The organism is Flavobacterium sp. ASW18X (assembly GCF_005144745.1).
Classification (GTDB): Bacteria; Bacteroidota; Bacteroidia; order Flavobacteriales; family Flavobacteriaceae; genus Croceivirga.
In genome coordinates, this window is record NZ_SWKK01000003.1 from 346,029 (window position 1) to 388,023 (window position 41,995).

Sequence of the window (41,995 nt, forward strand, 5' to 3'; positions counted from 1 at the left end):
CATTAACCGAGTACATTAATAACTTGGAATCCTTTAAAAAAATGATGGAGGATGATGATTTTGATGGACTTTATAAAGAAATGAACAATACCAATAGAATAAAACAAATATTAAACGGAATACCACTTACTAAAAAATAGAGATTAGGATTATGGAAAATTCAAAAGAGATGAGGAAATGGTTGGATGATATGGCGTTGCCACATCCCTTAGTAGTTGCAGGACCATGTAGCGCAGAAACCGAAGAGCAGGTGCTTAAAATTGCACACCAGCTTAAAGATACGGATGTAAATTATTACCGTGCCGGTATATGGAAACCAAGAACAAGACCAGGAAATTTTGAAGGAGTAGGCGCTATTGGACTAAAGTGGTTGCAAAAAGTAAAAGAAGAGACAGGTTTAAAAACCGCTACGGAGGTTGCCAATAAAGCACACGTAGATTTGGCTTTGGAGCATGATGTAGATATGCTGTGGATTGGTGCACGTTCTACGGTGAGTCCTTTTATAATGCAAGAGTTGGCAGATGCCTTAAAAGGAACAGATAAAATAGTCTTGGTAAAGAATCCTGTGAACCCAGATTTAGCCTTGTGGTTAGGTGGTATAGAGCGTTTGCATACGGCAGGGATTAAAAAATTAGGAGCCATCCATAGAGGGTTCTCTACCTATGAGAAGACCAAGTATAGAAATATACCAGAATGGCAAATGGCTATTGAATTCCAGAATAGATTTCCAGATTTACCTTTAATCAATGATCCATCGCATATTACAGGTAAGAGAGATATGATTTTTGATGTTTCTCAGACGGCTTTAGATTTAAATTTTGATGGTTTGATGATTGAAACACACCATGATCCAGATAATGCATGGAGTGATGCCGCTCAACAAGTTACTCCAGAAAAATTGGTTCAAATTATGAGGGATTTAAAGATCAGAAAAGAGAGTGATTCAGAGGCGGAATATAATGCGCAATTGAGTAACCTTAGAGCACAGATTGATGTGATAGACAACCAGTTGATTGAGACTTTAGGTAAAAGAATGAAGGTTTCTGATAGTATCGGTGAGCTTAAAAAACAGAAGAATGTTGCTGTTCTTCAATCGAACAGATGGAATCAAATTTTAGGTGCAATGATTTTAGAAGGGGAAAGCAAAGGCTTAAGTGAAGAGTTTGTGCTTCGTATGTTCAAAGCTATCCACCAAGAATCTATCAATCACCAAGAAAAGATAGTAAACGGTTAAGAGTAACATAACTTTATAAATACAAAACATCCGTAATATGCGGATGTTTTTTTATGTTTGACCTTTAAAAATGTAAGAAAAAAGTTACATTCCTATAAAATTCTAAATAATAGCCAGTTAGAGGTATAATCAACCATTTTAATCTATCAAAAATATGAAGAAACTAGTATCGCTTACCTTCTTGTTAATAGTATCAATTGCCATGAGGGCTCAGTCTTATATTGGCTATTTAACAGACAATTACAGTGGGGTAAACAGTGTAATTTCTAACCCTGCAAACATAGCAGATTCACGATTTAAAACAGATATCAATTTAATAGGCGCTAGCGGTTTTTTGGCTAATGATTATGTGGGAGTAGGGTTTTCAGATTTGGTTTCCAGCGATTTTGATTATGATACAGATGCGTTATTGACGCTTTCTGATAACAATAACTTTTCTGGTAATGCAGATGTATTAGGTCCGTCATTTATGTTCAATGTTGGTAAAAAATCTTCTATCGCCATATTTACCAGAGCAAGAAGTTTTGTGACGGGTAATGAATTTAATGGGGAAAGTATTGACGACTTGGATGATAGTATTGATGAAAGTCAAGATTTTTTGGTAAACGAAGGTGATTTTTTTGCCGCTGGTCATGGTTGGGCAGAAGTTGGCATTACATATGCCCAAGAGTTGATGAATAAAGAAGAACATTTTTTAAAAGGTGGTCTATCAATAAAATATTTAAAAGGATTTGGAAACGCATATGTAACTGGTAGAAATGTTACCATTGATTATGATGCGGATGGCGCTACATTACCAGATAATTCTACTATCGGAACTTTAGAATCTACAGGAGATTTGATTTATGGGCGTGCTGACCAGTACGATGTTGAAGATTACGATTATGAGGTGCCAGATGCCAATGGATTAGGGTTTGACCTTGGTTTTGTTTATGAGTGGAGACCAGATTATCAAGATTACGTGGTGACAGATGCTGACGGAGAAAAAACCGTCATGAAAGATAAAAATAAGTACAAACTAAAATTTGGTTTGTCACTTACAGATGTTGGTGCTGTAAACTATAAGGGTAGCTTGGTAGATTCTTACAATATAAATAATACCATTACCCAAGATGATTATGATAATATTGAGGATTCTGATGATTTACAAAACTTATACACGTTTACACAAACTACAGAAGATTTAAAAGCAGGTTTGCCAACAGCCTTACATTTTAATGCAGATTGGAATATTAAAAATCATTTTTATCTAAACTTCAATACTGATATTTCCATGCGTTCTGCAGGGGAAAATAATTTGCGAACTGCAAACGTATTTTCATTGACTCCACGTTTTGAGAGCAAGTGGTTTAGTTTTTATTTGCCAGTAAGCAATTATCAATACAGTGGTTTACAGGTTGGTGCAGGCTTGCGTGCCGGTCCCCTTTATCTTGGGTCGGGTTCTTTGATTTCTACCTTTACAAAGAATGAAATACAAGGAGCAGATGTGTATGCTGGATTAAAAATTCCAGTGTATTATGGTCAACCCAAAGATTCAGATGGTGATGGTATTCCAAATAAAGAAGATGGTTGTCCAAAAAAGGCAGGTCCAGTAGAAAATAACGGTTGTCCATGGGGAGATACCGATGGTGATTCTGTTTTAGATAATGAGGATCAATGCCCTGAGCAGGCAGGTCCTGTAGAAAATAAGGGCTGTCCTTGGGTAGATACCGATGGTGATACGTTGTTAGATAATGAAGATCAATGTATAGATATAGCCGGACCGGTAGAGAATAATGGTTGTCCTTGGCCAGATAGTGACGGAGATTCAGTTTTTGATAAAGACGATAAATGTCTTGATGAAATGGGTACGGTAGCCAATAACGGTTGTCCAGAACCGGTGGTTACGGCTGAGGTTCAAAAGTCTTTGAACGAGTATGCAAAAACTATCTTGTTTAATACAGGTAAATCAACATTAAAAGATGAGTCAACACCTTTATTGGTAGATATCATAGGTATTTTAAATGAATACCCTAATGCAAATTTCACCATTGAGGGGCACACGGATAGCATAGGTTCAGAGGCTACCAATCAAAAATTATCTGAGAAGAGAGCGCAAGCTGTGTTACAATTTTTAATAGATGGTGGTATTTCTCCAGCAAGGTTAACTGCTATTGGCTATGGGGAGAGTAAGCCAATTGCCACCAATATGTATAAGGATGGTAGAAAGAAAAATAGACGTGTGGAGATTAACTTGGCCCAATAGTCAAAGTATTTAAAATAAAAAGCCCGGTAAATCCCGGGCTTTTTTTATATACAACTGTAACAATGACAAAAGTTTAGCATCTTTAAGGATAAATAGGGAAAAAATCCAATCAATCATGAGAAAAATAATTACACTAGTTTGCATTGCGCTAAGTTTTACAGGTCTTGCCCAACGTATGATAGAAAGTGAGGTGGGGGAGTTTGACGAAATCAAAGTATTTGATTTGATAGAAGTAAACTTGATACAATCTGATGAGGATAAGATTATTATTAAAGGTAAAAACGTAGAAGATATTACCTGGACCAATAGAAATGGAGTGCTAAAGCTTCGCATGCAATTGGACAAAAAGTTTAGGGGAGAAGACACTTTTATAGAGGTGTACTACAAAGATATAGATGTTATAGATGGTAATGAAGGTGCTAGAATAGTTTGTAATGAACTGGTGAGTCAAAACAAATTAGAGGTGCGTGTGCAAGAAGGCGCTAAAATTACCATTGGTATGGAAGTCAATTATGTAGAAATGCGCGCGGTTACTGGCGGTATTATTGAGGCCTCTGGCTTAGCAGAAAGTCAGTCCATTGTCCTAAATACAGGTGGTATTTTTGAAGGGAGAGAGCTGCGCACAGCAGATACAGACATAAAAATTTCTGCAGGTGGAGAAGCAGAGTTGTTTGCATCAGAAAGTGTTGCTATAAATGTGCGTGCTGGCGGGGATGTAGATGTGTACGGTAATCCTAAAAAAGTTAATAAAAAAACACTTGTAGGTGGTAGAATCCGTTTTGTGGACTAACACAAATAGGTACGAATAAAAAAGACTCCCCAAGGTTGCCTTGGGGAGTCTTTTTCAATATCAGGTTTTAGGATTAACCTTTTTTAAAGATGTAACGGGTAATAAAAATACCTTGACCATCACCTTTACCACCTTCACTTTCAACGGCACTTATCACATGTTCTAAGGTCCATCCTTCCGCAATCATATCATTAATCATAGAAGTGATTAGAGCATCGTTCGCTGCAATGTTTTGAAAACGAATACCACCAATATTATAGAAGTTTAATAGCTTGGTTTCTGCAAAATTCTTAACACGAATTTCATCTCTTTTAGATTTGTTCCTGGTATTGTCCTCTTCTGTTTGTATAGAAGTAAATTCTTTGTAATCCTTGTCTTCTAGGGCGTTAATTATTCTGGATCTACCCAAACCGTTGGGTACAATAGATTCTACACTGGTAACTACTTTGTACTGTTGTGCAAAAGCGCTTAATGTGCTTACTAATGCAAATGCGATAAAAAATACTAGTTTTTTCATGTTGATATGTTTTGATGATTAATATTGATGCTTATTGCAACGGGTAATCCTCAATAAAATTGTTTCTTTGTTCTTTAATAAAAAGTTACGATTACAATTGTATGGAGGGCATCGTTTATAAATCTACCGGAAGTTGGTATACCGTAAAAACCGCAGAGGGTATTTTTTATGAATGTAGGATTAAGGGTAAGTTTCGTATCAAAGGGATTAAAAGTACCAATCCTATTGCCGTTGGGGACCGCGTCCATTTCAAACTAGAAAATAAGGGGGACGAAACCGTTGGGGTAATTCATAAAATTGAAGAGCGTCAGAATTATATCATTAGAAAATCTGTAAATCTATCTAAACAAGTACACATTATTGCGGCCAATTTAGATCAGGTTTTTTTAATGGTGACTTTGAATAATCCTACTACGTTCTCTAGTTTTATAGACCGATTTTTAGTGACCGCTGAGGCATATGATATTCCAGCAGTGTTGCTCTTTAATAAAGCAGATACCTACGCTATAGAAGAGCGGGCAGAGATAGCATACCTAATGGAACTATACAAAAACATAGGTTACAAGGTTTTAGAAATTTCTGCTAAGGAAGGCAAGAATGTAGATTTGGTAAAAGCTATGATGGTAGATAAAGTAAGCATGTTCTCTGGGCATTCTGGAGTTGGTAAATCTACACTAGTAAATGCCTTAGAACCAGGTATGCAATTAAAAACAGCAGAAATATCTGAACAGCATTTACAAGGCCAACACACCACCACTTTTGCAGAGATGTACGACTTATCTTTTGGGGCAAGCATTATAGATACGCCAGGAATAAGAGGGTTTGGTATTGTAGAAATGGAAAAGGATGAAATAGGAGACTATTTTCCCGAATTTTTTGCTTTAAAATCCGAATGTAAGTTTAATAATTGTTTGCACTTAGATGAGCCTAAATGTGCCGTGAAAGAAGCTTTGGATAAGGATGAAGTTTCTTGGAGCAGGTATCGTAGTTATGTACAAATGCTTACTGAAGATTTAGACGAAAACTATCGGGTAGATATTTATAAAGATAAATAATGAAAACTGTTGTACAGCGTGTTTCTAAAGCTTCAGTAACAGTAGAAGAACAAGTTATTTCTAAAATTGGGCATGGGGTGCTGGTTTTGGTGGGTATTACGGAAGATGATACCCAAGAAGATATAGCCTGGCTATGCAGAAAAATAGTAAATCTTCGCATTTTTAATGACGCTGACGGTGTCATGAATGTGTCTTTGAAGGATAGCAAAGGGGATGCCATTGTAGTTAGTCAGTTTACCTTGCAAGCCAGTACTAAAAAAGGAAATAGGCCCACTTATATAAAAGCTGCAAAGCCAGATATTGCGGTTCCTTTGTACGAGGCTTTTGTACACCAATTTGAGCAAGAATTAGAAAAAAAAGTAGGTACAGGTATCTTTGGTGCAGATATGAAAGTGGAATTGCTTAATGACGGGCCCGTAACTATAATTATTGATTCTAAAAATAGGGAGTAAGTAAACTTAGACAAACTATGAACATACAAGACGCACAACAAGCCGTAGACGAGTGGATAAAAAACCATGGAGTCCGTTATTTTAATGAACTAACCAACATGGCGCAACTTACAGAAGAAGTTGGAGAGGTAGCTCGTATTATTGCGCGCAGGTATGGAGAACAGAGCGAAAAAGAATCGGACAAAAACAAAGATTTAGGAGAAGAGCTTGCAGATGTAGTCTTTGTAGTTTTGTGTTTGGCGAACCAAACAGGAGTGAATTTACAACAAGCTTTTGAAAAAAAGTTGGATTTGAAAACCCAGCGGGATCATGACCGCCATCACAACAATGAAAAGCTTAAATAAGACTATCTTTGTTTCTTAGCTCTTGTGAATAAAAATCAATAAGATTGAAACTACATTTAACTGCTCCAGAGAATAAACTGCTGGATAAAGAAATACAGATTACAGGTTCTAAAAGTGAGACTAACAGGTTGTTACTTTTACAGGCCTTGTTTCCTAATCTAAAAATAGAAAACATCTCCAATTCAGATGATGCTCAAGTAATGCAAAAAGGCTTGGAAAAGCACTCTGGGGTGGTAGATATTCATCATGCAGGAACCGCAATGCGTTTCCTTACCTCTTATTTTGCTACGCAAGAGGGGAAAGGAGTTACCTTAACAGGCTCAAAGCGTATGCAAGAACGCCCTATTAAAATTTTAGTAGATGCACTTAAAAGTTTGGGTGCAGATATTACTTACGTGGCTAATGAGGGTTATCCGCCATTAAAAATAAAAGGGAAAAGGATAGCTAAGAACAGGGTAAGTTTGCCAGCTAATATTAGTAGTCAATATATTTCGTCTTTAATTCTGGTAGCGCCAAGTTTGCCAGACGGATTAGAAATTGAATTGGTAGGTAAAATTACTTCCGTGCCTTACATTAAAATGACTTTGGGCTTGTTAGATGAAATTGGTATTGTATCTACATTTAAAGATAATGTCATAGAGGTGATGCCAAAGGAAGAAGTTACGGGTAAAACCTTAACTGTGGAGTCTGACTGGAGCGCGGCTAGTTATTTTTACAGTATTGTGGCCTTATCACCAATCAATAGTCAAATTCAACTCAGTGCTTATAAAGAACACTCCCTGCAAGGAGATAGTGTTTTAGCTAGTATCTATAAAGAATTTGGTGTAGAAACTACTTATGGTGAGCATACTATCAACCTAAAAAAAATAACAGAAGAACTGCCTGCAAAAATAGATTTAGATTTAGCGAACGCGCCAGATATAGCACAGACCATCGCCGTAACCTGCTATGGACTCGGAATGGAATGTTACTTAACCGGTCTGCATACATTACCCATCAAAGAAACGGATCGTTTAGCTGCAATGAAGACCGAGCTAGAAAAATTTGGAGCTCAAGTAAGCATAACCGATGCTAGTTTAACATTAGAGGCAACCACAACCATGAAATCAGATGTTGCTATAGATACCTACAATGATCATAGAATGGCGATGGCCTTTGCTCCGTTGGCATTAAAAACGTCATTTTTTGTGAACGATGCAGGGGTAGTTTCCAAATCGTACCCCGATTTTTGGCAAGATATGGAGCGTGTAGGCTTTAAAGTATCAGAAGTTTAAGGATTTAAATTGCTATTTACTTGACAACCCCTAGCTGCAGATTGTATATTTGCCATCCTTAAAAAAAATCTTAAGACCCAGATGAAATTATCTAACTTCAATTTTGATCTTCCAAAAGAGTTACTAGCAGAGTACCCTGCAGAGAACAGAGATGAGTCCAAATTAATGGTCATCCACAGGGAAACCGGTAAAATTGAACATCGCATGTTCAAGGATATGATAGACTATTTTGATGAAGGAGATGTTATGGTATTGAACAATACCAAGGTATTCCCTGCAAGACTTTTTGGTAACAAAGAAAAAACAGGAGCTAGAATTGAAGTTTTCTTATTGAGAGAATTGAATGAAGAGCAACGTCTTTGGGATGTGTTGGTAGACCCTGCACGTAAAATTCGTATTGGTAATAAATTATACTTTGGTGATGACGAAAGTTTGGTGGCCGAGGTTATAGATAACACTACATCAAGGGGTAGAACCTTACGTTTCTTGTATGATGGTTCTTATACCGATTTTAGAAGAAAACTTAGAGAACTAGGAGAAACTCCGTTACCTAAGTATATCAAAAGAGAGGTTACTCCAGAAGACGAAGACCGTTACCAAACCATTTATGCCAAGCACGAAGGTGCAGTAGCTGCGCCAACAGCTGGTTTGCACTTTAGCAAACACTTATTAAAGCGTTTAGAAATTAAAGGGGTAGATTTTGCAGAGGTAACCTTACACGTTGGTTTGGGTACCTTTAACCCCGTAGAGGTAGAAGACCTATCTAAGCACAAAATGGATAGCGAAGAATTGGTGATAGATGAAAGAGCTACAGAAATCGTAAATAATGCTAAAGCCAATAAAAAACGTGTTTGTGCAGTAGGGACTACGGTAATGAGAGGTTTAGAAAGTGCAGTTTCTTCAGAAAGAACATTAAATACGTTTGAAGGTTGGACCAATAAATTCATCTTTCCTCCTTATGATTTTAGCATTGCAGATTGCATGATAACTAATTTCCATTTGCCAAAATCTACTTTATTAATGATGATTTCTGCTTTTATGGGGCACGATTTAATGAAGAAATCATACAAGCAAGCTATATTAGAGAGCTATCGCTTTTACTCTTATGGTGATGCTATGTTGATTATCTAAGTTTAAAACATACTTATTATAATAAATAATTCCTGTCTGGATGCATGTCTGGGCAGGAATTTTACTTTCTTACCTTTGCACGGATGGCAGATAAAAAGGACATAAGGGCATTAACAAAAGAGCAATTGCGTAATTTTTTTGTAGCTCAAGGGGATAAAGCTTTTAGAGGTAACCAGGTATATGAGTGGCTTTGGAAAAAATCTGCACATTCTTTTGAAGGTATGACCAATATCTCTAAAGAAACTAGAGATATGCTGGAAGCCAATTTTACCATCAACAACATCCGTGTAGACCAAATGCAAAGGAGTACGGATGGTACCATTAAAAATGCAGTAAAGTTGCATGACGATTTGGTGGTGGAGTCCGTTTTAATCCCTACAGAAACCAGAACTACAGCTTGTGTTTCTAGTCAGGTTGGGTGCAGTTTAGACTGTCGGTTTTGTGCCACGGCACGGCTTAAACGTATGCGCAACTTAAATCCAGATGAGATTTATGATCAAGTAGTGGCTATAGATAATCAAAGTAGATTGTACCATGATAGGCCTTTGAGTAATATTGTTTTTATGGGGATGGGAGAACCCTTAATGAACTATAATAATGTGCTTAAGGCTATTGATATGATTACCTCAGAGGAAGGTTTGGGTATGTCTCCAAAGCGTATTACCGTTTCAACCTCCGGAGTGCCCAAGATGATTAAAAAAATGGCAGATGAAGAAGTGCGTTTTAAACTTGCGGTTTCCCTGCACTCTGCAATAGATGAGGTTAGAACCGCTATTATGCCATTTAACAGTACCTTTCCACTAAAAGATTTACGAGAAGCGTTGGAGTATTGGTATGCCAAAACCAAGAATAGAATAACCTATGAGTACGTGGTGTGGCGGGGCATTAACGACACGCAGAAAGACGTAGACGCCTTAGTTAAGTTCTGCAAATTTGCACCTTCCAAAGTAAATTTAATAGAATATAACCCCATAGATGATGGTGAATTTCAACAAGCTTCTGATGATGCTTTAAATAGATATATTACCACTTTAGAGAAAAACGGCATCACGGTTACGGTTAGGCGTTCTCGCGGAAAAGATATTGATGCGGCATGTGGGCAGTTGGCAAATAAAAGTTAATTCTTAACGTTCATCTAAAGAAATGCAACAGCGGTCTTAATTCTGGCAAATGAGTGTGTCTGCTTTAGCCATTTTCCCTACATTTGACACCCAGAATCAAACATACAATTTTTTTAAATTCATTGAAGGTAGCAGCGCAAATACGTGAACCCATAGAACAAGAAATGGTACTTTTTGAAAAAAAGTTCCATGAATCCATGTCTTCTAAAGTAGCGCTACTCAACAGAATAACCTACTACATTGTAAATAGAAAAGGTAAGCAAATGCGACCTATGTTCGTGTTTTTAACCGCAAAGATGCTAAACAAAGGCGAGGTGGTAGAACGCACCTATACAGGCGCCTCCATCATTGAACTTATCCACACGGCCAGTTTGGTACATGACGATGTGGTGGACGATAGCAACAAACGCCGTGGCTTCTTTTCTATAAACGCCTTATGGAAAAATAAGATTGCTGTTTTAGTGGGCGATTATCTATTTTCTAAAGGGTTATTGGTTTCTTTGGAACGTGGCGATTATGATTTACTTCAGATAATTTCAGAATCTGTACGTTCTATGAGTGAGGGTGAGTTGTTACAGATAGAAAAGGCCCGTAAACTGGATATTACCGAGGAAGTTTATTACGAGATTATTCGTCAAAAAACGGCAACATTAATTGCTGCCTGTTGTAGTATGGGTGCGGCTTCGGTAAGGCCAGAATCTAAAGAGGTTGCTATATTTAAACGGTTTGGTGAGTTGTGCGGAATGGCGTTTCAAATTAAAGACGATTTGTTTGATTACGGTGAGGAACGCATCGGTAAACCAACAGGTATCGATATAAAAGAGCAAAAAATGACCTTGCCTTTGATTTATGCACTCAACCAAAGTTCAAAAGAAAAAAAGCGCTGGTTAATCAATTCCATCAAAAATCATAATAAAAACAAGAAGCGCGTAAAAGAAGTCATTGCCTACGTAAAAGAGGCCGGCGGTCTGGAATATGCTATTGTCAAGATGATGGAATTTAAAGATGAAGCGCTTGGCCTACTAAAAGACTACCCGGATTCTCCCTATAAAGATGCACTAACTCTAATGGTTAATTACGTAGTGGAGCGAAAAAAATAACTGCTTACCACTTTCTTTTTCAGATAGTTGCTAAAAATAGTTTTCTAAAATATAATTTTAGGCAACCCTTTTAAATGTTTCTACGTCTATAGTTATAGAAGACAATCTAAACACATTGAAGATTATACCTTTTTATACTAACGAAAAGTTGCTCATAAAAAAGGCACAAAAAGGAAATAGAGATGCCCAGCAGGCCATTTATGACCAATTTGCGCCTAAAATGTTGAGTGTGTGTAGACAATACATTAAAGATGCGCATTTTGCAGAAGATGTTATGGTAACTGCGTTTGTAAAGGTTTTTAAAGGTTTGCAATCTTTTGAGTTTAAAGGAAGTTTTGAGGGTTGGGTTCGTAGAATTATGGTTAGGGAGAGCATTACCTATTTACGCAAAAAACAATTTGTAGTGTATGACGATGAGGTTTTTGAACAACAACGACCTTCTTACTATTCCAACACGGAACTAGATGTGGAATATGTACAACAACTGATTGATGCTTTGCCAGAGGGGTACAAGATGGTTTTTGTTTTGTATGCGGTAGAGGGGTACAAACATCAGGAGATTGCAGAATTACTAGATATTACCGTTGGTACTTCTAAATCGCAATTATCTAAAGCTCGTAAAAAATTACAAGAAAATCTTAAGCTGCAAAAAGAATTTGATAACAGAACCATGCAGCAGTAAAAGAATTAGAAATGAATAAGTTAGAAAAACATATTAAAAATACCTTGGAGCAACGAAAGCTGCAGCCCGCAGCTAACAGTTGGGATAAAATCGCATCACAATTAGATGCTCCTGCAAATAATAAACCATTGGCTATTAGGTGGGCTGTAGCAGCAACTGTTATGGTGGCGTTGGGCCTCTTTACGTATTTTAAGGTATCAAATGTGGAATTTGATAGTCCTACCCAACTTGTGGAAGTGGAGAAAAATTCCAACACGAATCAAAAAGGAGAGAAACAAGTTAAAATTTCAACTACTAAAACCGTTGGAGAGAGTACTGTTGTTGCGCAAGAAACTAAAATACAAGTCAAGGGAGAAAAAGAAATAGTGATAAAGAAACAACAGTCTAATGTTGAACAAGTTATGCCGCCTAAAAAAGAAGAGTTGGCACAAGCAATACCGGTAAAAGACCAGCAGCTAGATAGTTTGGTTAACGGTAAGTTGGCACAAGTATTGGCAAAGGTAACGGCTTTGGAAGCATCTCAGAACGCTAGTTTATTGGATTCTGAAATAGACTCATTACTGTTAAATGCCCAAAAAGAAATCTTACAAGAAAAAATACTGCGTCCAAATGGTAAGGTAGATGCCGTTGCTTTGTTGGCAGAAGTAGAAACGGAGCTGGACCAAAGCTTTAGGGATAAAGTTTTTGATAAATTAAAAGACGGCTTTTTTAAGGTACGTACGGCCGTTGCAGAACGCAATCAGTAATTATTCATCAATCAATCATTGGTATTAGCTGCCCTCTTTAATTCAGAGGGTGGCCAAATACTGGTCTAAATCAACAAAAAATCATGAAAAACAAAGTTGTTATTAGCATGTTTTTAGTTCTACTAGGAACATTGTTCATCCATGCGCAAGAGGAACAAATACAAAAGGAAATTGAAAAATTAAAAACCTTAAAGACAGAAATAACTCAACAAGAAAAGCAGGCACTAAAGGAAGAGGTAGAAGCTATAAATGCTAAACTGGAAGCGAAGCTTATTACCAAAAAAGAAGCAGACGAGCTTAAAGGGGAAGCAGCTAAAAAAAGAGCGCTGAATATTGAAAATAGGATTGCAATTATAGAAAATAAAATAGCGCTAATTGAGCGTAATAAGGGTAATGTTTTAGAAGTAGATAGCCTTAACTATAAAACTCAAGTGCAAATAGGTTTTGGTAATGAAGATGGGGATAATGGTAATTTATTTGGCATAAGAATTAATAATAATCCTCGCAGGTCAAAAATAAAATATGACCGCCGTACCTATTCAGATTTTGTGATGGCTATTGGATTTAATAATGCCATCATAGAAGGAGAGTCTTTTGCAGATACGCCTTATAAGATTGCGGGAAGTCGATTTTTTGAAATGGGTTGGCAATGGCGAACCAGGGTGTTTAAAAATAGTAATTGGTTGCGTTTTAATTACGGATTCTCTTTTCAGTTTAACGGCTTAAAACCAGAAAACAATCAATATTTTGTAATGAACGGGAACCAGACCGAGTTACAAGAATTTGATGTTGAGCTAGATAAATCAAAATTAAGAATGGATAATTTGGTTTTTCCAATCCATTTTGAGGTTGGGCCTTCTAAAACCTATAAAACTGAGGAAAAAATTAGATACAGCCTACAAGATCAATTTAGGTTAGGATTTGGTGGCTACGGAGGTTTTAATATTGGTACGCGCCAAAAGTTAAAATATCAAATGGATGGGGATAAAATAAAGGATAAGCTAAAGCGAGATTACAATACAAGCAATCTAATATATGGTTTAAGTGCTTATGCGGGCGTAGATGGTATGTTGTTGTATGTTAAGTACGATTTAAACCCAATTTTTAAAGATGCCGCTGTGGAGCAGAGAAATATATCCGTTGGCCTTCGGTTCGATTTGTAGTGCTATTTCTTATTTATGGCTTTAAGCATATCCGCTGAAAAGTCGTTCTTATAGTACACACGTTTACAATGGGAACATTCCGCATAGTGGTTTGTTCCTATTTTTGTTATGGGCAACCAAAATACATGTGCTAAGGTTTCTTGAGAATAAAGCGTTACCGTACCTTTTTGCCCACAATGCCCGCAAACCACGCTGGGCATTTTGTTGCTATTTTCTTTTCCTTTTTTGGTGCCGAAGAATAGAATCATTGACGATTAATTATCTTTGAATACTGCTACAAAGGTAGCAATCTAACACGCTAAATTTTTTCCTTTTAAATGATATCAAAATCTACCATAGACCAAGTATATGAAACCGCAAGGGTAGAAGAGGTAATAGGCGATTTTGTTCAGCTTAAAAAATCAGGCACAAACTTTAAAGGTCTTAGTCCTTTTTCTGACGAGCGGACCCCGAGTTTTATGGTAAGCCCTGTCAAACAAATATGGAAGGACTTTAGTAGTGGTAAAGGTGGTAATGTAGTGGCTTTTTTAATGGAGCACGAACATTTTAGTTATCCAGAAGCAATAAGGTACTTAGCAAAAAAGTACAATATAGAAATAGAAGAAACAGAGCAGACCGATGCGCAAAAGCAGCAAGCCAATGAAAAGGAAAGCATGTATTTGGTCTCTGAGTATGCACAAAAATATTTTGAGAAAACGTTATGGCATTCAGAGCCAGGAAAAGCTATTGGGTTAAGCTATTTTAAGGAGCGTGGTTTTACAGATAACACCATTAAAAAATTTGGTTTGGGTTATAATCCAGACCAGTGGGAAGCTTTTACCAAAGAAGCCTTAGGAGAAGGGTACAAGCTAGACTATTTAGAGAAAACCGGATTAACCATAGTTAAAGAGCAACAAGGTCAAGAACGCAAAACCTTTGATCGTTTTAAGGGTAGGGTAATGTTTCCAATTCATTCTATGAGTGGTAGGGTTTTGGGTTTTGGAGGTCGAATTTTAACCAATGACAAAAAGGCGGCCAAATACCTAAATTCTCCAGAAAGTGATATTTACCACAAAAGCAAAGTTTTGTATGGGATTTATTTTGCCAAACAAGCGATTGCCAAGGAAGACAATTGTTTTTTGGTAGAAGGCTACACGGATGTAATACAGATGAACCAGGCAGGGATAGAAAATGTGGTAGCCTCTAGCGGTACTGCCCTTACCCCCGAACAAATACGTTTGATTAATAGGCTTACCAATAACATTACCGTGTTGTTTGATGGAGACGCTGCCGGTTTACGCGCATCCTTGCGTGGGGTAGATTTAATTTTGGAGCAGGGTATGAATGTTAAGGTTTGTACTTTTCCAGAAGGGGAAGATCCAGATAGTTTTGCTAAAAACAATGCTTATGATGACCTAGTTACTTATCTTAAGGATAATGCTAAGGATTTTATACAGTTTAAAACATCAATATTAACTAAGGAGGCAGCTAACGACCCTATAAAGAAAGCAGATACCGTACGGGATATAGTTAATAGTATAGCCAAAATACCGGATCAGATAAAGCGAGAAATTTACATTCAGGAATGTGCAAAAATGATGGCCATTTCAGAATCGGTGCTTTATAACACCTTAGCGCAAATCTCTAAGAAAGAACAAAAAGAGGCGAGTAAAAGACAAATACCTCAAGAACAAAAAGCGTTTGAAGTTGTTAAAAACGATACACAAGCAGAAAAGGTAGATGTTCAATTTATATTAGAGAAAAAGATTATTGAAATTTTATTAGTATATGGCGATAAGGTAGAGGAGTTCGAAGATTTGGTGCTTAAAGAAAATGAAAAAGGAAATTTAGAACTAAAACCAGAGCAGTACGAAGCAAAAGTATATGAAAAGATATTTTTGGACCTACAGGAAGACGAAGTAGAAATGACTAACGACTCCTTCAAAACTATTTATAACAAACTGATAGGTTTTTTGAATGAAACTGAAGGATTTAATTTGAATGGTTTTATGGCACTTTTGGAGCAAGATGCCATACAGGAGGTTTCTTCTATCCTAATGGACGAAGAAAAATATGTTCTGCACAACTGGGAGCGTAAAGATATATACCCTAAAAATAAAGATGTAGGCGTTGCCCAATTGGTAAGTGAAACAATTCTTTCTTTACGATGTAATCTTATACGGAACAGAATTACCCATTTACAGCAAACCACAGAAAACGCTGTGGAAACCCATGCAGAAGTCTTAGAAGAAATTATCAACTATATTCAGTTGAATAAACTTCTTAGCTCAAAACTAAACAGAGTTTTATCTTAAAAAATAAAAACCCCAGTTTAACTGGGGTTTTAAATATGATGCCTAAATCTTAAAATATTTAGTATAATTCTAATGCTTTGGCCTGTTGTAATAAATCTACCAAATTATCCACATTTAACTTTCGCATTAAACGAGCTTTGTATGTACTTACTGTTTTTTCATTTAAGTTCAAGCCTTCGGCAACCTCTTTATTACGTTTGCCACTAGCTAACAATTTAAGTACTTCTATCTCTCTGGTAGAAAGTTTTCTAAAGAATCTCCTTGGTTTTTGTGTACCCTCATCAAAAGCGAGTCTTTGTGCTAGCTCATTGGTGATGAACATGTTGCCCTCGGCTACTTTTTTAACCGCAGACCTTATATATTCTACATCAGCAGTCTTAGAAAGATAACCAAAAGCACCAGCTCTTATAGTACTCAAAGCGTAAACATCCTCTGACTGTCCGCTGTACATTAAAACTTTTGTATTGGGGAAATCTTGCTTTAATTTTCTCAAAGTTGCAATGCCATTAATTTCTGGAATATCCATCTCTAGCATAACAACGTCTGGGGAAACCTTGCCAAGAGTTTCAAACAACTCCGTTGTGGAAGATACATCGGCAATTACTTCAAAACCAGATGCATGGTCTAAAACTTGTCTAATTCCCAAACGAACAATTGGGTGACTGTCCGCGATAAGAACATTAATCATTGTGGTAGTATTTCTATTATGTTAGGCCTAAAATTGTATTTAATAAATAAATGCTTACAAATACTGAAGGCAATTTAACCAATATGGGCGACAAATTTTAATTTTTTTCAGAAAAAACATAGTATTCCTAAGGTTTTTTTCGTCTTAAATGGCTTTTTAAAGGTTAATCTGCATTTTTTAACACTGCAGGAATTTCACAAACAGGGATGGGAATCATCTTATGTTTGTTTGCGGTATTAAATCTTTTATAGATAGTAAACACCTCTTTTTGTCTTCCTGTAAAGTCATCTGCTGTTTTGCCTTCATCATCCATTTGCATAGCCCATTCTAATTCTGGATAACTTGCGCCAATCTGGTCTTCATCTGTTCTGTCATCGCCCCATAGGCCGTCTGTTGGTGCTGCTTCTATAATATCTTGGTTTACGCCTAAAAATTTGCCAATCTCGTATACCTCAGTCTTGACTAAATCTGCAATGGGGCTCAAATCCACGCCACCATCCCCATACTTTGTATAGAAACCAACGCCAAAATCTTCTACTTTATTGCCTGTGCCTGCTACTAAATAGCCTTTTAATGCTGCAAAGTAATACAAGGTGGTCATTCGTAATCTTGCTCTAGTATTCGCTAAAGACATAAAACGTTCTTCTTCATTCTCTACAGCTGGTAGGGCAGCGACTAGGCTGTCAAATACAGGGGTTAAATTTACAGGTTGTCTATTAACGTTGCTGTAGTTTTTCATTAGCCAAGCTATATGGCGGTCTGCACGGGTAACTTGACTTTCCGCTTGGTGAATTGGCATCTCTATGCATAAAAGGTCTAAACCGGTCCTAGCACAAAGGGTAGAAGTCACCGCAGAATCAATTCCGCCAGAAATACCTATTACAAATCCTTTAATGTTTGCCTTAGTGGCATAATCTTTTAACCACCCTACAATATGGTCTACTACCTTTTCTGTTTGCATAATCTTTTTATTTACGGTCAATAATTTACCTTTGCACCTTGTAAATTTAAACGCTGTAGCTTTAAAAATGAAGAGGTATCTGCAATTCTTTGTAATTCTAGGAATTTTTATAGTTTTCTCCTGCCAAGAAAAAGATAAGACTGAGGTTGCTATAAATGCTATACCAGTTAATTTGGAAGTAGTGCGATTTGATGATGAATTTGCGAATGCCAAGCCCGAAGCTATACCAATCTTAAAAAATAGTTTTCCTTATTTATTTCCAGAACAGGTGCCAGACAGTGTTTGGATCATGAAACTTACAGATACGCTGCAATTGGAGTTGAAAGCAGAAATTGATAAGGCATTTCCAAATTTTAAAACACAGGAGAAAGAGTTAATCACCCTTTTTAAGCATATTAAGTATTATGTTCCTAATTATGAGGTGCCAAAAGTGGTAACCTTAGTTTCTGAAGTTCAGTACGATGCTAGGGTGGTTTTAACGGATAGTTTGTTACTTATAGGTCTTGATAACTATTTAGGTCCAGAACATAAGTTTTATGCGGGTATGTCTAATTACATAGCAAAGGCTTTAAATAAAGATTATATGATGGCAGATGTGGCTGGGGCATTTGCTAAAACCATCAATAAGTTTCCTAGAAACAGAACATTTTTGTCTAGAATGGTCTACTATGGCAAAGAATTGTGGATTAAAGATAAATTGCTGCCAAAAGCAACTGATGCAGAAAAGATAGGTTTTACTCCAGAAGAAATGGCTTGGGCAAAAGCCAATGAAGAGCAAATGTGGCGGTACTTTATAGAACAAGAATTGCTATACAGTACGGCATCAGAATTAGATAGGCGATTTTTAGACCCAGCTCCTTTTTCTAAATTTAGATTAGAGTTAGATAACGAAACGCCTGGCAGGTTAGGTAGGTATATGGGGTGGCAAATTGTAAGAGCATATGCTAAGAACAATCCAGAAGTTAGTTTAATGGAATTGTTAGATATGCCATCGGATGAATTATTTAAAAAATCAAATTATAAACCAAAGAAATAATGGCGGTAGTACATACTTCTGAGATTAAGTTGAAAGTAGGATTAGATGAGAACAGGGTTCCAGAAGAATTAAGTTGGTCTGCTCAAGATGGCGGCATTGATAATGAAGAAGCCAAAGCTATGATGTTATCCGTTTGGGATAGTAAAAGCCAAGAATCTCTTAAAATAGATTTATGGACTAAGGATATGCCCGTAGATGAAATGAAAGTGTTCTTTCATCAGACTTTGGTGACTATGAGTGATACGTTTATGAGGGCAACCCAAGACGAAAAGATGACCGCAACCATGAAAGATTTTTGCGACTATTTTGCGGAAAAATTGGAGCTAAAAAAATAGCCCTTAAATAACGGGCAATTGTAATTTAAACGTTAAGCTGTTTTTAGCAACAGGTTCTATTATAGAAATAGAACCGTTCATGCGTTCTGCTAAACACTTGGCTGTAGCCAAACCAAAAGCACGTTGATTACAGGTTTCATTTTTCCTTGTATAGAACATTTGAAAGATTTGGTCAGGATAATGTTCCTTAATATTTGGTCCACAATCACTATAAAATATCTGGTGATGTGTCTCTGTTTTTTGGTAACTTATTTTACAATATCTACCGTTTCTGGTATCTAAAACGCTGTTGCTGAATAGATTGGTAAACAAAAACTCTAGCCCTTTTTCAAACAGATATACTTCTTCCTCGGTCTCTTCAGACACTAAAGTCAAGTTGTTGTTTGGGTCTACTTTGCTTTTTGTTTTGGCAATTAAGTCTTTAAGGTTAAAATTGCGATAATCTATAGGTGTGGTGTTGTATAAGATATGGTCTAACATGCCACCTAAAGTATGGTTTAATGTGTTGGCATTCTTAGTTATGTCACGTACCCATGTATCTAAATAGGGGTCTAGATGGCCATTTTCTTTGCTGAAGGTGTCTATTGCTGTTTTTAAACGTAAGGTAGGTGCAATCAACTCTTGGGTAAAAGAATGTAGCTCTTGATGTAATCCTTTTAGTTTGGCTTCTTTCTTTTCGCAAATAGCAATGACGCTTTTTTTAGCTTTTTTAAGGGCAACCGCTTGCCAAATCTGGTCAACTAGTGCCTCGAAGCCCTCTTTTTGATTGGTAGTAAGGGTTAACGGTTTATCATGGTAAACACATAGAACACCTAAATAATGCCCTACTTCAGATTTTAATGCAGTTCCAAAGTAGTACCTAAGATTGTCCTTAGCCACAAAATGCTTTTCAAAAACAAAATCTGGATGCGTATGTAAGTCTTCTACCTCTAGCTGTATTTTTCTTTTAGCTAGCAAATGTTTAGAGAGGGACAGCGCACCGTGATTGGCTTTTTGATTATATGGCGTTTTCGCCGTATACCAATCAAACTCCTCATCAAAAAGTTGAAATTCCACTTTATCCACACCACTGATTGCACTAGCCAATTTATAAATGCGCTGTAATTCATCTTGCTTCATAGAGTTCAGTATAAATAACTCTTGAAGTCGTTCCTTTTGTTCAGCTTTGAAAATGATGCTTGTTTGCTGTTTCATCCCCTCTAATCTTTTGCTTCCGTTTTACAATTAATGGTTAGTGCTAATAAAACGTTAAAACAAATAAACGAGAGAAACTACTTACAATTTATACAAAAAGCTTTTCGATTTTATGCAAACGATTGCAGAAAAGGTTTTCGTTAATGGTGTAAGTGGTAACATTGAACAAAAGAATAGTTTAGAGGCCTTTTTTGTTCCTTTAACTAAGGATTCTTTAACATTAAATCTTTGCTTACTTTTTCTCTGGTTGGGCGTAGCCATAGCATGTAAAGAATTAAGGTGCCTGTTATTGTAATATAGATTGGGTAGCCTTCTAAGGTATATCCGGCAATATTAAGTAAAGCGGCACCTTCTAACAATGCATATCTAATAATACTTGCCGGCAAGTAGGCGCTGCATTTTTTTTGTATGCTGGGAAGGTTTCTTGCTTTTTCTACCTTTTGCCTAAAAATGAAGTTGCCTAGGAAAATAGCAATAGCGGCAAGCGTAGGCAACACGTAAAGTAAGATGCTCTCTTGTTGTGGTACGGTTACTCCTTGGTTTTTAGAGGAAAGGTATAAAAATGTAGAAAATGCCAGGGTACCACCAATTAGGGCAATATGAATAATGGTTAAGGTCTGAACAAAATTTTTGAGCGTGGGAGTGTTGTTAGATGCTGTCATTAAGTTGGTATAAAATAGTACTTAGATGCGTGGCAATTTCATGGGGACTTCCATGACTAGAATTCTACTGTTAGGGCTAGCGGTTATTGTTATTTCTGTCGTATCCCATATGCCTAAGCCATCTCTTTTTTCTAGTTTTATCTGGTTTGTAGTGGCTTCGCCTTCCAATATAAATACGTAGATACCATTACCTTCTTTGTGGGTTTTGTATGTGGTAGTGGTTTCTTGTTTAAAATCGCCTAAAGAAAACCAAGCGTCTTGATGTATCCATACACCTTGATCCTCTGAATTGGGTGAAAGGATTTGATAAAAATTGTTTATTGTGGCTATTTCTTTTAATGAAATTTGATCATATCTAGGGGTTACTTGTCTTTCTTTTGGGAAAATCCATATTTGTAAAAATTGTACCTCCTTGTCATTATTTTTGTTGTACTCGCTATGAGATATGCCCGTCCCAGCACTCATTACTTGTATATCTCCTTCTCTAATAGTGGTGACGTTGCTCATGGAGTCCTTGTGCTCTAAATCTCCAGAAAGTGGTATGGAGATGATTTCCATATTATCATGCGGATGTGTACCAAAACCCATGCCAGCAGCTACGCAATCATCATTTAATACGCGTAAAACTCCAAAATGATTGCGTTCTGGATTTCTATAGGCGGCAAAGCTAAAAGTATGATAGCTTTTTAGCCAACCATGATTGGCAAAACCTCTAGTTTCTGCTTTATGTAGTACTGTTTTCATTGCAATTTAATCGAGCTTAAAGTTACAAAGAAACGATTGCAACAGAAAACAAGAATTATTCTGTTTATGCCATTGCTTCTGGCGAGAAATTAGCATTTATTTCATCTATAAATGCGAGTAATTCTTCCTTGCCTGTGTAATTACTAGAAGAGGTTACAAAATGTGGCGGCGCTTCTTCCCAAGCTTGCTCTAAAAGGGAGTTTAAATAACGGGTAACATGGCTGTTAATAGCACCAGGTTTTAGCTTATCTGATTTAGTGAAGATGATTGCAAATGGAATGCCATTAATACCTAGCCATTCCATAAATTCTAAATCTATGGTTTGTGGGTCATGCCTAATATCAACTAGAACAAAAGCGCAAACCAACTGCTTTCGTTTTAAAAAATATTCAGTAATGTATTTCTGAAAAGTTTTCTTTTCTTTTTTAGAAACACGGGCATAACCATACCCAGGTAAATCAACTAAAAACCAGTTTTTATTAATCTTAAAGTGATTAATTAATTGGGTTTTTCCTGGCCTGCCAGATGTTTTTGCTAGACTCTTACGTTCTACCAGCATATTTATTAAAGAAGATTTGCCAACGTTAGACCTACCAATAAAAGCGTATTCTGGGATAGGCTCTTTAGGGCATTTGGCAACGTCAGAATTACTCATGACAAATTCAGCTGAAGTAATTTTCATCTTTACTGTTTTTAAAAGGTACACAAAGATAACCAAGTTGTTTAGGCTAGTAGACGAAGCTGTGCTATAACCCTTTTTGTGTTAACCAAGCGTCTAGTAGTTGATTAAATTTCTCTGGATGTTCCATCATGGGTGCATGCCCGCATTTATCTATCCAAAATAAATCAGAATTTGGTAAAAGCTGGTGAAATTCTGTGGCTACTTCTGGTGGTGTAACGTTGTCTTGTTTACCCCAAATAATACAGGTGGGTGTTTCCATTTTTGGTAAATCTTTCGCCATATTGTGTCTAATGGCACTTTTGGCAATAGCGAGCGTTTTTACCAATTTCATACGGTCGTTAACGGTAGCAAAAACTTCGTCAACAATTTCTTTGGTGGCCACCTCGGGATCATAAAAAACGTCTTGGGCTTTTTTCTTAATGAATTCGTAATCCCCTCTTTTAGGGTATTCATTGCCCATAGCGTTTTCGTAAAGGCCAGAACTTCCTGTAATTACTAGTGCTTTTACTTTTTCTGGAAACATTTTGGTGTGTAACAAACCAATATGTCCGCCAAGGGAGTTCCCTAACAGGATTACATCATCCAAACCTTTGTGTTCTATAAAGCCTTCTAAAAATTTAGCAAAGTTCTTAACCGTAGTCTTAATAACTGGCATGTCATAAATAGGGAGCTCTGGAACTAAAACTTTGTAGCCTTTGGGTGGAAAGTATTCGGTAACCCCATGGAAGTTACTCAAACCGCCCATAAGTCCGTGTAAAATAATAATCGGTGTTCCTTCACCTAGCTCCAAATAACGGTACTTACCGTCCTGTACAATTGTCTCCTCCATTTAAGTTGGTTCCGATGGAGCGCAAATATAGGCAATTCAATATTATGTATGCATAATTGATTTTCGGCTAAAATTTTGGTAGGAGCACTTTTTGTAAAACGCTATAATCTCCTGCGGTGGTAAAATGAATCCAATTTTTGTCTTTAAGTGGCAAATTGTGGATAATTAGATTCGCATTTTATTAACAATGTGGGGTTTTGTGGTAAAATGTGGTAATAAATTTTATATTTTTGAGTTGTATTACGTAAACAAGCCGATTTTGGATATTTTTTTCTTTGGGGTTTTTAACTGTAAGGCCGATGCTAAGGGTAGGGTTATGCTGCCTGTAGCGTTGCGCAACCAGATGGCTCCTGTTCTAAAAGATGGCTTCTTTATTAAAAAGGCGTATTACAGCGAGTGTTTGGAGTTGTATCCTGCATATGAGTGGAATAGAGTAATGGGAGAGTTGAACCAAAAAAGTAGGTTCGATGAGGAGAATATAGACTTTATAAGAATGTATACCGCGGGGTTAAGGCAGATAGAGGTAGATGCAACAGGGAGGTTATTGATTCCTAAAGATGTGATTAGTATGGTGGGGATAACTAAAGAAGTGGTTATTGCTCCCATTGGTAAGCACTTAGAGATTTGGGATAAGGATGCGTATGAAAATGTAATTCAGGCTTCCAAGGAAGAGAAAAAGGCGTTGGCTAAGCGAGTAATGAATTCTGATAAAGCTACAGACAATGTATCATGATCCAGTTTTGCTTGCGCCAACGGTAGATGGTCTTGCAATTAAAGAAGATGGGGTTTATGTGGATGTCACTTTTGGTGGTGGCGGTCATAGCAGGGAAATCTTAAAAAGATTGGGTCCAGAAGGTAAATTGTTCGCTTTTGATCAAGATGAAGATGCGCTGCAAAATACCATAGACGACTCAAGGTTTACCTTAATTAATGAAAATTTTAGGTTCTTAAAACAGTACTTGAAATTTTATGGGGTAAGTAAAGTAGACGGAATTCTAGCTGATTTTGGTGTCTCTTCTCATCAGTTTGATGAAGCGGATAGAGGGTTTTCTATTCGTTTTGATGGGGATTTAGATATGCGTATGGATCAGCGTAAAACGGCTTCTGCATACGATGTGGTTAATCATTACGAAGTTAAAGACCTAGCGCAAGTGCTTAAAGAGTATGGTGAGTTGCGCAATGCGATGGCTATTGCCAGGGCAATAGAAGGTGCTAGGCTAGAGCAGCCTATAAAAACTACCGAGCAGCTAAAACAGGTTCTGAACAAGTTTTTGCCAAGGAATAAGGAGCATAAAATTCTTGCTCAAATTTATCAGGCAATTCGTATTGAAGTGAATGAAGAAATACAAGTGTTGAAGGATTTTCTAGAACAAGTGCCAGAGTTGCTGGTAAAAGGGGGTAGGCTAAGTCTTATTAGTTACCATTCTTTAGAGGATCGTCTGGTTAAGCGCTTTATTCGTGATGGTAAATTTCAAGGAGAAGCAGAGAAAGATTTTTATGGCAATATTAATGTGCCATTAAAAAAGGTGGGGGGATTAATTGTTCCCAATGCTGCAGAGATAGCAAGAAACAATAGGGCTAGGAGCGCAAAATTGAGAATAGCAGAAAAGTTGTAAGGATGAAAAAAGGGTTGTTAGATATTTTAAAGGGTAAATTTTTGGTGAGTGGTGATGCGCCAAAGAATTGGCTGTTTTTGCTATTTGCTTCCCTATTGGCTGCAATAATGATTTCTAGTAGTCACCAAGCAGATAAAAAAGTACACAAAATCTCGGTCTTGAATGAAGAGGTGAGGTCATTGCGCTCAGAATTTGTGGGCAACCGAAGAATGCTTCAAGAATTGAAGTTAGAATCTTTTTTAAGAGAAGAGGTTGCAGATAGAGGTTTAAAGCCTTCTTTAAATCCACCTAAAAAAATCGTAGTAAAAACTACCAAGTAAAATGGCAACAACGGAAAAAACCATAATGCATAGACTGTACCTCATAGCTGGGGTGCTTTTTCTGTTTGGGGGAGCCGTGGTTTGGAAGCTGGTAGATATACAAATGGTTAAAGGTGATGAGTACAAAGAAATGGCTTTGGCTAAAACCGAAAAAATGTTCACCATACAGCCTAATCGAGGTAACATTTATGCAGATGACGGTAGCTTGTTAGCTGCATCTGTGGCCAAATATGAAATAAGGTTTGATACGAATACGGTAACAGCTAAAGATTGGGAGGCTAATATTGGTCCTTTATGCGATTCTTTAGGGGTTTTGTTTGATAAGCCTTCTTCTTATTATAGACAACTGCTCCGTAAAGCTAGGGCTAACAAAAACGGATACAAATTAATTGCTCGTAATGTTAGCTATTTAGATTATCAAAGATTGCGTTCTTTTCCGCTTTTTAAGTTAGGACCGCACCGTGGTGGTTTTATAGAATCTCACCGGGTTGTGCGTGAGTATCCTTTAGGTAAGATGGCGGCTAGGAGTATTGGTTATGAGCGTGTGGATGAGAATGGCTATTATACAAGGGTTGGTTTAGATGGTGCCTTTGGAGAAACATATTTAAGAGGTAGAGAAGGTAAACGTCTTAAACAAAAGAGTGCCGGTAGTCAATGGAAACCAGTGGGTTTTAATAATGTGGTGGAGCCTCAAGATGGTAGAGATATTGTAACCACTATCAACAGTAATATTCAAGATATAGCGCATCATGCCTTGTTAAAGCAACTAGAGCATTACAAAGCAGACCATGGTTGTGTGGTGGTAATGGAAACAGAAACAGGTGAGATAAAAGCGATATCAAACTTAGGAAGAACAGAAGAGGGAAAATATTATGAAAGGTTAAACTATGCGGTGGGCGAGTCTCATGAGCCGGGTTCTACCTTTAAGTTAATGTCCTTGATTGCTGCCATGGAAGATAATATGGTAGATACAAGCACGGTTGTAGATACGGAGAAAGGTCGTTATCGTGTCTATGACCGTGTGGTTAAGGATTCTAAGTGGGGCGGTTACGGTAAAGTGTCTGTTGCAGATGCGTTTGCAGTATCTTCTAATACCGCTTTTGCTAAGATTATTCATGAAAACTATAAAGACAAGCCAGAGAAGTTTGTGAATAGGTTAATGAATATGGGATTACACAAAAACTTAGACTTACCCATTATTGGAGAAGGCAATCCAGTAATACGTTACCCTGGGGATAAAGGGTGGTCTGGTATTTCTTTAGCATGGATGTCTCATGGTTATGAGGTTTCTATGACGCCTTTGCAAACCCTAACCTTTTACAATGCCATTGCTAATGATGGCGAAATGTTAAAGCCAAGATTCATTAAAGAAGCTAGAGTAGGGAACAAGGTTCTAAAGGCATTTGATAAAGAAGTGTTGAATCCGTCTATCTGTTCCAAGGAAACGGTTAAGAAAGCACAGCAGATGCTTAAAAATGTGGTGGAAAAAAAATACGGTACGGGGAGAGGGTTGTATTCACCTAGTTTTAGTATGGCGGGGAAGACTGGTACGTGTCAAAAAAACTATGTGGCAAAAGATCCAGATAAATTGGCATATATCTCATCTTTTGTAGGGTATTTTCCTGCGGAAAATCCTAAATATTCTTGTATCGTGGTAATTCATGAACCAGATAAAAGCGTTGGGTATTACGGAGCGGATGTGTCTGGACCAGTTTTTAAATCTTTAGCTCAAAAGATATTTATCAATTCTCCGGTAATAGATAAGGTGAATCCAGAGCATCCAAAGGAAGAATTGGTAGAGGAGGATTTTGGTAAATTTTATCAAGTAGCGCAAAAAAAGCATAAAACCATTCCTGATGTACAAGGAATGAGTGGTATGGATGCCATTTCATTGCTAGAAAATCTTGGGGTCAAAGTTCAAGTTAAAGGAAATGGTAAAGTAAAAAAACAGTCCGTAAAAGCGGGTACAGCATTGAATAAAGTAGAACAAGTAGTATTAGAGCTATCATGAAGTTGTTGAAGGACATTTTATACGGTGCAGGTATAGCGGCAGTAAATGGCGATACTAGCGTATTGGTGAATGATATCCAATTCGATTCTAGAGAAGTAGGCATGGACGATGTCTTTGTGGCTATTAATGGTTGGGTTGTAGATGGCCATAAGTTTATTACTAAAGCTGTAGATGCAGGAGCAAAGGCTGTTGTTTGTGAAGTGCTGCCAGAGGTATTGGTTAATGGTGTTAGCTATGTTCAGGTAAAAGATAGTCAGCTGGCATTGGCGCACATGGCTGCCAACTTTTATGATAACCCTTCTAAAAATTTAAAACTTGTTGGTGTAACGGGGACTAACGGTAAAACGACTATCACTACCCTATTGTATAACCTATTTAAAAAAGCAGGTTATAAAGTAGGCTTAATTTCTACTATTAAAATTTTAGTCAATAATACAGAATACAAGACTACCCATACAACACCAGACTCTCTTTCAATTAATAAATATTTAAGCTTAATGTCAGAAGAAGGGGTGGAGTTTTGTTTTATGGAGGTAAGTTCTCATGGAATTCATCAAAAAAGAGCAGAAGCCCTAAAGTTTGAGGGTGCTGTGTTCACCAACCTTTCTCATGACCATTTAGATTATCATCAAACTTTTGCAGCGTATAGAGATACCAAAAAGTTGTTGTTTGATGGACTTCCGAAAACAGCCTTTGCTATTACGAATTTGGATGACAAGAATGGCATGGTGATGCTCCAAAATTCTAAAGCTAAAAAACTATCGTATTCCCTTAAATCCATGTCAGATTATAGAGGGCAAATACTAGAAAAACAATTGGACGGTCAATTGTTGAAAATAGATGGTGGTGAAGTTTGGACCAAGTTGATAGGCGATTTTAATGCTTACAACATCCTTGCAATATATGCTACAGCAGAAAATCTTGGTTTAGATAAACTAGAGATTTTAAGGTTGATTAGTGAGTTAAATAATGTTGCAGGTAGATTTCAATACTTTGTTTCTAAGAATAAAATAACGGCTATTGTAGATTATGCTCATACGCCGGATGCACTAAAAAACGTGTTGAACACTATAAACACTTTAAGGACTGGAAATGAAAAAGTCATCACCGTAGTGGGGTGTGGTGGTGATAGAGATAAGTCTAAGCGTCCGGTTATGGGTCATATCGCATCAGAGATGAGTCAACAAGCAATTTTTACATCAGATAACCCTAGAACAGAACAACCAGCCACCATTTTAGAAGAAATGGAAAAAGGCGTGGAAGCGCAGAATACAAGAAAAGTGCTGTCTATAGAAAATAGAAGACAAGCTATACGCACGGCTTGTAAACTTGCAGATGTTAATGATATCATACTTGTGGCAGGAAAAGGGCATGAAGCCTATCAAGAAATCAACGGAGTTCGTACAGAATTTGATGATTATAAAGAAGTAAAACAAGCTTTAGAAGAATTAGATAAATAAGAATAAATGCTGTACTACCTATTTCAATATTTAGAACAAGAATACCAGTTCCCAGGAGCGTCATTATTTCAATTTTTGTCGTTCAGGGCGGGGTTTGCAGTGATTTTATCCTTACTGATTGCTATGGTTTATGGAAAAAGGATAATTCTTTTTCTGCAGAAAAAACAGATTGGAGAAACCATTAGGGATTTAGGTTTAGAAGGGCAAAAGCAAAAGGCCGGCACGCCAACCATGGGTGGTCTTATCATTATATTGTCTACGCTGATACCAGTATTGTTGGTGTGCGATCTAAAAAATATTTATGTCATCTTACTTGTAGTGACCATGGTTTGGATGGGTATCATTGGATTTATAGATGACTACATTAAAATATTTAAAAAAAATAAAGAAGGACTTAAAGGTCGTTTTAAAGTAATAGGCCAAGTTACGTTAGGCTTATTAGTAGGTGCTGTCTTATATTTTCATCCAGAAGTAACCATAAAAGAAAAAGATTCTACCAGAATTACGGAAGAATTTAAGGTGGAAAAGGTATATGGCAAAGAATTGCAAACCCAACGTACTAACATTCCCTTCTTTAAAAATAACGAGTTGGACTATGCTGATTTTATCGGTTGGATGGGTGATAGTGCTAAAGAATATGCTTGGCTAATCTTTATTCCTGCTGTAATACTGATTGTCACAGCGGTTTCTAACGGGGCTAACCTTACAGATGGTATAGACGGGTTGGCGGCTGGTTCTTCCGCAATTATTGTGCTCACCTTAGGCATATTTGCTTGGGTTTCTGGTAACATACAATTTTCTAATTATCTAGATATTTTTTATATACCGAGAGTGGGAGAATTGGTGGTTTTTATCGCTGCTTTTGTGGGTGGTTTAATTGGGTTTTTATGGTATAATACCTTTCCTGCGCAAGTGTTTATGGGAGATACCGGGAGTTTAACCATTGGGGGTGTAATTGCAGTAATTGCCATTATTGTGCGTAAAGAATTACTGATTCCGCTTTTATGTGGAATCTTCTTTGCGGAGTCACTCTCTGTAATGCTACAGGTAGGGTATTTTAAACATACCAAGAAAAAGTATGGAGAAGGTAAGAGAATATTTTTGATGGCACCATTGCATCACCATTATCAGAAAAAAGCGTACCACGAAAGTAAAATAGTAACGCGCTTTTGGATCATTGGTATTTTATTGGCGATTATGAGTATTGTCACCCTTAAAATTAGATAAGGATGAATCGATTGGTGGTGTTAGGTGGTGGTGAAAGTGGCGTAGGCACGGCTATTTTAGGAAAGCAAAAAGGCTTTGATGTTTTTGTGTCCGATTTTGGGCCAATCAAAGAAAATTATAAAGAAGTTCTTGTACAACTTGATGTAGACTGGGAAGAAAAGCAGCATACAGAAGCTAAGATTTTAACTGCAGATGTGGTGATGAAAAGTCCTGGTATACCAGATGCAGTGCCGTTGGTAAAAAAATTGGTGGAGAATGGTGTTCCTGTAATTTCAGAAATAGAATTTGCTACGCAATTTACGAACGCAAAAATTATTGGTATTACAGGTAGTAATGGTAAAACTACCACAACAATGTTAACGCATCACTTGGTTAAAACCGGAGGGGTAAATGCGGGTATGGCAGGTAATATTGGGGATAGCTACGCTAAGATGGTGGCGGAGCAATCATTGGATTGCTATGTGCTAGAAATTAGCAGCTTTCAATTGGATGGTATTCGGGAGTTTAAGCCAAATGTTGCCATTATAACCAACATAACACCAGACCATTTGGATAGGTATAATTATCAGTTTGAAAATTACATCGCATCCAAGTTTCGCATCGCAATGAATCAAGATGAAAATGACTATTTGATTTATGACGCAGATGATGAAGTTATAGCAAACTGGTTAAAAGAGCACCCAGTAAAGTCAAAGCTATTGCCTTTTTCGCTTAAGCAAAAAGTAGAGGAAGGTGCATGGTTAGACAAGAACATAATGAAATTTAAAGTAGACACTAATTATTTGGAGATGAGTACAGATTTTTTAACACTAGAAGGACAGCACAATACTAAAAATGCCATGGCAGCCAGTATGGCTTCTATGCTTGTGCGCGTGAGGAAGGAGGCCATTAGGCAGAGCATACAATCTTTTCAGGGGGCACCCCATAGATTAGAGAAGGTGTTAAAAATTAACCATGTAGAGTATATAAATGACTCTAAGGCTACCAACGTAAATGCTACCTACTATGCTTTGGACGGCATAAAAAAACCAATAGTTTGGATAGTGGGTGGAACGGATAAAGGAAACGATTATACAGAATTGATGCCCTTGGTTAGAGAAAAGGTGAAAGCCATTATATGTCTAGGGGTAGATAATAGTAAGCTGATTGCCACTTTTGGGAACGTGGTAGAGCCTATAGTAGAGTGCTACTCCATGGAAGAAGCGGTAAAGATTGCTTACAAGGCTTCAGAAAAAGGAGATACTGTATTGCTATCTCCGGCATGCGCAAGTTTTGACTTGTTTAAGAATTATGAAGATAGAGGTGACCAATTTAAGGCGGCAGTAAGGAAATTGTAAAATGTAGTTGTACATGAAGGCATTAATGAAAAACATAAAAGGGGACCGCGCCATTTGGGGAATTGTGGCGTTGTTGGCAGTGTTTTCCTTTTTGCCCGTTTATAGTGCTAGTACCAATTTAGTTTACGTAAAAGATACTGGGACGGCATTAGGGCATCTGGTAAAACATGGTGTGTTATTGTTTCTGGGTTTCATGATTATTTTTGCGGTGCACAGAATACCGGCGCACTACTTTAAGGGGTTGAGTCTTATTGGTTTTCCTATAGTATTAGGTTTGTTGGCCTACACTTTAACCGTAGAAACCAATATTGGCGGGGTTAGTGCTAATAGATGGATTACAATTCCCATTGTTGGGATACCTTTCCAAACCTCTACTCTAGCCTCTGTGGTGTTAATGATATGGATAGCTCGGTATTTAAGTAAAATTAGAGAGAAGCAAATTACTTTTCAGGAAAGTATTTTGCCACTATGGATACCAATTGCATTGGTGGTAGGTTTAATATTACCTGCTAACTTTTCTACTGCGGCAATTGTTGGTGCAATGGCATTTTTATTGTGTTTTTTGGGAGGTTATCCCTTAAAATATTTGATAGTTATAGGCGGTACTGGAGCGGTTCTTGTAGGTATGTTTATGTTCGTGCTATTTAAAGCGCCAGAGGTGCTGCCAGATAGAGCAGGTACATGGAAATCTAGGATTGAAACTTTTATGAATCCAGAGGATGCTAGTGCCGATGCTAACAGGCAAGTAACTTATGCTAAAATGGCTGTGGCCCAAGGTGGATTAGTAGGGAAAGGAGCTGGTAAGAGTGTGATGAAAAACATCTTATCGCAGAGTACATCAGACTTTATTTTCGCTATTATCATAGAGGAATATGGTTTAATAGGTGGGGTGGGATTGTTATTCTTTTACCTGCTTTTATTGTTCAGAATTGTGGTGGTGGCTAACGGAGCACAATCTATATTTAGTAAGCTTTTGGTAATAGGTGTAGGTATCCCGATTGTTTTTCAAGCATTGATAAACATGGCGGTGGTAGTGCAATTATTTCCAACTACAGGGCAGCCTTTACCTTTAATTAGTATGGGGGGTACTTCCATTTGGATGACCTGTTTAGCTATTGGTATTGTGCTGAGTGCAAGTAATAAAAAAACGGAGGAAGAATCCTCTGCAGAAATAGATGATACAAACCCTTTAGAGATATTAAGTGGGCAGATATAAGTTTATACTTTCTGGTGGCGGTACGGGTGGTCATATTTACCCGGCTATTGCTATAGCAAATGAGCTTAAGCGCAGGTTTCCTGATGCTGAGTTTTTATTTGTTGGGGCAAAGGATAAAATGGAGATGGAGAAAGTGCCACAAGCAGGGTATGCTATAGAAGGGTTGTGGATTAGTGGTTTGCAACGCAAACTGTCTTTAAAAAATGTATTGTTTCCTATTAAACTCCTAACGAGTCTAATTAAAGCGCGCAGCATTTTAAAAAAATTCAAGCCAGACGTGGCTATAGGTACAGGTGGTTTTGCTAGTGGTCCTTTGTTAAAAATGGCGTCTAAATCCAAAGTGCCTTATGTGTTGCAAGAACAGAATTCTTTTGCTGGAGTTACCAATAAATTATTGGCCAAAAAAGCACATAAGATATGTGTTGCCTATGACGGGATGGAGCAATTTTTCCCAAAACGCAAAGTAGTAAAAACAGGAAACCCTGTTAGAAAGGATTTGTTGGAAACTACTTTAAATTCAGATGAAGTTAAAAAGGAGTTTGGCTTTGATGTAAATGTGCCAGTGGTTTTAGTGCTTGGCGGGAGTCTAGGGGCAAGGCGTGTAAATCAGTTGGTAGAAGAGCAGTTACCATTCTTCAAAGAAAAACAAGTCCAAGTACTTTGGCAATGCGGAAAATTGTATCACGAAGAATATAAAAAATATAACGAAAAAAGCGTGTTGGTCCGTGCATTTCTGAACGAGATGAATAAGGCCTACGCAATGGCAGATTTTATTATTTCTAGAGCAGGTGCTGGTTCTGTGTCTGAGTTGTGTTTAGTGGGTAAGCCAACATTATTTATTCCATCTCCTAATGTGGCAGAAGACCATCAAACTAAGAACGCTCAGGCATTGATGCAAAAGCATGCTGCATTGATGCTGAAAGAAAATGAGCTAAAAGAGAAGTTTCAAGTTGTTTTTAATGAAATGTTGACTTCTAAAGACCTGCAAAAGCAGTTGTCAGAAAATATTAAAGCATTAGCCTTGCCGCAGGCAACGGAAATGATTGTAGATGAAATTGAGCAGTTATTAAAGTGAATATAAAAGATATAAATAGCGTTTATTTTGTGGGTATTGGTGGCATAGGTATGTCTGCCCTAGCACGTTATTTTCAATTTATAGGTAAGCAGGTTGCTGGCTATGATAAAACCAAGACGCCGCTTACTCAAGAATTAGAGTCTTCCGGTATGCTTATTCACTATGAGGACGCGGTATCAGAAATACCTGATTTTTGCAAAACGGTAAACGAAACCTTGGTGGTTTATACACCAGCAATACCCCAAAAGCATTCAGAACTAGCATTTTTCAATACTCAAGACTTTAATGTGCTTAAAAGAGCGGAAGTTTTGGGTTTAATCACTAAAAATGCCTATTCTTTTGCAGTAGCTGGGACGCATGGTAAAACTACAACAAGTAGCATATTAGCGCACTTGTTGAAAGTTGTAGATGCTCCGTTTTCTGGATTTTTAGGAGGTATTTCAGAGGATTTTAACAGCAACTTCATCTTTAACGGCTCAAAATATGCTGTGGTAGAGGCAGACGAGTACGATCGCTCATTTTTACAACTCCATCCAGATATGGCATGTATTACTTCTATGGATGCAGACCATTTGGATATTTATGGGGATGCAGAGACTTTAGTGGATAGCTTCAAAGCGTTCAAGGCTAAACTGTCTGGTAGGGGCAAGTTGTTTGTTCCACAAACAATGGGCTTAGAAGGTGTGACTTATGGTATAGAAGATGGGTCTGATTATTGTGCAACGGATGTCCGTGTGCAAAATGGGTGTTATTGTTTTAATATACAAACACCCAAGAAATTAATTAAAGACGTTGTTTTTGCTAAGCCAGGCCGTCACAATCTTGCCAATGCACTGGTAGCATTTGCTATGGCTGTAGAAGCAGGTTTTAACGCAAGTGATTTGGCTAAAGGTTTGGCTAGTTTTAAAGGTGTGCAGCGTAGGTTTTCGTATCAAATAAAGAATGAGGATTTCTTTTATATCGATGATTATGCGCATCACCCTACGGAAATAGATGCAGCACATCAAGCAGTAAGAGAAATGCATCCTGGGAAAAAAGTGACTGTCATTTTTCAGCCACATTTGTTTTCTAGAACACGGGATTTTTTAAAAGAATTTGCGAAAAGCTTAGCGCAGTTCGATGAAGTGATTCTGTTAGAAATTTATCCGGCAAGAGAAGAGCCAATTCCTGGTGTTACTTCAGCAGTATTGCTTAGTAAAATTGACCATCCAAAGAAACGAATTGTAGAAAAGGATAGTCTTGTAGAAGAGCTCAAAAAAGGCGACCTAGAGGTTTTAATGACTTTGGGTGCTGGGGATATTGGTTTAGAGGTAGAAAAAATTAAAAATGGATTGACTTATGCAAATTAAGTTGAAACATATTAAACTAATTGGCTTACTGTTGGTTGTGGTTGGCTTGTACAGTTTTGCAGGGTATAGAAATAACTTGCGACCAGGAACAGAATTGGAAATTAAGTTTTTGGGAGACAACAATTTATATATCACAGAAGAGTCGGTTAATAAATTGTTAATACAAAAATATGGACCATTAAAAAATAGGGCAAAAGAAGAGGTAGTTTTGAATTCCATAGAAGAGGTTATACAATCCAATCCTATGGTTAAAAATGCCCAAGTTTACCGCTCTGTTAATGGTACACTTATTTCAAAGATTGTTCAGCGTAAACCAATAGGAAGGGTTGAAGGAGTCTCTAGATTTTATTTGGATGATGAAGGAAAACGCATGCCGTTATCCAGACACCACTCGGCAAGAGTGCCCATCATTACAGGTAAAATAACAGAGAAAACTTTAGAAGATGCCTACGCTATTTTGGAGTACATAAACAAGGACGATTTTTTAAGAAAAAATGTAATTGGTATACATCTTAAAGATGAAGACCAATACCAATTAAAGTTAAGGGTAGAGGAGTTTGTAGTGCATTTAGGGAGTGTGGAAAACCTTGACGAGAAGTTCAAGAATTTTATGGCGTTTTATGTAAAAGCTGCTAAAGATAAAAGCTTAAATAGTTACGCCATGGTGAGTTTAGAATTTGATAATCAAGTGGTTTGCACCAAAATATAAGGTATGGAACAAGGTAAATATTCAGTTGGTTTAGACATTGGTACCACCAAAATTGTTGCGATTATTGGTCGGGAGAATGAGTATGGTAAAATAGAGATTCTAGGTTCTGGTAAAAGTAAGAGTCTAGGGGTGCATAGAGGGGTAGTCAACAATATTACCCAAACCATTGCCTCTATACAACAAGCAGTAGAGCAAGCCGAGTTAAATTCTGGCTTAAAAATTGGGTCCGTTGTTGTAGGTATTGCGGGCCAACATATCCGTAGTTTACAGCATAGTGATTACATAACTAGACCTAATGCAGAAGAAGTAATTAATGAGGACGATTTGGATTTGCTGTGTAACCAAGTGTATAAATTGGTTATGTTACCAGGCGAAGAAATAATTCATGTTTTACCACAAGAATACCGAGTAGATGGCCAATCAGAGATTAAAGAGCCTATGGGTATGTACGGTGGTAGATTAGAGGCTAACTTTCATGTAGTAGTAGGGCAAGTATCGTCCATTAAAAATATAGGTAGATGTATTAAAAGTGCAGGTTTAGATTTAGGTAACATCACCTTGGAGCCTTTAGCGTCTGCAGAAGCTGTGCTTAGTCAAGAAGAAAAAGAGGCAGGTGTCGCTTTAATAGACATAGGTGGTGGTACTACAGATTTAGCCATTTTTAAAGATGGTATCATTCGCCATACCGCTGTAATTCCGTTTGGTGGTAATGTGATTACCGAAGATATTAAAGAAGGTTGTTCTATTATAGAAAAGCAAGCAGAATTGCTTAAGATTAAATTTGGTTCTGCTTGGCCAGGTGAAAACAAAGACAATGAGATTGTATCCATACCAGGTCTTCGTGGTCGTGAACCAAAAGAAATCACCCTAAAAAATCTTTCTAAAATTATTCATGCACGTGTGGTAGAGATTATTGAGCAGGTGTATGTAGAAATTAGAAATTATGGTCATGAAGATCAAAAGAAAAAACTTATTGCAGGTATTGTATTAACCGGCGGTGGTAGCCAATTAAAACACCTTAAGCAATTGGTAGAATATATTACCGGTATGGATACCCGTATTGGTTATCCTAATGAGCATTTAGCAGGTGATTCTGATGATAGTATCGCTAGCCCATTGTATGCAACTGCAGTTGGTTTATTAATGAATGCTCTTAAGAATGATGTTAGAAATGTAACTGAAGCGCAAGAAGAAACATTGGCTACAGAAGAGCAGCCAAGAGAGCAACAACAGCAAGAAGAGGTGTTGGTTGGGGAGGAGCAGCAACATGTGCAAGCACAGCGCCAAACCGTTACCGCATCTAGCAGAGAACGTAAGTCCATTTTTGATAAATGGTCAGAGAAATTAAAAGACTTTTTAGATAACGCAGAATAAACGTACCCAGAAAAATAAGCACCATGAGTAATAGCAACGAGTTCGACAATATAGCATTCGATTTGCCAAAGCATAAAAGTAACGTTATCAAGGTAATTGGCGTAGGTGGTGGTGGTAGCAATGCCATAAACCACATGTTCACTGCCGGTATTAACGGGGTGGATTTTGTAATCTGTAATACAGATTCGCAAGCCTTAGAAAACAGTGCTGTACCTAATAAAATTCAATTAGGGGTTTCTTTAACAGAAGGATTAGGAGCTGGAGCCAACCCAGAGGTTGGGGAACAAGCGGCCTTGGAAAGTATGGAAGAGTTAAAGAACATGTTAGAGAGTACAACTAAGATGGTCTTTATAACCGCTGGTATGGGTGGTGGTACAGGTACGGGTGCAGCCCCTGTAATTGCCAAAATTGCCAGAGAATTAGACGTGCTTACCGTAGGTATTGTTACCATTCCTTTTCAATTTGAAGGAGCAATGCGTAACAAACAAGCACAATTGGGTATAGAAAAGTTACGAGCTAATGTAGACTCTCTCATTGTTATAAATAATAACAAGCTTAGAGAAGTATATGGTAACCTTGGTTTTAAAGCAGGTTTCTCTAAAGCAGATGAAGTTTTAGCCACTGCAGCTAGGGGTATTGCAGAAGTAATAACACACCACTACACACAAAATATTGACCTTAGAGATGCTAAGACCGTACTAAGTAATAGTGGTACTGCCATAATGGGTTCTGCTATGGCGTCTGGCTCTACTAGAGCTAATGAAGCAATAACTAAAGCTTTAGATTCCCCTTTATTAAATGACAATAAAATACGTGGTGCTAAAAATGTATTATTGTTAATTGTTTCTGGTTCTCAAGAAATTACCATTGATGAAATTGGTGAAATTAATGACCATATCCAGATAGAGGCGGGTCATGGGGCAAACATTATCATGGGTGTTGGTGAGGATGAAAACCTTGGAGAGGCTATTGCGGTAACAGTAATTGCTACCGGTTTTGCAGTAGACCAACAAGATGAGATAGTAAATACAGAGACTAAGAAAATTATTCACACGCTAGAAGACGAGCAAAAAGCTACGCACGATTTAAGTGGCGATGCTGGTATAAAGCGTTTTACACTAGAAGATGCTGTAGAGGAGCCAATTACTCCTAAACCAGTTATAAAGCATACCTTAGAAGAGGATAAGCCTAAGCAGGTCATCAGAGAGCCAGAGTCAGATTTAATACCAACTACAAGTTACATTCGTAATTTCAATGTATTTTATGAAGAGGTAGTAGCTGAGCCTGTTAAAGAAGTTATTGCTAGACCTAAGGAAGATGACTTTATCATCATAGAAGCCAAAGATATTCTTAGTGAAATTGAAGTGATAGATGCAGAATTGGTACATCCAAAAGCAACCACGAACGAAGATCAGTTTACACTTAGTTTTGATATGCCATTGAATGATGTTAAAGAAGACAAGGAAGAAGCTACAAATACCATAGTTTTTGATTTGGATGATGACATTAAGGACATGGAGGTTAAAGATTATGTAGAGGTGCAGCCAACTCAAGAATACCAGAAGACAGCAGAAACGCGCTATAATTTAGAGGAGTATATGGAGTTAGAAACAAAACTAACCGCAGCTCAATCTAAAAAAGTAGAAACTTCTGAGCCAAAATTAAAAGAAGAAGAGATTAATTTTGAGAAACGAACAGTAGAAACTTTAGAAAAGGAACCAAAACCAATAGCCAAAACTGAGACTCAAGAAAATGGTGGTGGTGATATGGATCCAATGAATAGTTCTATTAGCGATTTGCTTAAACAACGAGCAGATGAGCGTAAAAGAAAACTTAAGAATTTTAATTACAAGTTTAAAAATAACCGCTCTAGTTTAGACGAAATTGAAAAGGTGCCAGCTTACAAAAGACAAGGGGTAGAGTTTGAAGAAGGTAACAAGGAACAAAGAGTGTCTAGGATGAGCTTGGGCGAGGATAGCAATGACGAAATACAGTTGCGTAGCAACAATTCTTATTTACATGATAATGTAGACTAAGAACTTAAAAGTCGATTATATGAGTATAAGCCCGAAAACTAAATTTTTTCGGGTTTATTTTTTTATCTTCGCTGGCCTAAATAAGCTAGATTATGGGATTGCAAGAAAACGTAATGACGGACATGAAAGCGGCTATGAAAGCCAAAGATACCGTGGCTTTAGAGGCGCTGCGAGCTATTAAATCTGCTATTCTGTTGGCAAAGACCGATAAAGGCGCTGGTGCAGAATTAACAGAAGAAGAAGAGGTGAAACTAGTACAGAAACTGGTAAAACAGCGTAAGGACAGTGCAGCCATTTTTTCTGAGCAGGGTAGGGATGATTTGGCAGAACCAGAACTAGCACAGGTTGCTGTAATAGAAAAGTTTTTGCCAGAACAATTAACAGCAGAAGAGGTAGAAAAAGTAGTAGTACAGACTATAGCTGCTGTTGGCGCCAATGGAATGCAAGATATGGGTAAGGTTATGGGCATTGTGTCTAAAGAACTTGCAGGGCAAGCAGACGGTAAAACCATTTCTACTTTAGTAAAAGAAAAATTAAGTTCTTAATAATAAAAATGGCCCAGTAGTTCAACTGGATAGAATATCAGATTTCGGCTCTGAGGGTTGGGGGTTCGAATCCTCCCTGGGTCACACCATAGTATTATTACAAAAAACGCTCAATTAAATTGAGCGTTTTTTTATGCCTATTGTGGTCGCTGTTTTACCACAAAATGATTTAGAAAGATTCGTGGACCAATTCCATATGTATCACAGCGCCCGCTTTGTTTCCAGAAGCAACGGCATGGGCTACAGAGCGTAATCTAGAACTATTATCTCCACAGGCAAAAACATTAGGATTAGTGGTTTTTTGCATTTCATCAACAGCTATGAAACCATTTTCGTCAAGGGAACAACCCAGAGCGTTTAAAATGCCAATAGGTAATGTAAAGGGTACTTTGGCATACAGTGCTTCTATAGCTATTTCATCACCATTGGTGAAAACTACGTTCTCAATTTGTCCTGCAGTATGTGTAAGAGAATCAATTTTATGATTTACAACTTCAATATGATGTTTTTTTAATTTGGCAAGTTGATTCTCGTTCAAATCGCCCTCTCCATCGGTGAGTAAGATTAAATTGTGGGTTAGATGATGTATCATTCCTGCCATATGCATTGCCATTTCGCCCTTTGCAAGTAGGGCAGTAGGTTTAGACCTAATTTCATAGCCGTGACAAAACGGACAGTGCACCACAGAAATTCCCCAACATTCCTTAAAACCAGGAATGGTAGGTAAAACATCTTTTATTCCTGTAGCCAATACCAGTTTTTTGGCAGTAAATGTGCCATGTTTTTCTGTGCCAACTTCAATATGTTTCTCATAATTAATTGCTTTTAGTGCAGTATCATATAAGAATTCAACGGTATTATACTTGGAGACGTCTGCTTTTGCTAATGCTGCAAGCTCAGCAGGGGTTTTACCATCTTGTGTTAAGAAGTTGTGAGAATGCGGTGTTTGGGCATTGCAGGGAAGGCCATTATCTATAACTAAAACAGAACGTAAAGAACGGCCTAAAGTTAGTGCAGTAGATAAACCTGCATTGCTACCTCCTATAATTATTACATCAAATTGAGACATTATTGTTTTATTAAGTGCGAATGAATCGCATTACATAGGAGATAAATATATCAATAATTGTTAAATGCGACTCGTTTGCAATTAAATTCTTTTGTAAGATATGTGTTAAATAATGTTATTGTTTCAAACGGCACATATCTTATTTATTCCATTAATAATACAAGTAAAATAATGAGTGTGTAGGTATTACGCTTTTGCTTGAATTCAGAAGCCATCTTTCAGGATAAAACTTATGTTAAATGTGTCAAAAATTGAGTTCAATTTTTGTTATCTCTGCAAAAATTTCAAAAACTGATATTAATGAGAAGGGTAATTTTTGGTTTGTTGCTAATTGCAGCAACACACGTTAGTGCACAACAATGGTACGTTAAAGCAGGGGGTGGATATTCTGATGAATTTTCTAAGAGTGAGTTTAATAATACAGACCCTAATGGTATTACTGGTATTGAACAATCTACTTCTATACGTGTTAGCGCAGATGGTAGCACCACAACTGTAGAATCTTTAAATGGTACCGCGGGGGCTGGCTATAAGTTTTTTGTAGCTGGGGGCTATATGTTTAATGAGTATGTAGGTGCAGAAATGGGATTAAACTATTTTAGAGGCAATAGCACACTCGTAGGGGAGGTAGTTACTCCAAATATTATTTCTTCATCACATGTAGAGATACAGGGTTTCGATTTGAATCCGGCAATATATTTAACTCCAAACTTTTCTAAATGGAATCCATATGTACGCGCTGGATTGTTATTGACCGTTGGCGGCGATTTAACTATAGATACTAATGTTTTACAAATAGACGGTGGTGGTGATGGTACTGATATTATGGTTAACGCAGAATCTGAGGTTAAAAGCCATTTTAGTGTAGGTTATTCTGGTGCAGTTGGGGTAACGTATCCGTTGAATGATAAATGGGAATTATTTAGTGAGTTGGAGTTTAAGAGTTTTACGATAAAAAGTAAATCTGCAGAAATAAAGAGCTACGTCACTAGAGCAGTTACAGGTGCCCAGTCGCAATTGGTGCCAGGACAACAATTAGAAGATTTGCCAAGAGCAGAGAAAGAATTTATTTTTTCTGATAGTTTTACCATTGACAATGCAACTGGTGAGAGTGAAAATGAACCAAGGAATATACCAACACAGTACGTAAATGCTAGTGGTATTGGTTTAAATTTGGGTGTGCGTTACAATTTCTAAGTATCTAAATATAATTTTAAGAAAAAGCCTTGACTTGCATGTAGTCAAGGCTTTTTTAGTTGTTTTTGCAAAAAAAAATTACATTTTTGAGCATCCCCCAGTGATTAGGACAGGTTTTGCTCTAAATTAGGTTCTGGTTAATATTCATTAAGCTGCTTTTTGTTGTTCTCTCAAA

Annotated in this window: 42 protein-coding genes and 1 tRNA gene (1 of these 43 running past the window's edge); 33 read left to right on the plus strand and 10 right to left on the minus strand. The window is 37.3% G+C overall.

Annotation, left to right across the window (positions count from 1 at the left end; translation table 11 throughout):
* From FBT53_RS02525 to FBT53_RS02540, 4 genes are all read left to right on the plus strand, one after another.
* Window positions 1-140 carry the end of a prephenate dehydrogenase gene (locus FBT53_RS02525; RefSeq protein ID WP_136949588.1) on the plus strand. The gene continues 721 nt to the left of window position 1, outside the view, so only the last 140 of its 861 coding nucleotides appear in the window; its start codon lies off the left edge, out of view; the stop codon is at window positions 138-140.
* A gap of 11 nt (window positions 141-151) precedes the next feature.
* Entirely contained in the window at window positions 152-1,234 is a 1,083-nt protein-coding gene (locus FBT53_RS02530; protein ID WP_136949589.1) for a bifunctional 3-deoxy-7-phosphoheptulonate synthase/chorismate mutase type II, read from the plus strand.
* A gap of 154 nt (window positions 1,235-1,388) precedes the next feature.
* Entirely contained in the window at window positions 1,389-3,479 is a 2,091-nt protein-coding gene (locus tag FBT53_RS02535; RefSeq protein ID WP_136949590.1) for a DUF5723 family protein, read from the plus strand.
* Window positions 3,480-3,594: 115 nt separating this feature from the next.
* Entirely contained in the window at window positions 3,595-4,269 is a 675-nt protein-coding gene (locus tag FBT53_RS02540) for a head GIN domain-containing protein (protein WP_136949591.1), read from the plus strand.
* A gap of 73 nt (window positions 4,270-4,342) precedes the next feature.
* Here FBT53_RS02540 and FBT53_RS02545 read toward each other — a convergent pair whose 3' ends face one another.
* Window positions 4,343-4,786, minus strand: coding sequence for a hypothetical protein (locus FBT53_RS02545; protein WP_136949592.1), 444 nt, complete (start codon window positions 4,784-4,786; stop codon window positions 4,343-4,345).
* Between the two features lie 101 nt (window positions 4,787-4,887).
* Here FBT53_RS02545 and rsgA point away from each other — a divergent pair, with 101 nt between their 5' ends.
* From rsgA to FBT53_RS02595, 10 genes are all read left to right on the plus strand, one after another.
* Window positions 4,888-5,841, plus strand: a complete 954-nt coding sequence (gene rsgA, locus FBT53_RS02550) for a ribosome small subunit-dependent GTPase A (RefSeq protein WP_136949593.1) — start codon at window positions 4,888-4,890, stop codon at window positions 5,839-5,841.
* Window positions 5,841-6,293: a D-aminoacyl-tRNA deacylase gene (gene dtd / locus FBT53_RS02555; protein WP_136949594.1), complete on the plus strand. Its 453-nt coding sequence runs from the start codon at window positions 5,841-5,843 to the stop codon at window positions 6,291-6,293. The genes rsgA and dtd overlap by 1 nt, the downstream gene beginning before the upstream one ends.
* Window positions 6,294-6,310: 17 nt before the next feature.
* On the plus strand, window positions 6,311-6,637 hold the full coding sequence (locus FBT53_RS02560; RefSeq protein WP_136949595.1) for a nucleotide pyrophosphohydrolase: 327 nt from the start codon (window positions 6,311-6,313) through the stop codon (window positions 6,635-6,637).
* A 44-nt stretch (window positions 6,638-6,681) separates the two neighbouring features.
* Window positions 6,682-7,911 (plus strand): 3-phosphoshikimate 1-carboxyvinyltransferase, encoded by a 1,230-nt coding sequence (locus FBT53_RS02565; RefSeq protein WP_136949596.1) that lies wholly within the window; start codon window positions 6,682-6,684, stop codon window positions 7,909-7,911.
* 81 nt (window positions 7,912-7,992) lie between these two features.
* Entirely contained in the window at window positions 7,993-9,042 is a 1,050-nt protein-coding gene (gene queA, locus FBT53_RS02570) for a tRNA preQ1(34) S-adenosylmethionine ribosyltransferase-isomerase QueA (protein ID WP_136949597.1), read from the plus strand.
* Between the two features lie 83 nt (window positions 9,043-9,125).
* The gene (gene rlmN, locus FBT53_RS02575) at window positions 9,126-10,163 is read left to right on the plus strand and encodes a 23S rRNA (adenine(2503)-C(2))-methyltransferase RlmN (RefSeq protein ID WP_136949598.1); all 1,038 of its coding nucleotides are present in this window, start codon (window positions 9,126-9,128) and stop codon (window positions 10,161-10,163) included.
* A gap of 122 nt (window positions 10,164-10,285) precedes the next feature.
* Complete coding sequence (locus tag FBT53_RS02580; protein ID WP_136949599.1) at window positions 10,286-11,263, plus strand: polyprenyl synthetase family protein; 978 nt, start codon at window positions 10,286-10,288, stop codon at window positions 11,261-11,263.
* A 115-nt stretch (window positions 11,264-11,378) separates the two neighbouring features.
* Window positions 11,379-11,945, plus strand: coding sequence for an RNA polymerase sigma factor (locus FBT53_RS02585; protein WP_136949600.1), 567 nt, complete (start codon window positions 11,379-11,381; stop codon window positions 11,943-11,945).
* Window positions 11,946-11,956: 11 nt separating this feature from the next.
* Entirely contained in the window at window positions 11,957-12,691 is a 735-nt protein-coding gene (locus FBT53_RS02590) for a hypothetical protein (RefSeq protein ID WP_136949601.1), read from the plus strand.
* Between the two features lie 83 nt (window positions 12,692-12,774).
* A complete protein-coding gene (locus FBT53_RS02595) occupies window positions 12,775-13,854 on the plus strand; it encodes a hypothetical protein (protein ID WP_136949602.1) in 1,080 nt (359 codons plus the stop codon).
* A 2-nt stretch (window positions 13,855-13,856) separates the two neighbouring features.
* On the opposite strand, the gene FBT53_RS02600 is transcribed toward FBT53_RS02595, so the two are convergent.
* Window positions 13,857-14,102, minus strand: a complete 246-nt coding sequence (locus tag FBT53_RS02600) for a zinc-ribbon domain-containing protein (protein WP_136949603.1) — start codon at window positions 14,100-14,102, stop codon at window positions 13,857-13,859.
* Between the two features lie 69 nt (window positions 14,103-14,171).
* On the opposite strand from FBT53_RS02600, the gene dnaG reads away from it, so the two are divergent.
* Window positions 14,172-16,148 carry a DNA primase gene (gene dnaG / locus FBT53_RS02605; RefSeq protein WP_136949604.1) on the plus strand — a complete coding sequence of 659 codons (1,977 nt, stop codon included), beginning with the start codon at window positions 14,172-14,174 and terminating at the stop codon, window positions 16,146-16,148.
* Between the two features lie 58 nt (window positions 16,149-16,206).
* On the opposite strand, the gene FBT53_RS02610 is transcribed toward dnaG, so the two are convergent.
* On the minus strand, window positions 16,207-16,836 hold the full coding sequence (locus FBT53_RS02610) for a response regulator transcription factor (RefSeq protein WP_136949605.1): 630 nt from the start codon (window positions 16,834-16,836) through the stop codon (window positions 16,207-16,209).
* A gap of 163 nt (window positions 16,837-16,999) precedes the next feature.
* Window positions 17,000-17,797 (minus strand): NAD(+) synthase, encoded by a 798-nt coding sequence (gene nadE / locus FBT53_RS02615; RefSeq protein WP_136949606.1) that lies wholly within the window; start codon window positions 17,795-17,797, stop codon window positions 17,000-17,002.
* 67 nt (window positions 17,798-17,864) lie between these two features.
* On the opposite strand from nadE, the gene gldB reads away from it, so the two are divergent.
* Window positions 17,865-18,833, plus strand: coding sequence for a gliding motility lipoprotein GldB (gene gldB / locus FBT53_RS02620; RefSeq protein WP_136949607.1), 969 nt, complete (start codon window positions 17,865-17,867; stop codon window positions 18,831-18,833).
* The gene (gene gldC, locus FBT53_RS02625) at window positions 18,833-19,168 is read left to right on the plus strand and encodes a gliding motility protein GldC (RefSeq protein WP_136949608.1); all 336 of its coding nucleotides are present in this window, start codon (window positions 18,833-18,835) and stop codon (window positions 19,166-19,168) included. The genes gldB and gldC overlap by 1 nt, the downstream gene beginning before the upstream one ends.
* 3 nt (window positions 19,169-19,171) lie before the next feature.
* On the opposite strand, the gene FBT53_RS02630 is transcribed toward gldC, so the two are convergent.
* From FBT53_RS02630 to FBT53_RS02650, 5 genes are all read right to left on the minus strand, one after another.
* Window positions 19,172-20,362 carry an ATP-binding protein gene (locus FBT53_RS02630; protein WP_136949609.1) on the minus strand — a complete coding sequence of 397 codons (1,191 nt, stop codon included), beginning with the start codon at window positions 20,360-20,362 and terminating at the stop codon, window positions 19,172-19,174.
* A 203-nt stretch (window positions 20,363-20,565) separates the two neighbouring features.
* Window positions 20,566-21,024: a hypothetical protein gene (locus tag FBT53_RS02635; RefSeq protein ID WP_136949610.1), complete on the minus strand. Its 459-nt coding sequence runs from the start codon at window positions 21,022-21,024 to the stop codon at window positions 20,566-20,568.
* 21 nt (window positions 21,025-21,045) lie between these two features.
* Entirely contained in the window at window positions 21,046-21,768 is a 723-nt protein-coding gene (locus FBT53_RS02640; protein ID WP_136949611.1) for a pirin family protein, read from the minus strand.
* A gap of 64 nt (window positions 21,769-21,832) precedes the next feature.
* Window positions 21,833-22,450, minus strand: a complete 618-nt coding sequence (yihA, locus tag FBT53_RS02645) for a ribosome biogenesis GTP-binding protein YihA/YsxC (protein WP_136949612.1) — start codon at window positions 22,448-22,450, stop codon at window positions 21,833-21,835.
* A 64-nt stretch (window positions 22,451-22,514) separates the two neighbouring features.
* A complete protein-coding gene (locus FBT53_RS02650; RefSeq protein WP_136949613.1) occupies window positions 22,515-23,279 on the minus strand; it encodes an alpha/beta fold hydrolase in 765 nt (254 codons plus the stop codon).
* 259 nt (window positions 23,280-23,538) lie between these two features.
* On the opposite strand from FBT53_RS02650, the gene FBT53_RS02655 reads away from it, so the two are divergent.
* From FBT53_RS02655 to FBT53_RS02725, 15 genes are all read left to right on the plus strand, one after another.
* Window positions 23,539-24,012, plus strand: coding sequence for a division/cell wall cluster transcriptional repressor MraZ (locus FBT53_RS02655; protein WP_136949614.1), 474 nt, complete (start codon window positions 23,539-23,541; stop codon window positions 24,010-24,012).
* Window positions 24,002-24,895, plus strand: a complete 894-nt coding sequence (rsmH, locus tag FBT53_RS02660; protein WP_136949615.1) for a 16S rRNA (cytosine(1402)-N(4))-methyltransferase RsmH — start codon at window positions 24,002-24,004, stop codon at window positions 24,893-24,895. The genes FBT53_RS02655 and rsmH overlap by 11 nt, the downstream gene beginning before the upstream one ends.
* A gap of 2 nt (window positions 24,896-24,897) precedes the next feature.
* Entirely contained in the window at window positions 24,898-25,215 is a 318-nt protein-coding gene (locus FBT53_RS02665; protein ID WP_136949616.1) for an FtsL-like putative cell division protein, read from the plus strand.
* A 1-nt stretch (window position 25,216) separates the two neighbouring features.
* Entirely contained in the window at window positions 25,217-27,226 is a 2,010-nt protein-coding gene (locus tag FBT53_RS02670; RefSeq protein WP_136949617.1) for a penicillin-binding protein, read from the plus strand.
* Entirely contained in the window at window positions 27,223-28,686 is a 1,464-nt protein-coding gene (locus tag FBT53_RS02675; RefSeq protein WP_136949618.1) for a UDP-N-acetylmuramoyl-L-alanyl-D-glutamate--2,6-diaminopimelate ligase, read from the plus strand. Before FBT53_RS02670 ends, FBT53_RS02675 begins: the two co-directional genes overlap by 4 nt.
* Window positions 28,687-28,692: 6 nt before the next feature.
* Window positions 28,693-29,913 carry a phospho-N-acetylmuramoyl-pentapeptide-transferase gene (mraY, locus tag FBT53_RS02680; protein WP_136949619.1) on the plus strand — a complete coding sequence of 407 codons (1,221 nt, stop codon included), beginning with the start codon at window positions 28,693-28,695 and terminating at the stop codon, window positions 29,911-29,913.
* 2 nt (window positions 29,914-29,915) lie between these two features.
* Window positions 29,916-31,250, plus strand: coding sequence for a UDP-N-acetylmuramoyl-L-alanine--D-glutamate ligase (gene murD, locus FBT53_RS02685; RefSeq protein WP_136949620.1), 1,335 nt, complete (start codon window positions 29,916-29,918; stop codon window positions 31,248-31,250).
* Between the two features lie 13 nt (window positions 31,251-31,263).
* Window positions 31,264-32,466 (plus strand): FtsW/RodA/SpoVE family cell cycle protein, encoded by a 1,203-nt coding sequence (locus tag FBT53_RS02690; RefSeq protein WP_136949621.1) that lies wholly within the window; start codon window positions 31,264-31,266, stop codon window positions 32,464-32,466.
* Entirely contained in the window at window positions 32,453-33,541 is a 1,089-nt protein-coding gene (gene murG, locus FBT53_RS02695) for an undecaprenyldiphospho-muramoylpentapeptide beta-N-acetylglucosaminyltransferase (RefSeq protein ID WP_136949622.1), read from the plus strand. The genes FBT53_RS02690 and murG overlap by 14 nt, the downstream gene beginning before the upstream one ends.
* Window positions 33,538-34,890: a UDP-N-acetylmuramate--L-alanine ligase gene (murC, locus tag FBT53_RS02700; RefSeq protein WP_136949623.1), complete on the plus strand. Its 1,353-nt coding sequence runs from the start codon at window positions 33,538-33,540 to the stop codon at window positions 34,888-34,890. Before murG ends, murC begins: the two co-directional genes overlap by 4 nt.
* Window positions 34,880-35,599 (plus strand): cell division protein FtsQ/DivIB, encoded by a 720-nt coding sequence (locus FBT53_RS02705; RefSeq protein WP_136949624.1) that lies wholly within the window; start codon window positions 34,880-34,882, stop codon window positions 35,597-35,599. Before murC ends, FBT53_RS02705 begins: the two co-directional genes overlap by 11 nt.
* Before the next feature lie 3 nt (window positions 35,600-35,602).
* A complete protein-coding gene (gene ftsA / locus FBT53_RS02710; protein ID WP_136949625.1) occupies window positions 35,603-36,973 on the plus strand; it encodes a cell division protein FtsA in 1,371 nt (456 codons plus the stop codon).
* 23 nt (window positions 36,974-36,996) lie between these two features.
* Window positions 36,997-39,009: a cell division protein FtsZ gene (gene ftsZ / locus FBT53_RS02715; protein WP_136949626.1), complete on the plus strand. Its 2,013-nt coding sequence runs from the start codon at window positions 36,997-36,999 to the stop codon at window positions 39,007-39,009.
* 92 nt (window positions 39,010-39,101) lie between these two features.
* A complete protein-coding gene (locus FBT53_RS02720) occupies window positions 39,102-39,554 on the plus strand; it encodes a GatB/YqeY domain-containing protein (protein ID WP_136949627.1) in 453 nt (150 codons plus the stop codon).
* A 10-nt stretch (window positions 39,555-39,564) separates the two neighbouring features.
* Window positions 39,565-39,638, plus strand: a tRNA-Arg gene (locus FBT53_RS02725).
* A gap of 85 nt (window positions 39,639-39,723) precedes the next feature.
* Here the strand turns inward: FBT53_RS02725 and FBT53_RS02730 are convergent.
* Window positions 39,724-40,623, minus strand: coding sequence for an NAD(P)/FAD-dependent oxidoreductase (locus FBT53_RS02730; RefSeq protein WP_136949628.1), 900 nt, complete (start codon window positions 40,621-40,623; stop codon window positions 39,724-39,726).
* Window positions 40,624-40,923: 300 nt separating this feature from the next.
* Here FBT53_RS02730 and FBT53_RS02735 point away from each other — a divergent pair, with 300 nt between their 5' ends.
* A complete protein-coding gene (locus tag FBT53_RS02735; RefSeq protein WP_136949629.1) occupies window positions 40,924-41,820 on the plus strand; it encodes an outer membrane beta-barrel protein in 897 nt (298 codons plus the stop codon).
* Window positions 41,821-41,995 lie beyond the last annotated feature (175 nt).

Coding starts and splice junctions, on each gene's coding strand:
- FBT53_RS02530 (WP_136949589.1), top strand. CDS start 152: ATGGAAAATTCAAAAGAGATGAGGAAATGGTTGGATGATATGGCGTTG.
- FBT53_RS02535 (WP_136949590.1), top strand. CDS start 1,389: ATGAAGAAACTAGTATCGCTTACCTTCTTGTTAATAGTATCAATTGCC.
- FBT53_RS02540 (WP_136949591.1), top strand. CDS start 3,595: ATGAGAAAAATAATTACACTAGTTTGCATTGCGCTAAGTTTTACAGGT.
- FBT53_RS02545 (WP_136949592.1), bottom strand. CDS start 4,786: ATGAAAAAACTAGTATTTTTTATCGCATTTGCATTAGTAAGCACATTA.
- rsgA (WP_136949593.1), top strand. CDS start 4,888: ATGGAGGGCATCGTTTATAAATCTACCGGAAGTTGGTATACCGTAAAA.
- dtd (WP_136949594.1), top strand. CDS start 5,841: ATGAAAACTGTTGTACAGCGTGTTTCTAAAGCTTCAGTAACAGTAGAA.
- FBT53_RS02560 (WP_136949595.1), top strand. CDS start 6,311: ATGAACATACAAGACGCACAACAAGCCGTAGACGAGTGGATAAAAAAC.
- queA (WP_136949597.1), top strand. CDS start 7,993: ATGAAATTATCTAACTTCAATTTTGATCTTCCAAAAGAGTTACTAGCA.
- rlmN (WP_136949598.1), top strand. CDS start 9,126: ATGGCAGATAAAAAGGACATAAGGGCATTAACAAAAGAGCAATTGCGT.
- FBT53_RS02590 (WP_136949601.1), top strand. CDS start 11,957: ATGAATAAGTTAGAAAAACATATTAAAAATACCTTGGAGCAACGAAAG.
- FBT53_RS02595 (WP_136949602.1), top strand. CDS start 12,775: ATGAAAAACAAAGTTGTTATTAGCATGTTTTTAGTTCTACTAGGAACA.
- FBT53_RS02600 (WP_136949603.1), bottom strand. CDS start 14,102: ATGATTCTATTCTTCGGCACCAAAAAAGGAAAAGAAAATAGCAACAAA.
- dnaG (WP_136949604.1), top strand. CDS start 14,172: ATGATATCAAAATCTACCATAGACCAAGTATATGAAACCGCAAGGGTA.
- FBT53_RS02610 (WP_136949605.1), bottom strand. CDS start 16,836: ATGATTAATGTTCTTATCGCGGACAGTCACCCAATTGTTCGTTTGGGA.
- nadE (WP_136949606.1), bottom strand. CDS start 17,797: ATGCAAACAGAAAAGGTAGTAGACCATATTGTAGGGTGGTTAAAAGAT.
- gldB (WP_136949607.1), top strand. CDS start 17,865: ATGAAGAGGTATCTGCAATTCTTTGTAATTCTAGGAATTTTTATAGTT.
- gldC (WP_136949608.1), top strand. CDS start 18,833: ATGGCGGTAGTACATACTTCTGAGATTAAGTTGAAAGTAGGATTAGAT.
- FBT53_RS02630 (WP_136949609.1), bottom strand. CDS start 20,362: ATGAAACAGCAAACAAGCATCATTTTCAAAGCTGAACAAAAGGAACGA.
- FBT53_RS02635 (WP_136949610.1), bottom strand. CDS start 21,024: ATGACAGCATCTAACAACACTCCCACGCTCAAAAATTTTGTTCAGACC.
- FBT53_RS02640 (WP_136949611.1), bottom strand. CDS start 21,768: ATGAAAACAGTACTACATAAAGCAGAAACTAGAGGTTTTGCCAATCAT.
- yihA (WP_136949612.1), bottom strand. CDS start 22,450: ATGAAAATTACTTCAGCTGAATTTGTCATGAGTAATTCTGACGTTGCC.
- FBT53_RS02650 (WP_136949613.1), bottom strand. CDS start 23,279: ATGGAGGAGACAATTGTACAGGACGGTAAGTACCGTTATTTGGAGCTA.
- rsmH (WP_136949615.1), top strand. CDS start 24,002: ATGTATCATGATCCAGTTTTGCTTGCGCCAACGGTAGATGGTCTTGCA.
- FBT53_RS02665 (WP_136949616.1), top strand. CDS start 24,898: ATGAAAAAAGGGTTGTTAGATATTTTAAAGGGTAAATTTTTGGTGAGT.
- FBT53_RS02670 (WP_136949617.1), top strand. CDS start 25,217: ATGGCAACAACGGAAAAAACCATAATGCATAGACTGTACCTCATAGCT.
- FBT53_RS02675 (WP_136949618.1), top strand. CDS start 27,223: ATGAAGTTGTTGAAGGACATTTTATACGGTGCAGGTATAGCGGCAGTA.
- mraY (WP_136949619.1), top strand. CDS start 28,693: ATGCTGTACTACCTATTTCAATATTTAGAACAAGAATACCAGTTCCCA.
- murD (WP_136949620.1), top strand. CDS start 29,916: ATGAATCGATTGGTGGTGTTAGGTGGTGGTGAAAGTGGCGTAGGCACG.
- FBT53_RS02690 (WP_136949621.1), top strand. CDS start 31,264: ATGAAGGCATTAATGAAAAACATAAAAGGGGACCGCGCCATTTGGGGA.
- FBT53_RS02705 (WP_136949624.1), top strand. CDS start 34,880: ATGCAAATTAAGTTGAAACATATTAAACTAATTGGCTTACTGTTGGTT.
- ftsA (WP_136949625.1), top strand. CDS start 35,603: ATGGAACAAGGTAAATATTCAGTTGGTTTAGACATTGGTACCACCAAA.
- ftsZ (WP_136949626.1), top strand. CDS start 36,997: ATGAGTAATAGCAACGAGTTCGACAATATAGCATTCGATTTGCCAAAG.
- FBT53_RS02720 (WP_136949627.1), top strand. CDS start 39,102: ATGGGATTGCAAGAAAACGTAATGACGGACATGAAAGCGGCTATGAAA.
- FBT53_RS02730 (WP_136949628.1), bottom strand. CDS start 40,623: ATGTCTCAATTTGATGTAATAATTATAGGAGGTAGCAATGCAGGTTTA.
- FBT53_RS02735 (WP_136949629.1), top strand. CDS start 40,924: ATGAGAAGGGTAATTTTTGGTTTGTTGCTAATTGCAGCAACACACGTT.